Here is a 57,671-nt window from a genome sequence, read left to right on the forward strand (position 1 = left end):
ACCACGGCCAACATCCAGGCCCTGACCACCGACCAGGTCGTCGCGCTGTCGTCGCAACAGGTCGGCGCGCTGAGCTCGGCCCAGGTGGCCGCCCTGAGCACGCTCAACATCGCCACCATCGAAACGGCCGACATCGGCGCGCTGAAAACCGCCGCCATCGCCGGCCTGTCGACCGGCCAGGCCAAGGCCCTGACCACCGACCAGATCGTCGCACTGGGCTCGGGCCAGATCGGCGCGCTGACCAGCTTGCAGATCGGTTCGATGACCAGTACCCAGGTCGCCGCGATTGAAACGGCCGACATCGGCGCGCTGAAAACCGCCGCCGTCGCCGCCTTCACCACGCAGCAGACCGCCGCGCTGACCACCGACCAGATCACCGTGCTGAGCACCGCGCAATTCGCCGCGATGACCACCGCCAACCTGGCCTCGGGTCTGACCACCGACCAGATCGTCGCGATGAGCTCGGTGCAGTTCGGCGCCCTGAACTCCAACCAGTTCGGCGCGCTGTCGACCACCGACATCGCCGCGATCGAAACGGCCGATATCGTGGGCCTGAAAACCGCCATCATCGCCGCGCTGAAGACCGGCCAACTGGCGGCGCTGACCACCGACCAGCTGTCCAACCTGAGCACCGGCCAGATCGCCGCGATCACCACGGCCAACATCCAGGCCCTGACCACCGACCAGGTCGTCGCACTGGCGTCGCAACAGGTAGGCGCGCTGAGCTCGGCTCAAGTGGCCGCCCTGAGCACGCTCAACATCGCCACCATCGAAACGGCCGACATCGGCGCGCTGAAAACCTCGGCCATCGGCGCCCTGTCGACCGGCCAGGCCAAGGCCCTGACCACCGACCAGATCGTTGCGCTGGGTTCGGGCCAGATCGGCGCGCTGACCAGCCTGCAGATCGGCTCGATGACCAGCACCCAGGTCGCCGCGATTGAAACGGCCGACATCGGCGCGCTGAAAACCGCCGTCATCGCCGCCCTGAGCACGCAGCAGGTCGCCGGTCTGACCACCGACCAGGTCGGCGTGCTGAGCACCGCCCAGCTCGCCGCGATGACCACCGCCAACCTGGCTTCCGGCCTGACCACGGATCAAGTGGTGGCGCTGACGTCCAGCCAGCTGGCCGTGCTGAGCACCGCCCAGGTCAACGCGCTGACCACCAACGACATCGCCGCCATCGAAACGGCCGACATCGGTGCGCTGAAAACCTCGGTCATCTCGACCCTGCGTTCGGCCCAGGTCGCCGCACTGACCACCGACCAGATCTCGGTGCTGAGCACCGGCCAGATCGCCGCCCTGAGCACCGCCAACCTGTCGTCGGCGCTCAGCACCGACCAGGCCGTGGCGCTGACCACGACCCAGGTCGCGGTACTGAGCTCGGCGCAACTGAGCTCGCTGACCACCAACGCCGTCGCGGCGCTGGGCACGGAAGACATCACCGTGCTGCGTACCTCGGTGATCGGCGGCCTGCAGACCGCCCAGGTGGCGGCGCTGACGACCGACCAGATCGTGGCGCTGTCGAGCCAGCAGGTTGCTGCGCTGAGCTCGAACCAGGTCAAGGCGATGACGACCAACCAGCTGGCCGCGCTCGAAACGGCCGACCTGGTGGGCATGAAGTCCGGCGCGATCGCCGCGCTGAGCACGTCGCAGATCCGCGCCCTGACGACCGACCAGATCCACTCGCTGACCACGCAGCAAGTCTGCGCGATCACCAGCGCCCAGGTGCCTGGCCTGTCGACCGACCAGATCGCAGCGCTGCCTTCGCCACTGGGTACGCCGATCGTGCTGGACCTGAACAACAACGGCATCAACACCCTGGGCCTGTCGGTTGGTGTGAACTTCGACCTGAACGCCACCGGCACCAAGGTCAACACCGGTTGGGTGGGCGGCGGCGACGGCCTGCTGGCCCTGGACCGCAACCATGACGGCGTCATCAACGACGGCGGCGAGTTGTTCGGTTCGGGCACCACGCTGGCCAACGGTCAGAAAGCGACCAACGGCTACAGCGCACTGGCCGAGCTCGACACCAACCACGACGGTGTGGTCGATGCCAAGGACAGCGCCTACGCCGACCTGCGTGTCTGGGTCGACGGCAACGCCGACGGCGTCAGCCAGGCCGACGAGCTGAAATCGCTGCAGTCGCTGGGCATCACCAAGCTGAACCTGGACGCCAGGGAAAACGCCTCGCTCAACAACGGCAACATCGTCGGCATCACCTCGACCTACGAGACCGCCGACGGCGCCAGCCACGCGGCAGCGGACGTCTGGTTCCAGACCGGCGCGGCGAGCACCAGCCTGACCTCCTCGGTCAGCGGCCTGGCCTCGGCGATGTCGAGCTTCGATGCGGCGGCGGCAGCGACCACCGGCGCGACCAAGCTGGAAGTGCCGAACAGCGTCAACACCGCGGTGGCGGCGATGGCCGACGCGATCAGCAATTACGACAACAAGCTGACCGCGACGACCAGCCAGGCTGCCAGCGAGGAAACGCTGCGACTGAAGGCGCTGCAAGGCGGCAACCACCAGGGCTTCCTGGCTGCCAAATAAGCACCAGGCAGCGGCCTCCTGAACGGAAGTAAGAGCGGCAAGGCCTGCGGGCCTTGCCGCTTTTTTTTATGCGGCGAACAGGCGGGTAAACGGGGCTGTGTTTCTACAACACAAAAAGCTCCGGGAACTACCCCACTAGGTTAGAATCCGAAGGCTGGCACGATAGTGCGCTAATGCAAGCTTTTTTCATCAACCAGGCCTATGCACGATAAATTCCCCCACACCGCGATCCAGTGTCTGACTGCCATCGCGCAGCATCATGGTCTGCAAATCAATCCCGAGCGGCTGATCGACGACTACGCGCTGCGCGCCGAGGAACCGGGCACCGGGGCCTTGCTGCGCATCGCCTCGGACATCGGCCTCAAGGCCAAGGCCGACAAGCTGACGTGGTCGCGCCTGATGGCGCAGGGCGGCGTGTTCCCGCTGATGGCGCGCCTGGTCGACGGCAATATGGTGATCGCGGTCGGCGTCAAGCCGGGCGAGAACGGCGCCGAAGACCAGGTGGCCGTGCTCAACCCCGCCAACGCCAACGCCGCCGTGGTCATGGTCGGCCGCGCCGACTTCGAGAAGCGCTGGGGCGGCGACGTGCTGTTCATCAAACGCCAGCACAAGCTGAGCGACCCCAACCAGCCGTTCGGCCTGCGCTGGTTCATCCCGGAAATCCTGAAACAAAAAGCGGCGTTCCGCGACATCTTCATCGCCGCCATCGCCATGCAGCTGCTGGCGCTGGCCTCGCCGATCTTCTTCCAGCTGGTGATCGACAAGGTGCTGACGCACCAGAGCGTGACCACCTTGCAGGTGCTGGCGGTGGGCATCGTCGCCGCGCTGGTGTTCGACGCCACCTTCGGCTTCCTGCGCCAGACGCTGACCTTGGCCGCCTCCAACAAGATCGACATGCGGCTGACGCGCCGCGTGTTCAGCCACCTGCTGTCGCTGCCGATCGACTTCTTCGAGACCACCAGCGCCGGCGTGGTCACGCGCCACATGCAGCAGCTGGAAAAAATCCGCAGCTTCCTGACCGGCCGCCTGTTCTTCACCGCGCTCGACCTGATCGCGCTGCTGGTGTTCGTGCCCATCCTGTTCAGCTACTCGTTCAAGCTGGCCATGATCGTGCTGCTGTTCGCCGGCATGATCGCGGCGGTGGTGATGGCCATGGTGCCGACCTTCCAGCGCCGCCTCAACGCCCTGTATTCGGCCGAGGGCCAGCGCCAGGGCATGCTGGTGGAAACCATCCACGGCATGCGCACCGTCAAGGCGCTGGCGATCGAACCGTCGCAGCGCCGCATCTGGGACCAGCGCTCGGCCGAAGCCATCACCATGCACTTCCGCGTCGGCCAGATCTCCATCGCCGGCAACGCCGTCACCGATTTCCTCGGCAAGCTGCTGCCGGTCACGCTGATCGTGGTCGGCGCCGCCGACGTGTTCGACAGCACCTTGTCGGTCGGCGCGCTGATCGCCTTCCAGATGCTGTCCGGCCGCGTCACCCAGCCGCTGATCTCCATCGTCGGCCTGGTCAACGAATACCAGGAAACCGCGCTGTCGGTGCGCATGCTGGGCGAGGTGATGAACCGCGCGCCCGAAGGCCGCGCCGGCGCCAACGGCCTGCGTCCCGTGCTGCAGGGCGAGATCCGCTTCGACGACGTCACCTTCCGCTACCCCGGCGCGCAGGCGATGGCGCTGGACAAGGCCCGCTTCACCATCGAGCCGGGCACGGTGGTCGGCATCGTCGGCCGCTCCGGCTCCGGCAAGACCACCTTGACCAAGCTGATCCAGGGCCTGTATCCGGTGCAGGAAGGCATCGTCCGCTTCGACGGCATCGACGCCCGCGAGATCGAGCTGTCGCACCTGCGGCGCCAGATCGGCGTCGTGTTGCAGGAGAACTTCCTGTTCCGCGGCACGGTGCGCGAAAACCTGTCCGTCACCAAGCCCGACGCCACGTTTGAAGAACTGGTCGAAGCGGCGGCCGCGGCCGGCGCCGACGAGTTCATCGAGCGCCTGCCGATGGGCTACGACACCGTGCTCGAAGAGAACGCGTCCAACCTGTCCGGCGGCCAGAAGCAGCGGCTGTCGATCGCCCGCACGCTGGTGGCCAAGCCGCGCATCCTGATCCTGGACGAAGCGGCCTCGGCGCTGGATCCGGAATCCGAAGCCATCTTCATCAGCAACCTGTCGCGCATCGCGGTGGGCCGCACGGTGGTGATGATCTCGCACCGCCTGTCGACGCTGGTCAACGCCGACAAGATCATGGTCATGCAACAGGGCCGGCTGATGGATGCCGGCCGCCACGAAGAACTGCTCACCCGTAGCGACACTTACCAGCACTTATGGAACCAGCAAACAAGTCACCTTTAAGCTTCAAGCGCCGCCGCAAGGACGAGACCGAAATCGAGTTTCTGCCGGACGCCGACGCCATCGAGCGCGGCCCGCTGCCGCGCTTTGTGCGCATCACGCTGCACGTGCTGCTGGGGGCGTTCGCCTTCTTCATCATCTGGGCCAGCGTCTCGCCGGTGGAGAAGATCGTCGTGGCCCACGGCCGCCTGGTCAATCCGCTGCCCAACATCGTGGTGCAGCCGCTCGACACCTCCATCATCGCCAGCATCGACGTGCGCGTCGGCCAGGTGGTGAAAAAAGGCCAGGTGCTGGCCACGCTGGACCCGACCTTCACCACCGCCGACGAGCAGCAGCTGCGCGTGCGCCTGAACAGCCTGAACACCCAGGCCGCCGGCCTGCGCGCCGAGCTGGCCGGCCAGCCGGGCGCCGTCACCGGCAGCGGCTCGACGCCGGACGCGCTGCTGCAGGCGCAGCTGTCGACCGAGCGCAAGGCCAACTTCGAGGCGCAGAAAAACAAGATGGACCAGAACATCGCGCGCCTGCAGCACGGCCTGGAAACGAACAAGCACGACCAGTCCATCCTGGCCCAGCGCGTCAAGTCGCTGCGCGAAGTGGAAGCCATGCAGGAGCAGCTGATGGCCGAGCAGTTCGGCGCCAAGATGCACTTGCTGGAGGCGCGCGACCGCCGCCTCGAAGTCGAGCGCGATATGGACTTGCAGCGCAACAAGGCGATCGAGATGGCCAGCGAGCTGGCCGCGGCCCAGGCCGAGCGTTCCGCCTTCGACAAGAGCTGGCGCCAGAAGGCCATGGAAGACCTGCTGAGCGCGACGCGCGACCGCGACGGCATCAACGAGCAGCTGGCCAAGGCCGACAAGCGCGCCAAGGCGATCCGCATGGTGGCGCCGGCCGACGGCGTGGTGCTGGAGATCGGCAAGCTGTCGGTCGGCTCCATCGTGCGCGAGGCCGAGCCGCTGTTCACGCTGGTGCCGCTGGGCGCGCAGCTGGAGGCCGAAGTGCAGATCGATTCGCTCGACATCGGCTACATCAAGCAGGGCGCGCCGGCCCACATCAAGGTCGACGCCTTCTCGTTCCAGCAGCACGGCATGCTGGAAGGCAAAGTGCGCACCATCAGCCAGGATTCCTTCAAGCGCGAGGCGGCCGACAAGAACGGCGGCGGCCTGGACGCCTACTACCTGAGCCGCATCCCCTACACCGGCAAGCTGAAGAAGATGACCGACGGCGCCCAGCTGCTGCCGGGCATGACGGTGTCGGCCGAGGTGGTGGTGGGCCACCGTACCGTGATGTCCTACCTGCTGTATCCGCTGACGCGGGCGATGGACGAATCGATACGCGAGCCTTGATAGACCGATCATGACGCCGTACTACACCGACAACAACTTCGAAGTCCATGAGATTCCCGAGTTACCCCAGCACCTGAAGATTGCCTTCATCGGCAACAGCCTGACGCTGCACGCTCCCAGCGTCGAAATCGGCTGGCATCAAAGCCACGGCATGGCGGCCAGCTCGGCCGGCAACGATTACGCCCACCGGCTGCTACGGCAGTTGCGGATCGCACCGCAGCAGGCGTATATCCGCAACTTCTATCCGTTCGAGACGAATACGGCGATCGCGCTCGGTCACATCCGCTCGCTGCACGAGGTGCTGGCGCGGCGGCCGGCGGTGATGGTGATACAGCTGGGCGACAACATCCGCACCCAGGAGGAGCTCGATGACTTCGCTGACAACCTGCAGTTGCTGGTCTATGCCGCCTGTCGATTCAGCCCGAACGTGTTCTGCTTATCGACCTGGTGGCGCACGCCGCCCAAGGATTCCGTGATCGAACAGGTATGCCAGCTGCATGGCGCCCACTATGTGTACATCGGCGACCTGTTCGACAGCGTTCACAATATCGATCGCGCCCATCCGACCTATGCGCATAGCGGCGTCGAGGCTCATCCCAAGGACTGGGGCATGGCGCAGATCAGCGAACGGCTGTTCCGCGCCATCCTCGGGCGCCTGCCCGGCATGACGCCGGGGTGATGCCGGCGCCGCACAAAAAAACGCCGGCGCCGGCGCGCCGGGTTAGAATCGCATTTTCCATGGACTGAGCCGACCGGAGCCTGATACGTGTTCACCATCATCATCGCCACCCACGACCGCCCGCTGCTGCTGATCCGCACGCTGGAATCGCTGATCGCTCAGACCTGCCAGGACTTCAACGTCATCATCGTGTCGGACACGGCCGGCTATCTGCCGCCCTACCAGCAGCTGTCCCAGCTCGACACCCGCTTCGACTACGTGATACGGCGCAGCGGCAAGGGGGGGCCGGCCGCCAGCCGCAACCTCGGGCTGGCGATCGCCGAGGGCGAATACATCCTGTTCCTCGACGACGACGACACCTACCGCCCCGGCCACCTGGCGGCGCTGAAGGCGCGCCTGCTGCGCGACAAGCCGGAACTGCTGTTCTGCGACTTCCAGGTGCAGAACGAAGACCGCACCGTGCATCCGCCGGCCGCGCTGTCGACCCAGTCGATCTCGATTGCCGACGTCAGCTTCGACAGCATCTATGTGCGCAACCGCATTCCCAACAGCTGCGTGGCCTACCGCCGCGACGTGCTGGCCGGGGTGCGCAACGAGACCGAGCTGATTTTGTACGAAGACTGGGATTTCCTGCTGGCCGCCATGCACGGCCGCAAGCTGTACCACCTGGCCACCGACGGCGTGGTGATCCACAAGAGCCAGGCCACGGCGCCCGAGAACATGCGGCGCGGCAACTCGCAGGACGACAAGATCGTCGAGGTCATGCTGCAGCTGTACCGCAAGCATGCGGCGCCCAATATGGCGACCCGTCTGGCGCGCCAGGCGCTGCTGGCCGGCGCCGGCGTGGTGCTGGACCTGGCCTACTTCTGACCGGCGTCAGCCGGCAGTCAGCCGTGCAATGACACGGTCGACATTGTCGGCCGTCAGCGGCTCGTACAGCACGTCGCGGTTGGCCAGGATGGTCTGGTCGCTGAGCTTGGAGAAATCGAACTGCAGCATCTTCTCGATCACCGCCGGCTCGTAGCGGTGCTTGATGAACTTGGCCGGATTGCCGCCGACGATGGTGTACGGCGCCACGTCCTTGGTCACGACGCTGCCGGCCGCGATCACCGCGCCCTGGCCGATGGTCACGCCGGACAGGATCAGCACCTGGTAGCCGATCCAGACGTCGTCGCCCACCACGATCGGCCCCTTGTTGGTCGATTCCAGCATTTCGCCGAAATACTTCACCAGGAAGGGGTAGGTCGACACGCCTTCATATGGGTGGTTGCCGCCCAACATGAACTTGACCTCGCTGGCCATCGACACGAAATTGCCGATGGTTAGCCGTTCGCCCTCGCGGCCGTAGGCCATCACATTGAGCTCGCCGTACGACATGCGGCCGACGGTGACGCGGTTGAAATCGAACGGCCCGGCCGACATCGTCAGCTCGGTGTGGTTGTGCGGGTTCAGCGCGCGCCAGTAGGCGCGCTTCTGTTCCTCGAAGGTCGGCGCCGGCGCCGCGACAGGCGCCGGCGCAGGCGCGGCCTGGCGCGGCGGCACGTCGCTGTCGAGATGGGCCACGGCCTGGTAGAAGTAGTCGTCGTCCACATAATCCTGCATGTGCTCGAAGAAGCCGGTCTTCTGGTAGTCGTTGTTGGGGTCGAAGTAGCAGGGGATGATGTGCTGGATCAGCAGCAGCTTCTTCTCGTGCTCGTAGACGCCGCGGTCGAGCTGGCCGGTGGCCAGGTAGGGCTTGAGCAGGCTCAGGTAGTTCTTGCCGAACACCTCGGCGATGTTGTAGCCGCCCTTCTTGTAGTTGCCCTTGCGGCCGGTGGGCACGCCGCTGAAGTAGTGGCCGAACAGCACGATGGCGCGCTTGCCCATGCCGAGCAGGCGCAGCATCACGTCGGTCTGCACCAGCCGCAGGTGCTGGTTGCGGGCGAAGTCGGGCAGCGCGTGGAACTCGCTGCGCCACATGCCGAAGCCGCCGATCCAGGTCGACATGAACGATACCCGCCGCACGAAATCGCTGACGCTGGTCAGCGCCTCGATCGGGTTGCCCTGCGCGTGGTTGCCGTTGGTGAGGAAGACCACCGGCATCTCGGCCGCCGTGGCGCGGTACACCTTGACCAGCTCGGCCAGCGTGCCGGGATGGACCAGCAGGTTGTCGTTGTGCAGCTTCAGGTACAGGCCGCGGCCGTGCTCCATGACGAACTTGAAGTTCATGTCCGGCGAGATGGTCTCGGCGTGGCGGTGGTACTGGATCTTGCCGGGGAAGGCCGCCACGTAGCGGGCGGCCACCGCCCCGGTCTCGTCTTCCGAAGCGTTGTCGGCGATGACGATTTCGATGTCGTGAGTGTCGGCGAAGGCCGGCTGGCTGACGATGCTGTCCAGCGTCTGTTGCAGGAACGGGGCGCGGTTGAAGGTCGGGATGCAGATCGACAGGACGATGTCTGGGTTGTCCATGGGGCTTTCCGTTCAGGCGCGCAGATAGCGGCGCAGTTGTTCGGCGTGCTTGCGCGGATGCAGGAAGAAGTAGTTGGTCGGGATGGTGTGCTCATCCATTTCGCCGAACCGCACCAGGCGCCCGCCTTCGGCCGTGTAGACCTCGTAACCGACGCTGCGGAACAGCGCGAAGATCTCGTTCGGGTTGTAGTTGAACTTGGCCGACCACTTGCGCAGGATTTCCGACAGCACGATAGGCAGGTCGCGCTTGATGGTCTCGAAGCCGCCCTTGAACACCAGCAGCTCGGCGCCTTCGACGTCGCACTTGATGAAGTCCACGCGCACGCCGGTGTCGGCGGTGTAGGCGTCGAGCGTGCGTACTTCGCAGCGCGCGGTGCGCACGTCGTCGCGGCCGGTCAGGTTGACCGCCGAGGCGTTGCCCGAGCCCTCGGGCGGATAGTAGAAGGTGAACTCGCCCGCCTGCTCGGACAGGCCGAAGTTGTGCGGCAAGATGTTGGCGCTGGCGTTGAGCGCCAGGTTGGTGCTCAGGTGGCCGTAGGTGGTCGGAATCGGCTCGAACGCGTACACCGTGGTGGCGCGGCGCGAGGCGGCGATGTTGAGCGCGTACCAGCCGATGTTGGCGCCGATGTCGAAGAAGTTGTCGCCGTCGGCCACCAGGTTCTCCATCATGGTCGCCTCTTCCTTCTCGTAGTCGAAGAAGTTCAGCGTTTCCATCGGCGCCACGCGGTAGTCGCCCGGGGTGCAGGCGATGCGGATGCCGCGGTCGCGCGAGGTCATGATGACCTTGCCGTCTTCCACCTCGATCTTGCGCACGTTGGTCCGGCCGATGTAGCTGGCGTAGTCGAACAACACCGCGTGGTGTTGCTCGTACATGGTCTTGATGAAGGTCGGCTTGTCGGTCGCGCCTTGCTGGAACTGGTCCAGGGTCGTTTGGATGGAAATCATGTCAGCACTCGCGGTAAAGGTTCAGGACAGGGAGGCGTGCCAGCCGTTCAGCTGGAGGCCCATTTTCTCGCGCAGGAAATCCTGCGAGCCGGCGCTGCTGATGAAGGCATTCGGAATGGCGATGCGCTTGATCGCCGGCAGCGCCGCCAGCTCGCCGTCGGACAGCAGGTCGTGCAGGCGTTCCAGCACGGCCGAGCCGAAGCCGCCATTGGCCTGGTGTTCCTCCAGCGTGGCCACGTGGCGGTAGCGCGCGGCCAGCGCCGCCAGCTGCGCGCGGTCGATCGGATTGACGAAGGGGAAGCTGTACAGGTCGATGTGCGGCGCGTGCTGCGCCAGGTAGCGCGCCGCGTAGCCGACCATGTCGCCGGTGGCGAACACCGCCGCCGAGGCGCCGCCGGCCGCCGTGCGCACCGGCACGATGTCGCCCAGCTTGAGCGCCGGCGGCTGCGGGTGCAGGCGCGCTTCGCCGGCCTTGTTCAGGCGCATATAGCATGGGCCGCGGTGCCGGGCGATGAAGGCCGTCATGGCGTCCACCTCGGCGGGGTCGCCCGGCGCCGTGACCACCATGCCGGGGATGGTGCGCAGCATGCCCAGTTCCTCGGTGGTGTGGTGCGAAGTGCTCAGCGGACCGTAGGCGTAGCCGCCGCCGACCGCGATGATCTTGACGTTGGCCTCGTGGTAGGCGACGTCGTAGCGGATCTGCTCCATCGCCCGCAAGGTCGGGAAGTTGCCGATCGAGTAGCAGAACACCGTGTAGCCTTCCATGCTCAGGCCCGTCGCCAGGCCGACCATGTTCTGCTCGGCGATGCCGACGTTGAGGAAGCGCTCAGGATAAGCCTCGGCGAACGGCTCCAGCACCGAGTAACCGAGGTCGCCGCACAGCAGGAAGATGCGCTCGTCCTGGGCCGCCTGCGCCATCAGGGTGGTGATAAAACTGTTTCTCATGCTTGATCCTCTTGCAGCAGTTCGGCGCGGGCGGCGGCGAATTGGGCGGCGTCCGGCGACTTGTAGTGCCAGGCCAGCTGGTGTTCCATGAAGCTCACGCCCTTGCCCTTGACGGTGTGGGCGATCACCACGCGCGGCTTGCCGCTGCGGCCCTCCTTGGACAGCGCGGCGGCCAGCGCCGCGTGGTCGTGGCCGTCCACTTCGACGGTCTCCCAGTTGAAGGCCTTGAACTTGTCCGCCAGCGGATCGAGGTTGAGCACCTCGGCGGTGCTGCCGAAGCTCTGGATCTTGTTGTAGTCGACCACCAGCGTCAGGTTGTCGAGCCGATGGTGGGGCGCGAACAGGATGGCTTCCCAGTTCGAGCCTTCATCGAGCTCGCCGTCGCTGACGATGGCGTAGGTGTGCCACGGAGCCCGGCGGCGCTTGCCGGCCAGCGCCACGCCGGCGGCCACCGACAGCGCGTGCCCCAGGCTGCCGGTCGACAGCTCCACGCCCGGCACCTTGTGATTGACGTGCGAGGTGAAGTAGCTGCCGTTGTCGGTGAAGGTGTCCAGCTCGGACTTGTCGTAATAGCCGGTTTCGGCCAGCGTGGCGTACAGCGCGGTGCAGGCGTGGCCCTTGCTGTAGAACACGCGGTCGCGCTGCGGCGCGCGCGGCTGTTTCGGGTCGGCGGTCAGCAGGCCGCCGTACAGCACGGCCAGCACGTCAGCCACCGAGAAGGCGCCGCCCAGGTGCGAGGCGCGCTTGGTGTGGCACATGTGCAGGCATTGCAGCCGGATGCGGCGCGCCAGGTCGGTCGTGGAATCGGTCATCACAAATAGCTTTCTATGGTGCGGCGGAAGCCGTCGGCCAGCGAGGTGGCCGGGCTCCAGCCCAGGGCCCTGGCCTTGGCGATGTCGGGTGCGCCGCGCTGCACGGCGCTGGCCAGATAGTTGTCGCCTTGCGGACGTTCGACGTAGCTGACGCTCAGGCCTTTTTCGGGATACATGCCGACCAGCAGCTGGCCCAGCGCGCGCATGCTGATCTCGCCGTCCGGGTTGCCGATGTTGTAGGCCTGGCCGTCGGCGCCGTCCAGCAGCACTTTCCAGAAGCCGGCGACGGCGTCGGCCGAGTAGCAAAACGAGCGCGTGGCCAGGCCGTCGCTTTTCAGCGCGATCGCCTCGTTGTGCAGGATGCAGGCGACGAAATCGGCGTAGACACGGCCGTCGTCGAGCTGCATGCGCGGCCCGTAGGTGTGGAAGGGACGGACGATTTTGACGGGAATGCCGTACTGGTGGCTCCACGACACGCACATGTTCTCGCCCATGCGCTTGCTCTCGGCGTAGCAGGCACGCACCGAAGTCGGATCGACGATGCCGTAATCCTGCTCGGCGGTCGGCACCTTGCTGGCCGCGCCGTAGACTTCACTGCTGCTGAAGTAAAGGAAACCCTTGCTGCCGCTGGTGCGCGCCAGTTCCAGCAGGGCCGCCGTGCCCAGCGTGTTGGCGCTCAGCGTGCCGACCGGATCGGTCGCATAGTATTTCGGGCTGGCTTGGCTGGCGGCGTGGATGATGTAGTCCGGCCGCTCGTCCAGCGTGAAGGGTTTGCTGATATCCTGCTCGATGCAGACCAGGTCGGTGCGGCCGCCCTGGTGTGCATGCTGTGGCAAATGATGCGCGTAGCGCCGCTCGAAGCCGGCGCGGTTGCGCACCATGGCCAGCACGCGGATGCCGAGCTGGCGCGTCTCGTTCAGGTACAGCATGGTCTCGACCATGTAGGACGGCAGGAAGCCCGACGCGCCGGTGATGCAGACGGTCTGGCCGGCCAGCCGGCTCCAGTCGATGCCAGGCGTGGCCACGATGGCGGCCATGTCGGCGGTTTCTATCGGATGCCGCGATGCTTGTGTCATGGCGCCCTCAGAATCCGACGCCGAAGAATTCTTCCAGCTTGGTGACGGCATAGTCCAGCATCTCGCGGGTCAGGCCGGGGAAGACGCCGATCCAGAAGGTGTCGTTCATCACGCGGTCGGTGTTGGTCAGCTCGCCGGAGACGCGGTAGTTGCGGCCCGCCATGTAGGGCTGGCGCGTCAGGTTGCCGGCGAACAGCAGGCGGGTGCCGATCTTGTGCTGGTCCAGGTAGGTCAGCAGGTCCACGCGCGACACGTTCGCCTCCGGCTTGAGCGTCATCGGGAAGCCGAACCACGACGGGTCGGAATGCTCGGTCGCCACCGGCAGGATCAGGAAGTCGGCGCACGACTGCAGCCGTTCGGTTAAATACGCGAAGTTGTCCTTGCGGGCCTGGATGAAGCCCGGTGCGCGGTCGATCTGCGCCAGGCCGCAGGCGGCCTGCATGTCGGTGATCTTCAGGTTGTAGCCCAGGTGGCTGTAGGTGTACTTGTGGTCGTAGCCCATCGGCAGCGTGCCCAGGCACTGGCAGAAGCGCTTGCCGCAGGTGTTGTCCTTGCCCGGCGCGCAGTAGCAGTCGCGGCCCCAGTCGCGGAACGATTCGGCGATCATCTTCAGTTCGGCGTTGTTGGTGAACACCGCGCCGCCTTCGCCCATGGTGATGTGGTGGGCGGGGTAGAAGGACATGGTGCCGATGTCGCCGAAGGTGCCGACCATCTTGCCGTGGTAGGTGGAGCCCAGCGCGTCGCAGCAGTCCTCGATCAGCCACAGCTTGTGCTTCTTGCAGATCGCGGTGATCACGTCCAGGTTGTACGGATTGCCCAGCGTGTGGGCCAGCATGATGGCCTTGGTCTTGGGCGAGATCGCCGCTTCCAGCTTGGTCACGTCGATGTTGTAGGTGCCCAGCTCGACGTCGACGAACACCGGGATCGCGCCGAACTGGATGATAGGGTTGACGGTGGTCGGGAAGCCCGCCGCCACGCCGATCACTTCATCGCCCTGCTGGATCGCGCGCGCGCCCAGCTTCGGCGAGGTCAGCGTGTTGAACGCGACCAGGTTGGCCGAGGAGCCGGAGTTCACGGTGATCAGGAAGTCCACGCCTATCATCTTGGCCAGCCTGGCTTCGAACTCGTCGTTGAAGCGGCCGGTGGTCAGCCAGGCATCGAGCGAGGCTTCGACCATCAATTCCATTTCCGGTGCGCCGACCACCTTGCCGGCCGGCGGGATCACCGTCACGCCCGGTTCGAAGGCCTTGGGCACGCTGGCCAGCGCGCCGTATTCGCCCACCAGCTTGATGATCTGTGCGCGGAGTTGTTCTTTGCTTTGTGCTTCACTCATGATTGCTGCCTTAAAGATGGTCGCTTAAAGATGTGCGGTGTTTTGATACGTGTCGATTTGCGCCAGCGTCAGCGCGCGCATGTCGGCGCCCCTGGCGTGGGCCTGGTGCCAGGCGACGATCATGTCGATGGTGTGGCCCAGGTGCCAGCGCGGCTGCCAGTGCAGGCGGCTGCGGGCCTTGGAACAATCGAGCTTCAGGTAGTGCGCCTCGTGCGGCTGCTGGCCGGCCTGCGGGTCCAGCTCCCAGCCGGCGCCTGCGCCCCAGCTTTCGCACAGGCGCGCGATGATCCATTCGACCGGGCGGGCGTCGATGTCGTGCGGGCCGAAGTTGAAACCCTCGGCGAAATCCGCGCCTTGCAGGTACAGGTGTTCGGCCAGCGCCAGGTAGCCCGACAGCGGCTCCAGCACATGCTGCCACGGGCGGATCGCGTGCGGGCTGCGGATGCGCACCGGCTTGCCGGCGGCGATGGCGCGCACCATGTCGGGGATCAGGCGGTCCTCGGCCCAGTCGCCCCCGCCGATCACATTGCCGGCGCGGCCTGAGCCCAGGCCGACGCCGTGCTCGGCGTATTTTTCAGGATTGAAGAAGGAGGAGCGGTAGCCGGCCGTCACCAGCTCGGCGCAGGCCTTGCTGTTGCTGTAAGGGTCGTAGCCGCCGAAGGCTTCGTTCTCGCGATAGCCCCAGGCCCATTCCTTGTTCTCGTAGCACTTGTCGCTGGTGACGTTGACCACGGCCTTGACGCCGGGCGTGTTGCGCACCGCTTCGAAGAAATTCACCAGGCCCATGACGTTGGTGGCGTAGGTCTCCACCGGATGGGCGTAGGAATAGCGCACCAGCGCCTGCGCCGCCATGTGGATGACGATCTCGGGCTGCGCCTTCATCATCGCCTCGCGCAGGGCCGCGCCGTCGCGGATGTCGCCGATGATGGAGGTCATGCCGGCGCCGACTTGCGCCGTGTCGAACAGGCTGGGTTTGCTCGGTGCTTCGAGGGCGTAGCCGGTGACGTGGGCGCCCAGTTGCTGCAACCACAGGCTCAGCCAGCTCCCCTTGAAACCGGTGTGTCCGGTCAGGAATACACGCTTGCCGTGCCAGAAGGATGGATTCATGGCCATCGCTTCCAGGGCGCCTTGCCGCTTTCCCACAGGTCTTCCAGCAGGATCTTGTCGCGCAGCGTGTCCATCGGCTGCCAGAAACCGTGGTGGTGGAAGGCGTCCATCTGGCCTTCCCTGGCCAGTTTTTCCATCGGCTCTTTTTCCCAGGTGGTGCTGTCGTCGGCGATGTAGTCGATCACTTTCGGCGACAGCACGAAGTAGCCGCCGTTGATCCAGGCGCCGTCGCCCTGCGGTTTTTCCTTGAAGCTGACGATGCGCTGGCCGTCGATGTCGATGGCGCCGAAGCGGCCCGGCGGCTGCACGGCCGTCATCGTGGCCAGCTTGCCGTGCTGCTTGTGGAAGGCGATCGAGGCGGCGATGTCGATGTCGGACACGCCGTCGCCGTAGGTGAAGCAGAAGGCTTCGTCGTTCTCGACGTACTGGCGCACGCGCTTGAGGCGGCCGCCGGTCAGGGTGTCGGCGCCGGTGTCGATCAGCGTGACTTTCCAGGGTTCGGCGTGGCGCTCGTGCACTTCCATGCTGTTCTTTTGCAGGTCGAAGGTGACGTCCGAAGTGTGCAGGAAGTAGTTGGCGAAGAACTCCTTGATCACGTAGCCGCGGTAGCCGCAGCAGATGACGAAGTCGTTGATGCCGTGAGCGGAGTAGCTCTTCAGGATGTGCCACAGGATAGGCTTGCCGCCGACTTCCACCATCGGCTTAGGCTTGACCGTGGTCTCTTCGCTGAGCCGTGTGCCCAGTCCACCAGCCAGTATGACTGCTTTCATGCTATCCCCGATTATTTTGAGTTGACGCAGGCTACATTATCTATTGCGCCCGGGCTATTTTAAACGAAAAGCAGGGGGTATTTAGTGCCGCAGACTGGGCGATGGCGATTTACCACAGTTATTGCGCCAGCAGGAGCTGATAGCCAATTCGCATGGTGCGCTGCAGCGCGTCGACCAGCTGCGGCCGGTGGACGGCGCTGGCCGCCAGTTGTGTGTGATGGGTGGAAACGAGTGTGTTCAATTCGGCTAGACGAGCGGACAACAGCTGCTGGAAGCGGCCGGCCGGTTCGAAGCGGTGGCCGTGGGCGTGGGCCTGGTACAGCAGCTCCAGCGCTTCGATGCCGGCCTCCAGCTGGGCCAGCGGTGTGGCCGGCACGGCGGGCGCGGCGCGGTAGCTCGACAGCGGCTGCGGCAGGTAGACGTAGTCGCCGCCGGCCAGCGCGGCCAATGCGGTGGCGACGTTGGCGCGGTCGCTGTAGGGACGTTCATGATAGTGACCGAAGGCCAGGCCGATGCTGGCGCGCTTGAACAGCAGGGCGCCGGGGGAGCAGACGGTGGCGGCGCCGCCGCTGTCGCCGCTCAGCAGCAGGTTGGCCAGCGAGCCGCCGCCGACCACGATCTCGGTGGCGAACAGCGGCGCCACCGGCAGCGCCTGGCCATCCGGCGCGCGCGGCTGGCGCCAGCTGGCCACCAGGCCGATTTGCGGGTGGTCGAGGAAGTAGGGCAGCATGACGGCGATCTTGTCGGGCGCCAGCGTGTCGCCGGACGGGGCGACGGCGATGTAGGCGCCCAGGGCCAGCGCCAGGCAGTGGTTGAGGTTGTCCAGCGGGGACAGGCCGGGTGCGTGGGCGTAGCGCAGGCGGCGGTGGGTTTTCAGGTGGGGCTTGAGCAGGGCGCGGCAGGCGCCGTCGGGGCTGCTGTCGCTGACGACGATCTCGCAGTTGGCCCAGGTTTGCGCCAGCGCGCTGAGCAGGGTGGTTTCCAGCGGCAGCGGGTTGTCGGCGGCGATCAGGATGCTGACCAGCGGCGCCGGCGCGCCGTCATTCCCGCGCAGGCGGGTATCCATGCCGAGCCGGCCGGCATGGATACCCGCCTGCGCGGGAATGACGCGGGTGGCGCCCTTGGCCACCCGCAGGTACAGCGCTTCCAGGTCGCACACCAGCTGCGGTGTGTCGAACAGCGGCACCGTGTCGCGGTGCTTGCGCAGGCGGTTGCGCAGCCGCGCCAGTTCCTTGGGCCGTTCCGCCAAACGCACCGCCCTGGCTTCGTATTTTTTCTCGCTGGCCGTCACCAGCTCCGGCAGCCCGGCCGCCTGCAGCAGGCTGGCGCTGGTGCGGCTGGCGCTGCAATGGCCGGTGCTGGTCAGCAGCGGCAGGCCGGCCCACAGCACGTCGCCGGCCGTGGCGCCCGCCGCGTAAGGCGCGGTGTCCAGGAACAGGTCGGCGGCCTGGTAGCGGGCCATCTGCTGCTCGGGCGCGGCCGGATCGGCAAAGCACAGCCGCTCGCTGGGTATGCCGCGCTGCATGGCCGCCACCCGCAGGTTGTCGCGAAACTGCTCGCCGGCCGCTTGCAGCCACAGCACGCTGTCCGGCACCTGGTGCAGGATGCGCATCCAGGTGGCGTAGCGCTCCGGCGTGATCTGCTCGGGCGCGCTGAAGCAGCAGTAGACGAAGCCCGGCTCCGGCAGGCCGTACGCGGCGCGCGCGCCGGGCGTGGATGCGGGCGGCAGCGGGCGCAGACGGTCCTGCGGCTGGTAGCAATGCGGCAGGTACAGCGCTTGTTCGGTGTAATGCGGGGCCAATTCCGGCGGCAGCGTGACGGCGTCTGCCAGCACGTAGTCGATGGCGGCCATGGCGCTGGTGCCGGGCTGGCCCAGCCAGGCGATCTGCACCGGCGCCGGCCGTTGCAGCAGGATGCCGGGGCGCGCGCCAGGCAGGCGGCCGTGCAGGTCGACCAGGATATCGATCTCATGCGCGCGTATCGCCTGCGCCGCCTGGGCGTCGCTGAGCGTGGCGATCGGCACGTGCAAGTCCATGCCGCGCAGCAGGCGCTGGCGCAGTGCCGAGCCGTCCTCCGGCGTCCAGCAGAAGCCGTAGACTTCGATCTGCTCGCGGTTGTGCAGCTCGAACAGCTCGGCCAGCATGCGGCCGACGGGCTGCGCGCCGAAGCCGTTGGACAGGTAGCCGATGCGCACCTTGCGGTGGGTGTAGCCGTCGCCGTCGGCCAGCGGCGCCGGGGCCGGCGGCTGCGTGGCGCGCACTTCGCGCTGCGCCGCCGCCAGTTGGCGGGCCGGATCGTCGCTCAGGCTCAGCATCGCCAGCGCCGAGGTGGCGTGGCGCAGCGCGCTCTCGCTCAGGCCGGGCACGAAGCCGTACACCGGCCACGCGCACAGCTTCAGCCGCAGGTTCAGCCACAGCGGTGCGATCAGGGTTTGCCTCGGGTCGAGTTGCAGGCTGTGCAGCAGCGCCTGCTCGGCCTGCGGCAGGTCGCCCTGTGCTTCGGCCAGCCGGCCGATGTTGTTGTACAGCCGTATCTGCAGGGCCGGCGAGGCGGCCGAGGCGTTGTCGAGATCGTCGAGCGCAGCGCGCCATTGCGCCAGCGCCGCCTCCGGCTGGCGGCGGCGTTCCAGCAGGCCGCCCAGGCCCAGCTGGCTTTCGGTGAAGCCGGGATGCAGTTTCAGCGATTGCCGGTAGCCGCGTTCGGCGCCGGCTTCGTCGCCCGCCTGCAGCAGCACCACGGCCAGGTTGTACCAGGCCACGTATTCCAGCGGCGAATCGCAGTGCTCCAGCCACAGCTGGTACAGCGAGATGGTTTGCTCGGTCTTGCCCTGCGCCGACAGCAGGCTGGCCAGGCCGATCAGGTCGATGATGGCCAGCTCGCCCAGCTGCGCCAGCGCCAGCGCCAGGGTCCCGGCTTCGGCCAGGTTGCCGGCGGCCATGGCCTTGTGCAGTTGCTGGGACATGGGCGGGTTCCTGGCCGGTGGCGGGAAGAGCTTAGGCCTGCTCGACCAGCATCAGCACGCCGACCAGGTCGAGGTGGCGTTCCGGCGCATTCGGCAGGCCGCCGGCATAGCAGTCGAAGCCGCTCTGGGCGCCGCCGGCCTGCTCCGGCACCGACACCGCCAGCCGGCTGGCGCCGTAGCGCCGCAGCAGGCTGTGGCTCCACAGCAGCGGCAGCGGGATGCTGGAGTAGACGAAGGGCAGCGTCTCGGTATCGGCGTGGCGGGTGGCGACGCGCGAGTTGAAGACCAGGCCGTCGTCGCTGCTCAGCTCCAGTTGCAGCGCATCGTGCTGCGGATCGGATTTCAGGAACAGCGCCAGCGGGAACATCTCGCTGTTCAGTTCCAGCCGGCTGCCCGGCAGCATGCGCAGGTAGTCCAGCTGCATCAGGCGGTTGCCGGTATGGGCGCGCTGCACCGGCCCGCTGGTGAACTGCTCCAGGTTGACGCCGGGCAGGTACATCGCCTGCAAGTGCGTGAACGGCGACACGGTTTGCAAGCGCGCCAACGTGGCCGTCAGCGGTTCAGCGTTCTGCGCCTTCAGCGTCAGCAGCCGCTGCGCGACGATGGCGCCGACGATGGAGGTGGCGTGCGGTGTGTCGTAATGGGCCGGGTCGCGGTACAGCCAGGCCGGCGCGCGGCCCAGGAACAGCCCCGACAGCGCGGCGCGCACGTCGATCACCGGCAAGGCCAGCTCCTGGAAGGCGCGGATCTGCGCATCGTAGATTGGATGCGGCGCGGCCGACGAGAAATGCTGCTGCTGCGCCAGCACCAGCGGTACGAAGGTGGCCGTCGGGTACAGCTGGGCGGCGGCCTTGAGCAGCAGGTGGAAGCAGAACAGCCAGGAATCGGCGCCGCCGGGGCGGGGCGCGAAGTGGCCGGTGTCGTTGATCGAGTATTCGTACAGCACCACGTCCACCGGCGTGCCGGCATAGGTTTCGTACAGCCGGCCGATGGCCGACAGCGAGGTGGTGGCGCCGACCGAAATCTGGATGATCTCGGCCTCCGCATAGCCTTGCAGCGACTGCGCCAGGTGCGTGACGTAGCCGTCCTTGAGCAGCGAGTTGGAACCGCCGATGATGAGTATCTTCATGGCGGTCAGGCCGGCACGGCGGTGACGATGTAGCGCTGCGCCAGCGCGTCCTGCACGGCCAGTTCGGGATCGCTGCCGCTGGCCTGGGCCAGCTGGCGCAGGATGGGCAGGAACACCGCGCTGCCAGGCTCGTTGAACACCACCGGGATGCCGCCGCTGAGGCGGAAGCCGCTCTGCTGCAGCAGTTCCAGCAGCGAGCCGCGGGTGAAGGCGCGCAGCTCGTCCTGCTGCAGCACGCCGTCGGCGCGGTAGCGGAAGTCGCCCATGTTCAGCCGCACCTGGGTGCTCCAGTGCTGCAGGTTGCGCACCGACAGCACCAGCGTGCCGCCCGGCGCCATGCTGGCGCGGATGGACTTGAGCAGCGCCCACGGATCGCGCACGCGTTCCAGCGCGCCGTCCAGCACCCAGCAGTCGGCCTGCGCCAGCTGGCGCTCGCGCTGCGGGTCCGGGGTTTCGATGTCCTGGCTGTAGACGAAATCGCAGTGCGCGCGCGCCTGCTCGGCGGCGATGGCGTCGCGCTCGATGCCGGTGTAGTTGCACAGCGGGTGGCGCTGCTTGTAGGCCTTGGCGAAGGCGCCGTCGCCGCAGCCCAGCTGCACCACCTTGACCGCCGCCGGCATGAAGTCCAGCAGCTGCTGGTTGATCTGCACCGTGGCCGCAGGCTTGTCGTAGTGGTAGCCGCCGGTGCGGCGCACCGTGCCCTGCCAGTCGTGGCGGATGAAGATGCGCTGCGCCGGCTGGTCGCTGAAATCGTTGTTGACCCAGGCGATGTTGCGCATCAGCTGGTCGCTCTTGCCGGCTTGCGCCATCGCCACCATGGACGGCAGCATCGGCGCGCCGTGCTTGACCGGCAGCGGCCACTGGCGCACCACTTCGATGTTGGTCAGCATGCAGGCCGGGTGCAGGTAGGGCATGCTGCCTTCGCCGTAGGGCTGGCCGTCGGCGTTGACCGGCGTGACGTTGCCGACGCCGTACATATGCGGTTCCAGGGTTTCCGCCATCGATTCGAGGAAGCCGCGCTTGAGGATCTCGACGTCGGAATCGAGGAACAGCACGCGGCCCGACAGCTCCAGGTTCTCGATCGCCCACGCCATGCCGGGGCCGTGGTGGATGTTGTAGCCGAAGGGGATGAAGCGCACGCCCTGGTACTGGGCGGCGATGGGCGCGATCTGCTGGGCGATCTCCGGCGCCGAACCGTCGATGATGGTGATCGGGTTGTGCGGATAGAACTGGCGGAAGGTGCCCAGCAGCGAGGCGATCAGGTCGGGTGCGTTGTAGGACACCGCGATCATCGGGATCTGGTCGATATTCATGGCTGCTTTCGTGGTGTTGGCGGGGGCGGCATTCTGCGCGGCGGCCGGACGGGCCACGCGCTGCATGGCCGCTTCCAGGTTGCGCACCAGGCGCGGGGTGTCGAACAGGGCGCAGCGCAGGCGGTTGTCGATGAGCTGGCGCTTCATGGCGGCGATGCCGGCCGGGTCGTTGGCGAGCGCCACCGCCTGCTCTTCGTAGTCGGCGAAGTTGTAGGTGATCAGCTGCGGCAGGTCGACCGCGCGCAGCAGGCTGCCCGCCATGCGCGACGCGAAGGTAGGGCCGGCGCAGGTCAGCAGCGGCAGGCCTGCCCACAGCGCGTCGCTGGCGGTGGTGCCTGCATTGAACGGGTAGGTGTCCAGGAACAGGTCGGCTAGCTGGTAGCGCGCCAGGTAGTCGGCCGGCAGCGCGCGTTCGGCGAAGATCAGCCGCTCCGTGTCGATGCCGTCTTCGGCGGCGTGGCGCTTCAGGTTGTCGGCCACCAGCGGCGTGTCGGCCACCAGCCACAGCACGCTGCCCGGCACGCGGCGCAGGATGTTCATCCAGTGCGCGAATAGTTCGGGCTTGAACTTGTAGCTGTTGTTGAACGAGCAGAAGACGAAGGCGTCCTCCGGCAGCTTGACGCTGGCGCGGGTCGGCTTGTTGCCGATCAGGCGCTGGCGGTCGTTGATCTGGAAGGTGTCCGGCAGGTACAGCGGCTGTTCGGTGAAGTCCTTCCGCATGTCCGGCGTGATCAGGAACTCGTCGGCGATCACGTAGTCGATGCCGGGCAGGCCGGTGGTGCCGGGGAAGCCCAGCCACGTCATCTGCACCGGCGCCGGACGGTAAGCCAGGATCTGCGGGCGCGCGCCGGACGTCAGGCCGTGCAGGTCGACCAGGATGTCGATCTCGTGCGAGCGTATCAGCTGCGCGGCCTGCTGGTCGCTCAGCGCGTGTATCGGAATGTAGTGGTCCATGCCGGCCTTGACGCGGGCGCGCAGCGGCGAGCCGTCTTCGCGGCTCCAGCTGAAGGCGTAGACTTCGAACCGGCTGCGGTCGTGCAGGCCGTACAGCTCGGCCGTCAGGATGGACACCGCGTGCGAGCACAGGTCCGACGACAGATAGCCCACGCGCAGGCGCTCGTGGCCGTAGCTGGAGCCCTGGCCCGCGGGGCCGGTCAGCGACGCCACGGTGGTGTCGATTTTCTCGGCCACGAAGCGGGCGGCGGCCGCGGCTTGCAGCGCCGGGTCGTCGGTCAGGCTCAGCATCGCCAGCGCCGAGGCGCCGTCTTCCATCTGCTTGCGGCTGATGTGCGGCAGGCCGGCCCAGGTCGGCCAGTGGCACTGCTTCTGGCGCAGGTGCACCCAGTGCGTCATCACGTGCGGCTGGTCCGGTTCCACGGTCAGGCTTTGCGCCAGCATGGCTTCCGCTTCGGGATACTGCTTCTGGATTTCCAGCAGGCGGCCGAGATTGTTCAGCGTCTGCAGGTACTGGGTGCGGCTGGCTTTCTGGTCGATCTTGACGGCCGGGCCGAGGATGGTGCGCCACATCGCCAGCGCTTCCTCCGGCTGGCCCTGGCGCTCCAGCAGCGTGCCGAGATTGAGCCGGCCTTCGACGAAGCGCGGATGCAGCGCGATGCACTTGCGGTAGGCCGCTTCGGCGCTGGCGTCGTCGGCGTCGGCGGCCAGCAGCGCGCCGAGGTTGAACCAGGCCGCGTACGCCAGCGGCTGGCGGGCGCCGTGCTCGATCCAGCAACGGTACAGGGCGATCGCCTGCTGCGGCTGCCCCTGCTTTTGCAGCGCGGCGGCGGCGTCGAACAGCTGCGGGATCGTCATGTTGCCGCGTCCCGCCTGCTTCATCCACTGGGCGTAGGGTGTGCCGGCGACGTTCATGGTTGGGCCGCGTCCCAGCCGGCGGTGATGTCGGCCGGATAGCCGCGCTTGAAATGCGTGGTCCACGGATAGGCCGGAGCGCCGCTGCCGTCCTTCAGTTTGATCTTGCTGGCGTCGCACAGGAATTGCGCCGGATTGCCGGCCACCACCGTGTGCGGCGCGACGTCGCGGTGCACCTTGCTGTGCGCGGCCACCAGCGCGCGCTCGCCCACGGTCACGCCCGGCAGTATCACCGACATCGCCGCGATGGCGGCGTAGTCGCCGATGGTGGCGCCGACCAGCACATTGCTCGGCGGATGGGGATCGTTGGTCAGCACCACGTACGGCAGCAGCCAGACGAAGTTGCCGACCTTGGACATCTTGCCGATGAAGACGTTGGACTGGCAGCGCACGTAGTCGCCGATGACGCAGTCGCCCTGGATATCGTTCATGGTGCCGATCTGGAAGGCGATGCCGGCCACGGTTTTCTCGCGCACCACCACGCGGTGGCCGGTGACGAGCTTGTCGCCGAAGCGCGAGCCTTCGTAGAACACCGAATGCGAGCGGATGCGCGCGCCGGCGCCGATCACCAGCGGCTGGCCGTCGGCCAGCGGGGTCGGGTAGCCGATCTCGCAGTAACTGTCGATGACCGAGCCGGCGCCGATCTCCACGTTGTCATGGATGATGGTGAACGGGCCGACGCTGACGCCGTCCCCCAGCTTGGCCTTGGGCGAGACGATGGCGCTCGGATGAATCATGATGTTCCCTGTGTACGGAGTTTATATACCTATGCCGCGCAGAACTTGCGCACCGCCGCCACCACTTCCATCGCCTGTTCGGCCGTCATGGTCGGGCCCATCGGCAGGCTCAGCACTTCTTTGTGGATGGCTTCGGCCAGCGGGAAGTCGCCCTGCTTGTAGCCCAGGTGGGCGTAGGCCGGTTGCAGATGCGGCGGCACCGGATAGTGGACGATGGTGCCTATGCCCTGTTCGGCCAGCGCCTTGGCCAGCGCGTCGCGCCGGGCGTGGCGGATCACGTAGACGTGCCATACCGGCTCGGCCCACTCCGGCACGTGCGGCAGCGCCAGGCCGTCGATGCCGGCCAGCTCGCGCTGGTAGATGGCGGCGATGGCGCGGCGCTTGGCGTTGTCGCCGTCCAGCTTGGGCAGCTTGACGCTCAGCAGCGCCGACTGCACCTCGTCCAGGCGCGAGTTATAGCCCGGCACCTCGTTGTAGTACTTGACCTTGGAACCGTAGTTGCGCAGCGTGCGGATTTTATCGGCCAGCTCGTCGTCGCCGGTGGTGACGGCGCCGCCGTCGCCCAGCGCGCCCAGGTTCTTGCCCGGATAGAAGCTGAAGGCGGCGGCGTCGCCCAGCTGGCCCGCCACGCGGCCGCGGTACAGCGCGCCGTGGGCCTGGGCCGCGTCCTCGATCACCTTCAGGCCGTGCTTGGCCGCCAGCGCGATCAGCGGGTCCATGTCGGCGGTCTGGCCGTACAGGTGGACCGGCATGATGGCCTTGGTGCGCGGCGTGATGGCCGCCTCCACGCGGGCCGGGTCGATGTTGAAGCCGTCGGCGGTCGGCTCGACCGGGATCGGCGTGGCGCCGCAGTCGCTGACCGCCAGCCAGGTGGCGATGAAGGTGTTGGACGGCACGATCACCTCGTCGCCGGGGCCGATGCCGTAGGCCTTGAGTATCATGAAGATCGCGTCCAGGCCGTTGGCCACGCCGATGCCGTGCTTGCTCTTGCAATAGGCGGCGAAGCTGGCTTCGAAGGCGCTGGTCTCGCCGCCGAGGATGTACCAGCCCGAATGCAGCACGCGCTTGAAGGCGGCTTCCAGTTCGTCGGCTTGCGACAGGTTGATGGCTTTCAGGTCGAGGAAGGGAACGCTCATGGCAAAACTCACTTAGGTTGGTGTGCCGCGGCCACGAATTCATCGTAGTCGTGGTAGTAGTCTTTGGGGTCGTACAGCGTCGAGGCCAGCACCACGCACACCGCGCCGGACGAGAAGTTCTCCACTTCGCGCCACATCATGCCGGGCACGTACAGGCCGTAGTAGGAGCGGTTGAGCGTGAACTTCTTGCGCTCGTAGCCGTCGTCGACGATGACGTCGAAGCTGCCCGACATGGCGACGAACAGCTGCTGCAGCTCGATGTGGCCGTGGCCGGCGCGCGCCGAGCCGCCCGGCACGTCGTACAGGTAGTAGACGCGCTTGATGTCGAAGGGGATGTGCACGCCGCCCTCGATCACCGACAGGTTGCCGCGCACGTCGTGGTGCGGCGGCAGGTCGATCAGCCGGCACTGGTCCATCATGATGCGGCTCCCGTGCTTTGCGCCGCCAGCACGTCGTGGAAGCGTTGTTGCGAACGGCCGACCATGGGGAAGATGCCGCTCAGGCGGGCGGCCACGTCGTCCACCGTCGTCTGCATCACCACCAGCTCTTCCGGCGCGACCAGGCCGATGTCGCACGATTCGATCAGCAGGTCGATGTAGTCGGAGAAGCAGTAGCCGAAATTCGGATTGCTGTTGACGTTGCTGTTCGATTCCAGCCGCTGGTCGTGGCGGAAGTAGGACAGCTCTTCGTCGATGTAGAACACCTTGCCGTCGCGCGCCAGGTTGAAGTAGGCGGCGACGTCGGCCAGGCCCAGCGTGCAATCGTGCTTGTGGTAGCGGAACAGGTGGCGGCCGATTTCCCACAGGCGCTCGCGGCGGAACATGATGGTGCTGAACTCGCCAACGAAATTGCGCATGCCCAGCACCATGCTGCGCTGCATGTCGCGCGCCGTCATGCTGCCGCTGGCCTGGTAGGGGCGGCGCAGCTCGGTGCGCTCATTGTCGACGTTGATCACCTGCGAGGACGAGAACACCAGCTGGATCTCCGGGTCCATATTCATGGTCGCCACCATGCGCTCGACGCAGAACGGATGCAGCACGTCGTCGTCGAACAGCGGCTTGATCAGCTGGCCCTTGGCGGCGAACAGCGCGGTCAGCACGTTCTGCTCGCGCAGCGCCGAGTTGCGCTGGTAGATCAGCAGGCCGCTGTACTTGGCGCACATGTCCTTGATGGCCTCGGTCGGGCAGTTGTCGCTGACCAGGATCTCGATGTTGGGATAGCTCTGGCCCAGCGCCGACTTCAGGCAGGCCTCGAAGTGGCCCGGCTTGTACGACGGGATAACGATGCTAACTAATGGCAAACTCATAGAATGTCAGGCTCCAGGCTTAGGCGGCGACAGCCACCACGATGTATTGCCAAGGCAGCGCGTCTTCCACCGCCACCACCGGATCGAGGCCGCTGGCGCCGGCCATCATGCGGATCGCCGGCAGGTATTTTTCGCGCGCCGGCTCGTCGATGATGCGGGCGCTGCCGCCGGCGATCTGGAAGCCGGCCTGCTGGAACAGTTCCAGCATGGCGCCGCGCGTGAAGATGCGCTTGCGCGATTTTTCTATGCCGCCAGGGCCGTAGCGCATGTCGCCGGCGTTCAGCCGCGCCTGCACGCTCCAGTGCTGGAAGTTGCGGAGGGTGGCGACGATGCGGCCGCCCGGCGCGATGCTGGTGCGGATTTTCTGCAGCAGCGTCCACGGGTCGTCGGTCGCTTCCAGCGCCTCGTCCATGACCCAGCAGTCGGCGCCGCGCACGTGGTCCCACAGGTCGGCGCCGGCGTGTTCGATGTCGAGGTTGAACACGAAGTCGCAGTGCGGGCGCGCGGCCTGGGCCGGCGCCGGATCGGCTTCGATGCCGGTGTAGTTGGCCAGCGGGTTGCGGGCGCGGTAAGCCTTGGCGAAGGCGCCGTCGCCGCAGCCCAGCTCCACCACCTTGACCGCGGTCGGCGGCATGAAGGTCAGCAGGTCGGTATTGACGACGGTGTTGGCGCTCGGCAGGTCGTAGTGGTAGCCGCCGGTGCGTATCACCGTGCCCTGCCAGTCGTGCTTGATGTAGTGGCGGGTCGGCTCGCGGGCGAAGTCGTCGCGCACCCAGTCGACGCCGTGCAGCAGATCGCTCTTGCCGGCCTGGTGCATCGCCAGCATGGCCGGCAGCAGCGGCGCGCCGTGCTTGATCGGCAGCGGCCACTGGCGCATCACTTCGGCGTTCACCAGCATGCAGGCCGGGTGCAGGTAGGGGATGCCGTCGGCGCCGCGGCTGTGGCCTACTTCGTTGACCCACTGGACGTTGCCGACGCCGTACATCTCCGGGCGCAGCGCGCTGTGCAGCGATTCCAGGAAGCCGGCCTTGAGGATCTCGACGTCGGAGTCGAGGAACAGCACCTCGCCCGACAGGCCCAGGTGGCTGAGCGCCCAGGCCATGCCGGGGCCGTGGTGGATGTTGTAGCCGAAGGGGATGAACTCGACGTTGTCGACGCCGTCGGTGATGGCGCGGATTTTCTCGGCGACATCGGGATTCGAGCCATCGATCACGTACACGCGGTTGCCGTAGAACTGGCGCAGCGTGCGCAGCAGCGCTTCGATCAGGTCCGGCGCGTTGTAGGACACGGTGACGATGGGGATGTCGGCGATGCGCACCGGTTCGGCCAGGGGGTGCTCCGACGGTTCCTGCGGACGCACCGCGTGTTCCGGCGCGGCCAGGCGCGGCGCTGCCGGCTTGGCGACTTTCTGCAGCGCCGCTTCCAGGTTGCGCACGAAGCGCGGGCTGTCGAACAGCGGGCAGGTCAGGCGGTTGGCGGCCAGCTGGCGCTTCATCGAGGCGATGCGGGCCGGGTCGTTGGCCAGCGCCACGGCCTTCTCTTCGTAGTCGGCGAAGTTGTAGGTGATCAGCTGCGGCAGGTCGACCGCGCGCAGCAGGCTGCCGGCCATGCGCGACGAGAAGGTCTGGCCGGCGCAGGTCAGCAGCGGCAGGCCGGCCCACAGCGCGTCGCTGGCGGTGGTGCCGGCGTTGAACGGGAAGGTGTCGAGGAACAGGTCGGCCAGCTGGTAGCGCGCCAGGTATTCGGCCGGCACGGCGCGGCTGTTGAAGATCAGGCGGTTGCGGTCGATGCCGGCTTCCTCGGCGTAGCGGTACAGGTTCTCGCGCACTTCCGGGTAGTCGGCCACCAGCCACAGCACGCTGTTCGGCACGCGGCGCAGGATGTTCATCCACACCGAGAACAGGTCGGGCGTGAACTTGAAGTTGTTGTTGAACGAGACGAAGACGAAGGCGTCTTCCGGCAGGTTGACGCTGGCGCGGGTCGGCTTGGCGGCGATCAGGCGCTGGCGGTCGTTGATCTGGAAGGTGTCCGGCAGGTACAGCGGCTTTTCGGTGAAGTCCTTGGTCATTTCCGGCGTGATCAGGAATTCGTCGGCGATCACGTAGTCGACGCCGGGCAGGCCGGTGCTGCCGGGGAAGCCGAGGTAGGTCAGCTGCACCGGCGCCGGGCGGTAGGCCAGGATGTTGGGGCGCGCGCCCAGCGTCAGGCCGTGCAGGTCGACCAGGATGTCGATTTCGTGGGCGCGGATGGTGCGCGCGGCCTGCTCGTCGGTCAGCTGGTCGATGCGGATGTAGTGGTCCATGGCCTTGACCACGCGGGCGCGGATCGGCGAACCGTCCTCGCGGCTCCAGCTGAAGGCGTAGACCTCGAACTTGCTGCGGTCGTGCAGCTCGTACAGCTCGGCGGTCAGGATGGAGACCGCGTGCGAGCAGAAGTCCGACGACAGGTAGCCGATGCGCAGGCGGCCGTGGCCGTAGCCGTGCTGGCCGGTCAGCGGCGCGACGGCGGCGTTGACTTTCTCGTTGACGAAGCGGCGCGCGGCGGCCAGCTGCTGGGCCGGGTCGGCCGAGGCGCTGAGCATGGCCAGCGCCGAAGTGCCCTCCATCATGGTAGCGACCGAGATGTGTTCGAGGCCGCTGTAGACCGGCCATTCGCACTGTTTCTGGCGCAGGTGGACCCAGTGGGTCATGACGTTGGCCTGTTGCGGATCGACGCGCAGGCTCAGCGCCAGCATGGCTTCGGCCTCGGGATAGCGCTTGCGGATTTCCAGCAGGCGGCCGAGGTTGTTCAGGGTTTGCACGTACAGGGTCGGATTGGTCTTGATATCCGGCTGCACCTCATCGGTGAGGATGGTCTTCCACATCGCCAGCGCGTCTTCCGGGCGGCCGGTGCGTTCGAGCAGGGTGCCGAGGTTGAGGCGGGCTTCGACGAAGCCGGGGTTCTGGGCGATGGCCTTGCGCAGCACGGCTTCGGCGCCGGGGTCGTCGCCGGAATTGGACAGCACCACGGCCAGGTTGAAGCAGGCGGCATAGACCAGCGGCGACGGCGTATGGTCGATCCAGGCGCGGTACAGGGCGATGGCGGCGGGCAGTTGCCCGCTTTCCTGCAACACGGCGGCGGCGCCGAACAGGTCGCCGATGGACAGCGCGCCCTTGACGGCCAGTGCCATAACGGTGCCCAGCGGGCTGTTATCGATGGGAGCGGGTGCGGCAGGTACTTGAGCGGTCATAGCTAGGCTTAGGATGGGATGAGCCATAAAAGGTACGCACTATCATACCTTTTTGTCGCAGGGTAAGGGGCAACTTTTGGCTCAGGAGCAAGACTGTAAAACCCCACCTGCTCAACAGATAGGCAAGGCTTAAAAACAACGGGGGTCAAGTCTGACATTTGGACACGTGCTCAACCGTAGCGACTTGCTACGGTTGAGCACGTGTCCAAATGTCAGACTTGACCCCCAAGGGGGTTAGCGGTTGGGGACGCTGAACCAGTCGCCGGCGTTGCGCGCGGCGTCTTCGTGCTGGGTGCTCAGCGCGGCGGCCGCGCCTTGCAGGGCCTGGCGGCTGCGGTAGTGCTGCATGGCGTCGGCCAGTGCTTGTGCATTGGCATCGCTTGTTGCCGCATCGCTCGGCTTGGCCAGCGCCGCCTGTGGCGCAGGCGCCGCAGAGGCCGTACTGGCATAGCTCGCCATCGCGTTGCTCAGGCCGCTTACCTGCTGTTGCAGCGTGGCCGCGGCCGTGGTCGCCGTCTTCTGCGCCAGGAACCAGACGTCGGCGCTGGCGTGGGTGCTGCCGTCGGTGCCGGTATAGCTCGACGTCAGGCCGATGGCGTTGCCGTTCTGTAGCGTCAGCGTGTGCTTGGCGTCGGTGCCGATGGCGGCGATGCCCAGCTGGTCCAGCGTCTTCAGCTCGTCCGCCTGGCTGATGCCGTCGGAGTTGCCGTCCACCCAGACCCGCAGCGCGCCGAAGGCGCTGTCGGCCTTGGTGATCTGGCCGTCGCCGTTGCTGTCGAGCGACTTCAGCGCGGCGTAGCCGTCGGCGGCCTTGCCGCCGTCCGCCAGCGTGGTGGCGCTGCCGAACAGCTCGCCGCCGTCGTTGATGACGCCGTCGCCATTGCGGTCCAGGGCCAGCAAGCCGTCGTGGGCGTCGACCCAGCCGGTGCTGACCTTCTTGCCCTCGGCGCGGATGTCGAACTGCACGCCGGCCGCGATGCCCAGCGTCCGCACGCCGTTGCCGTCCAGGTCCAGCACCAGCGGCGTGGCGTAGTTGGTCGACGAGGCGTTCAGCGCCATGGTCTGCGTGACCGACATCGCGCCGACCTGGCCGCCGGTGAAGGCGTTGGCCTGGGTGACGCTGAGCGCGGCCAGGCCGGCCGTGGTCAGCGACGGCACCTGGCCGGCCGTGAAGGCGGCGATCTGGTCGGTGGTGAAGACGATCAGCTGGCTGGTTTTCAGGCCCGCCACTTGCGCATTGGTCAGGCCGGCGATCTGCGTGGTCGACAGGTAGCCGATCTGCGTCGCCGTCAGCGAACCGAGCTGGCTGGTGGTCCAGGCGCCCAGCTGCGTGGTGGTGAAGGCGTTGATCTGGTCGATGGTCAGCGCGGCGATCTGGGCGTTTTTCAGCGCCGCCATCTGCGCGGTGGTCAGCGCCGCCGCCTGCGTGCCGGTCAGCGCGTTGAGCTGGGTGCTGGTCAGCGTCTGGACCTGCGAGGTGGTCACGGCTTGCAGCTGGTCGGTGCTGAACGCGGCCATCTGGTCCACCGTCAGCGCGGTGATCTGGCTGAGCTTGATGCTGGCGACCTGCGCCGTGGTCAGCGCCTGGATCTGCGTGTTCGACAGCGCGGCCAGTTGCGTGGTGTTCAGGTAGCCGATCTGCGCGGTGCGCAGGGCGGCGATCTGGCTGGTGCTCAGCGCGAACATCTGGTCGGCCGTCATCGCGCCCAGTTGCAGGCTGGTCAGCGCCTGTATCTGTGCGGTGTTGAGGCCGGCCAGTTGGCTGACGTCCAGGCTGCTCACCTGCAAGGTGCCCAGCGCGGCCACGTCGGCCGTCTGCAAGGCGCCGATCTGGTTGGTCGACAGCGCGACGATGGCGTTGATGCTCAGCGAGGCCGCTTGCGCGGTGCTCAGCGCGGCGATCTGGTCGGTGCTGAGGACGTTGACTTGCGGTACGTCGATGGCGGCGATCTGCGCGGTTTTCAGGCCGCGGATCTGCGCCGTCGTCAGCGCGACGGTCTGGTCGGTGGACAGGCCGGTGAACTGGCTGGCGGTCAGCGCGGCCAGGTCTTGCGTGTCCAGCGCCGCCACTTGCGCGGTGCTCAGCGCGGCCAATTGGTCGGCGGTCAGCGTCGGCATTTGCGCGGTGGACAGGCCGGTGATCTGGGCCGTCTGCAACGCGGCGATCTGGTCGGTGGACAGGCTGCTGGCCTGGGCGGTGGTCAGCGCGGCGAGCTGCGCGGTTTTCAGCGCGCGGATCTGGTCGCTGGTCAGGGCCAGCAGGTTGTTGATGGTCAGGCCGTAGGCCAGCTGCGCAGTGCTGAGCGCGGCGATGTGGTCGGTATCGAGCGCCGCCACCTGGTTGACCTGCAAACCGTTGGCCAGCTGGGCGGTGCTGAAGGCGGCCAGTTGCGTCAGGCTCAGCGCGTTGAGCTGGGCGCTGCCGAGGAAGGCGATCTGCGACGTGCCGAGGGCGGCGATCTGGCGCGTGCCCATGGCGTTCAAGTCCGCGGTTTCCAGCGCGACGATCTGGTCGGTGGTGAGCGAGGCGACTTGCTGCGTGCTCAGCGTCGATGCCTGCGCGGTGCTCAGCGCGACGATCTGGTCGGTCGTCAGCGCCTGCACCTGGCTGGTGCCGAGCGCGACGGTCTGGGCGGTGCGCAGCGCGACGATCTGGTCGGTGGTCAGGGCGGCGATGGCGTCGCTGCCCAGGCCGTAGGCCAGCTGGGCCGTGCCCAGGGCCGCGATGTGGGCGCTGTCCAGCGCGGCCAGCTGGGTCGTGCCGAGGCCGTTGCTGAGCTGGCTGGTGGTCAGCGCGGCCAGTTCGGCCGTGGTCAGCGCGTTCAGCTGGTCGCTGCCCAGCACGGCGATCTGGTCGCTGCCCAGGGCCACCATCTGGCGCGTGCTGAAGGACGACAGGTCGGCCGTTTCCAGCGCGGCGATCTGGGCCGTGGTGAGCGCGGCCACCTGGCGCGTCGCCAGCGACGCGGCTTGCGCCGTGGTCAGGGCGACGATCTGGCTGGTGCTCAAGCCGCCGGCGACCTGGTCGGTCGTCAAGGCCGCGACCTGGGCGGTGCCCAGCGAGGCGAACTGGTCGGTCAGCAGGGCCAGCAACTGGTCGCTGCCCAGCGTGGTCACTTGCGCGCTGCTCAGCGCGGCCAGGTCGGCCGTTTCCAGGGCGCTGACCTGGTTGCTGGTCAGCGCGGTCAGTTGCACGCTGCTCAGCGAGCGGACTTGCGCCGTGCTCAGCGCGACGATCTGGTCGGTGCCCAGGCTGCCGAACTGCGCGGCCAGCAGGTGGCTGACGGCGCTGGTGCCCAGCGCGGCGAACTGGTCGGTGCTCAGCGCACCCAGCTGGTCGGTGCTCAGCGACGGCGCTTGCAGCGAGGTCAGCGCGGCGACCTGCGTAGTGCTCAGCTGGCCGAATTGCGCGGCCGTCAGCGAGGCCAGCATCTGCGTGCTCAGGCCGGTGAAGGCGCTGGTCGACAGGGCGTTCAGCTGGTCGCTGGTCAGCGCGGCGAACTGGGCCGTGCTGAACGCAGCCAGCTGGTTGCTGCGCAGCGCCACGAAGTCCATGGTGCTGAGCGCAACGATCTGGTTGGTGCTGAGGGCGGTGATCTGCGTGGTGCTCAGCGTGCCGACCTGGGCGGTGCCCAGCACGGCGATGTGGTCGGTGCTCAGCGCGGCGATCTGGCCGTTGTTCAGGCCGACGATTTGCGCCGTGCCCAGGGCGCTGACCAGGTCGGTGGTCAGGGCGGCGATGTTGGCGCTGCCGATGGCGGCGATCTGCGACGATTTCAGCGCGGCGAAGTCGGCCGTTTCCAGCGCGTCCAGCTGGTCGCTGCTGAGGGCGGCCACTTGCGCGGTGCTTAGCGAGGCGGCCTGCATGCTGCTCAGGGCGACGATCTGGTCGGTGGTGATGGCGCCGAACTGGGTGGCGTTGAGCGCGCCGATCTGCGTGCTCGACAGCGTGGCGAAGTTGTCGGTGCTGATGGCGGCGATCTGGTTGCTGCCCAGCGCGCCCAGCTGGCGGGTCGCCAGGTTGTCCACTTGCAGCGTGGTCAGCGCGGCGATCTGCGCGGTGGTCAGCGAGGCGGCCTGGGCCGAGGTCAGCGCGTCCATCTGCGCCGTGGTCAGGTTTTGCAGCTGGTCCATCGTCAGCGAGATCAGCTGGTTGGTGCTCAGCGCCTGCACTTGCGCGGTCTTCAGCGCCTGCAGGTCGTCGGTGGTGATCGATTGCAACTGGTCGGTCGACAGCGCCAGCAGCTGGTTGCTGCTCAGCGCGGCCGCCTGCAGCGTGGTCAGCGCGGCGATGTGGGCCAGGTCCAGCTGGCTGATCTGCAAGGTGCCCAGCGCCTGGATCTGGTTGGACAGCAGCGCGGCCAGGTCGTCCAGTTCCAGCGCGGCCAGTTGGTCGGAGCTGAGGGCGGCCAGTTGCGCCGTGCCCAGTTGCGCGTATTGCTGCGTGGTCAGCTGCACGATCTGGTCGCTGCTGAGCGCGCGGAATTGCGCCGTGGTCAGCGCGTTGAGCTGGGTCGAGCCCAGGCTCTGCAACTGGTCGACGCTCAGCGCGTTGAGCTGGTCGCTGCCGAAGGCGGCGAACTGCGCGGCTTTCAGCGCGGCCAGGTCGTCGGTGTTCAAGGCCTGGATTTGTGCCGAGCTCAGCGCCAGCAGCTGGTTGGTGGTCAGCGCCTGCGCCTGCGCCGTGGTCAGCGCGGCGATGCGGTCGGCCGCCAGCGCCTGCAGCTGGCCGGTGCCGAGGGCGGCGATCTGCGCGGTCTTCAGCGCGGCCAGGTCTTCGGTTTCAATCGCGCCCAGCTGTTGCGTGCTCAGCGCGGCCACCTGGGCCGTGCCCAGCGCCTGGAATTGCTGGGTGGTCAGCGCGACGATCTGGTCCGAGCTCAGTGACTGGACCTGGGCGCTGCTGAAGGCGTTCAACTGGGTCGCGCCCAGGCTCTGCACCTGGGTCAGCCCCAGCGAGGCGATCTGGTCGCTGCCGAGGGCGGCGATTTGCGCGGTCTTCAGCGCGACGAGCTCATCGCTGGTCAGCACCTGCACCTGGTCGGTGGTCAGCGCGGCGATCTGGCCGGTGGACAGGCCGGCCGCCTGCGCCGTGGTCAGCGCCTGCACCTGGTCGGTGGTCAGCTGGGTGATCTGCAGCGTCTTGAGCGCGGCGATCTGCGCGGTTTTCATCGCGGCCAGGTCTTCCAGTTCCAGCGCGCGCAGCTGGTCGCTGCTCAGCACGGAAAGGTCGGCGGTGCTTACGCTGGCGATCTGGCGCGTGGTCAGTGCGACGATCTGGTTGGTGGTGAAGGCGGCAATCTGGTCGGTGGTCAGGCCGGCGATCTGGTTCAGCGTCAGCGCCTGGATCTGGTCGGTGGTCAGGTTGCTCAGCGCGCCCAGCGCGGCCAGCTGGGCGGCGCTCAGTGCGGCGAAGTCGGCCGTGCTCAGCGCGCCGATCTGGTCGGACGACAGCGAGGACAGCTGGCCGGTCGTCATCGAGCCGACCTGGCTGCTGGTCAGCGCCATGATCTGGTCGGTGCTCAGCAGCGTGATCTGCGCGGTGCGCAGGGCGTTGATCTGCACCGTTTTCAGCGCGGCGATTTCGTCGGTGTTCAGCGCGGCCAACTGGCCGGCGGTCAGGCTGGCGACCTGGGCGGTGGCCAGCGCGGCCACTTGCGCCGTGGTCAGCGAGGTGATCTGTGAGGTCTGCAAGCCCTGGAATTGCGCGGTGCTCAGCGAGGCCAGCTGGGCCGCCGTCATCGCTTGCAACTGGTCGGTGCTGATGGCGTCGAGCTGGTCGGTGCTCAGCGCTTGCAGCTGCGCGGTGCGCAGCGCGGCCAGGTCCTGGGTTTCCAGCGCGCGCACCTGGTCGGTGGCCAGCGCCGTCAATTGCTGCGAAGTCAGCGAGGCCACTTGCGCCGCGGTCAGGCCGGCGATCTGGTCGCTGCTGAGCAGGATGAACTGGCTGGTGCCGAGCGCGGCGACCTGCGCGGTCTTGAAGGCGGCCAGGTCTTGCGTTTCCAGCGCGGCCAGCTGGGTGGCGCTCAGCGCGCGCACCTGGGCGGTGCCGAGATTGGCCGCCTGCTGCGTGCTCAGCGCGACGATCTGGTCGGTGGTCAGCGACTGGAACTGGGCGCTGCTCAAGGCGCCCAATTGCGCGATGCTCAGGGCGCGGAACTGGTCGCTGCCCAGCGCATCGAGCTGGTCGGTGCTCAAGGCCAGGATTTGCGCGGTGCGCAGCGCGGCGATGTCGGCGCTGGAGAACACTTGCAATTGCGCGGTGCCGAGCGCGCTCAGCTGGCGCGTGCTCAGGCTGGCTACTTGCGCGGTGGTCAGCGCGGCGATCTGGGTGGTGGTGAGGCTGGCGATGACGTCGGTGCCCAGCGCGGCGAACTGCGCCGTCTTCAGGGCGGCGAAGTCCTGGCTTTCCATCGCGTTCAATTGGTCGCTGCTGAGGGCGGCGATCTGCTGCGTGCCCAGGTTGCCGACCTGCAGGGTGGTCAGCGCGGCGATCTGGTCGCTGTTGAGCGTGGCGATCTGCGACGTCTTCAGCGCGGCGATCTGCGCGGTCTTCATCAGCGACAAGCCTTGCGTGCCCAGCGCGACCAACTGGTCGCTGCTCAGCATGGCCACTTGCGCCGTCACCAGGCTGTAGACCTGGACGGTGCTCAGGTTGGCGATCTGCGCGGTGCCCAAGGACTGCAACTGGCTGCTGCCCAGCGCGGCCAGCTGGGCCGTGGTCAGGGCTTGCAGCTGGGTGCTGCCCAGCGCGTTCAGGTGGTCGCTGCTCAGGCCGGCGATCTGGGCGGTGCGCAGCGCGGCCAGGTCGCGGGTTTCCATCGCCACGATCTGGCTGGTGCCCAGCGCTTGCAGCTGGCGCGTGCTCAGGCTGGCGAATTGCGCGCTGGTCAGTGCGACGATCTGGTCGGTGCTCAGCAGGCTTACCTGGTTGGTGCCGAGGGCGGCCAGTTGCGCGGTCTTCAGCGCGGCCAGGTCCTCGGTTTCGATGGCCAGCAATTGATCGCTGGACAGCGCGGCGATCTGCTGGCTGCCCAGGTTGCTGGCCTGGACGGTGGTCAGCGCGACGATCTGGTCGGTGCTCAGCGCGGCCAGCTGCTTGCTGCCCAGGGTGGCCAGCTGCTGGGTCTTCATCGCTTGCAACTGGGCCGTGGTGATGGCGGCCACGGCGTTCGTGCCCAGGGCCAGCACTTGTTGCGTCTTCAGCGCCGACAGGTCGGCCGTTTCCAGCGCGACGATCTGGTCGGTGGACAGCAGGGCGATCTGCTGGGTCGACAGCGCGCCCGCTTGCAGCGAGGTCAGCGCGACGATCTGGTCGGTGGTGACGGCGGCCAGCTGGTTCGAGCCCAGCGCGTTGAGCTGGCTCGATTTCAGCGAGGCCCAGTCGGTGGTGGTCAGCACGGCCACCTGTTCGGTCAGCAGGTAGCCGATCTGGGCGGTGCTGAAGGCGTTCACTTGCGCGGTGTTCAGCGCGCCCAGCTGGGCGGAGTTGAGCACGTGGATCTGGTCGGACGTCAGTTGCGCGATCTGCGCGGTCTTCAGCGCGGCCACCTGGCCGACGGTCAGCGTGGCGACGGCCTTGGTGCCCAGGCCCAGCAGCTGGCTGGTCTGCAGCGCGGCGAAGTCCTGGGTTTCCATCGCGTTCAGCTGGTCGGTGCTCAGCGCGTTCAGCTGGGCCGGCGTCAACGCGCCCGCTTGCGCGGTGGTCAGGGCGACGATCAGGTCGGTGCTCAGCGCGGCCACCTGGGCCGAGCTCAGGGCGACGATCTGCGCGGTTTTCAGTGCGGCGAAGTCGGCCGTTTCCAGCGCGTTCAGCTGGTTGGTCGACAGCGCGGCGATTTCACGCGTGCTCAGCGCGGCGGCCTGGGCGGTGGTCAGCGCGACGATCTGGTCGGTGGTCAGTGCGGCGACCTGGGCGGTGGTGAAGTTGCTCAGCTGGACGCTGGACAGCGACGCGAACTGCGCCGTGGTCAGCGCGGCGACGGCGTTGCTGCTCAGGGCGGCGGCCTGCTGCGATTTCAGCGCCACCAGGTCCTGGGTTTCCATCGCGGCGACCTGGTCGGTGCTGAGCGCGGCGATCAGCTGGGTGGCCAGCGACGCCACTTGCAGCGAGCCCAGGCCGACGATCTGGTCGGTGCCCAGCGCGGCGATTTGGGCGGTGCTGAAGGCCGCCAGTTGCGCGGTCCTCAGCGCGGCGAGGTCGCGGGTTTCCAGCGCGGCGAGCTGGTTGCTGCCCAGGGCGGCGATCTGGCGCGTGGTCAGCGCGCCGGCCTGGCCGGTGCTCAGCGCGACGATCTGCTTGGTGTCGAGCGCGGCGATCTGCTGGGTGCTCAGCGCGGCCACCTGGGCCGTGGTCAGCGCGGCGATCTGGTCGGTGGTGAGGCTTTGGACATTGCTGGTGCTCAGGCCACCCAGCTGCTGGGTGCGCAAGGCGGCCAGGTCTTGCGTGCTCATCGCGTTCAACTGGTCGCTGGACAGCGCCGACAGTTGCAGCGAGCTCAGCGCGTTGGCTTGCGCGGTCTTCAGCGCGACGATCTGGTCGGTGCTGAGCGAGGCGATCTGGCTGGTGCCCATGGCGGCCAGCTGCTGGGTTTTCAGCGCGGCCAGGTTGGCGGTGCTCAGCACGCTCAACTGCGCGGTCGACAGCGCGGCGACTTGCTGCGAGGCCAGGCCGGCGATGTGTGCGGTGTTCAGCGCGGCGATCTGGTCGGTGCCCAGCGCGGCCAGTTGCGCGGTCTTCAGCGCGCCCATTTGCAGCGAGGTCAGCGCGACGACCTGGTCGGTGCCGAGCGCGGCGATGCCGCTGGTGGCCAGGGCGGCGATCTGCAGGGTGCGCAGCGCGGCCAGGTCTTGCGTTTCCATCGCGGCCAGCAGCGTGGTGCCCAGGGCCGCCAGTTGTTGCGTGGCCAGGCCGGCCGCTTGCGCGGTCGTCAGGCCGGCCAGTTGTGCCGTGCCCAGCGCGTTGATCTGGGCGGTGGTGAAGGCGGCTACCTGGGCCGTCTTCATCGCGGCCAGGTCGCGCGTTTCGATGGCGGCCACCTGGTCGGAGGTCAGCACGATGATTTGCTGCGTGCCCAGCGCGGCCGCTTGCGCGCTGGTCAGCGCGACGATCTGGTCGGTGGACAGGCCGCGCAGCTGGCTGCTGCGCATGGCGGCGATCTGGGCCGTGGTCAGCGCGGCGACCTGGTCGGTGCTCAGCACGGCGGTGGTGGCGGTGCTCAGCGCGTTCAGCTGCTGGCTCTTGAGCGCGGCGAAGTCCTGGGTTTCCATCGCGGCCAGCTGGGCGCTGGACATCTGGCCCAGCTGCAGCGTGGTCAGCGCGGCGGTTTGCGCGGTGGTCAGCGCGACGATCTGGTCGGTGCTGAGGGCGGCGAATTGCTTGGTGGTCAGCGCGGCGATCTGCGCGGTCTTCAGCGCGGCGAAGCCGTCGGTGCCCAGCGCGGCCAGCTGGTCGGTGCCGAGGGCGCTGATTTGCAGCGTCGACAGGTTGCTGCTTTGCGCGGTGCGCAGCGCGGCCATCTGCGCCGTGGTCAGCGCGCCCAGCTGGCTGGTGGCCAGCGCGTTCAGTTGCTGCGTGCCGAGCGCGGCGATGTCGTCGGTGTCGATGGCGGCCAGCTGGTTGCTGCTCAGCGCGGCGATCTGGCGGGTTTGCAGCGAGGCGGCCTGGCTGCTGCTCAGGGAGACGATCTGGTCGGTGGTCAGCGAGCGCACTTGCGCGGTGCTCAGCGCCGCCAGCTGGCTGCTGCGCAGCGCGGCGATGTCGTCGGTGCCGACGATGGACAATTGCTGGGTGCCGAGCGCGGCCAGCTGCACGGTCGCCAGCGAGGAGAACTGGTCGGTGGTCAAGCCATTCACCAGCTGGTTGGTGCTCAGGCTGACGATCTGGCCCGTGGTCAGCGCGGCGATCTGTTTGGTGGTGAAGCCATAACCGAGCTGCTGCGTGTTGAGCGCCTGCAGATTCTGGGTGGACAGGGCCCGTAACTGGCTGGTGCCAAAAGCGCTGAGCTGCGCGGTGCTCCATGCGGTCATTTGCAAGGTGGTGAGCAGCACGATATCCGCAGTCGTCAGAAACGCGATCTGATTGGTCTGCAGGCTGGCGATTTGGTCGGTGTTTAAACCAGGTACGATAGATGGCATGTTAAGTAATCTCCTTACGGAAATATATAGTACCGCCAAACGAACTCATACGGAGAGTACAGCGGCAAAAGTAGTTTAAATCTTGGTCTGAAAACAATGACTTAGCGCGCTTTGGCTCATCCAGTTGTCATCACACCCACAGCCTGAAAATAATCATTTAGGAAACACTGTAAGATCATGTTTTGCGATCAAACCCGAGCTTCCCCGCCATGCTGCTGACTCCCGCCACATTTACCCCCCTGATCCGTCCCCAAAATCATGACCATCCGCTAACTTTCGTGTTCCATCGCGGAGAGTTGCTTTTGCGCAACGAAATTCTCGGCTTGCCCGACGCGCAGGCGGTCGCCGCGCTGAACTTGCCGCCCGAGCGCTTCCATGCGCTGGGCGAGTGGGAAGGCCGCTACTACCAGCTGGCGTGGCTGGAGCAGCCGGATGTGCCGGGGCCGGAGTATGGTTATCACGGCCTGCGTTCGCTGTTCGGCCTGGTCGACGAAGGTTTCGCGGCGCTGGCCGGGCGGGCTTTCCAGCTGGCCGAATGGGCGCGCACGCACCGCTACTGCGGCGTGTGCGCGACGCCGATGCGGCAGCTGGAGGGCGAGCGCTGCCAGCAATGCCCGAACTGCGGCATGAGCGCCTATCCGCGCATCTCGCCGGCCATGATGGTGTTGATACGCAAGGGCGATCAGGTGTTGCTGGCCATGCACGCCAACGCGCCGTACAAGCGCTACACGGCGCTGGCCGGTTTCCTGGAGGCGGGCGAGTCGATCGAGGAGGCCGTGCACCGCGAGGTGTACGAAGAGGTCGGGCTGCGGGTGCACAAGCTGAAGTACTTCGGCAGCCAGTCGTGGCCGTTCCCGCATTCGCTGATGATCGCCTACACGGCCGAGTACCTGGACGGCGAAATCCGCGTCGATCCGGGCGAAATCGCCGACGCGCGCTGGTTCGGTCCCGGCGACGAGTGGCCGGACATGACGGTCACGGTGTCGATCGCGGCCGAGTTGTTGAACGCCTACCGGCCTAAGCCTTAGCCGGTGCGGTGCCGCGGATTTCTATATACTGTCGGCAATCGTAAAAAAAAGGTGTTTCATCATGTCTCAAAAAGAATTCTCGGAAGGCGACTGGCGTCGCCTGATCGCCAGTTTCGGTGAAGATCCCGACCGCCCGGGCCTGGTGGAAACCCCGGCCCGCGTCACCAAGGCATGGAAACACTGGACCTCCGGCTACGGCCAGGACCCGGTCGAGCTGCTGAAGGCCTTCGAAGACGGCGCCGAGCAGTACAACGAACTGATCGTGGTGCGCGGCATCCCGGTCTACAGCCATTGCGAACACCACCTGGCGCCGTTCTTCGGCAAGGCCACGGTCGGCTACGTCCCGAACGGCAAGATCGTCGGCCTGTCCAAGCTGACCCGCCTGGTGGACTGCTTCGCCAAGCGCCTGCAGGTGCAGGAGCGCATGACCATGCAGATCGCCAACGCGCTGATGGAAGTGCTGGAACCTAAGGCGGTCGGCGTGGTGGTCAAATGCCGCCACCTGTGCATGGAAAGCCGCGGCATCCGCACGCCGGGCGAAGAAACCGTCACCTCGGCCATGCTCGGCGAGCTGCAGCCCAACCTGGCGATGCGCACCGAGTTCCTGGCCCTGGCGCGCGAGTCCTGAGCGGCATGGCGGCGATCGCATGGCAGCACGGCGGCCTCGACGCCGCCTTCGCGCTGGCGGCCGAGCAGCAGCGGCCGCTGTTCCTGTATTGGGGCGCGGTCTGGTGCCCGCCCTGCAACCGCGTCAAATCCGACATCTTCGCGCGCGACGAGTTCGTGCAGCGTTCGGCGGCGGTGGTGTGCTACCACCTCGACGGCGACAGCGCCGGCGCGCAAGGCCTGGCCGCGCGCCACGGCCTGCGCAGCTATCCGACGCTGGTGCTGTACGCGCCGGACGGCAGCGAAATCACGCGCCTGCCGTGCGAGCTCGATGGCGAGTTGTTCGTGGCCGCCTTCGACGCGGCGCTGGCCGTGCATGCGGCCGGCTCGTCGGCTGCGGCGGCGCTGGCGGCGGCCTTGTCTGGCGAGCGCAGGTTGAGCGCCGGCGAGTGGTCGCTGCTGAGCCATTATTCCTGGGATACCGACGAAGGCCGCCTGCTGGGCGCGCGCGCGCTGGCGCCGACGCTGCTGGCGCTGGTGCGCGCCTGCGACGACGCCGACGCTTCCGTGCGCCTGCAACTGCACGCGCAGCTGGCCACGGCCGGCAAGGATATCGACGCGGCGGCCAACGCCGCCTTGCTGCTGAAGGTGTTTGCCGACGCGCGGCTGGCGCGGTCCAACATGGACATCCTCGGCAACAGCGGCATCAACCTGATCAAGTACGCCACGCGGCGTGAAGAATTGGTGGCGGCGCTGGGCAGCGCGGCCGCGCAATGGGCCGACGATTTCTGGCTCAGCGCGCCGGACCGTTTGACGGCGGTGCGTCTGCAAATGCGCCTGGGCCGCCTGCTGGCGCCGACGCAGGGCTTGCAGGAACACGTGAAGGTGCGGGTGGAAGAAGCGCTGGCCGCATCGACCGATCCCTATGAACGCCACACACTGGTCAACACGGCGGTGAGCGCGCTGAACGACGCGGGCCTGTCGGCGCAGGCCGAGCAGGTGCTGCTGGCAGAATTGCCGCGTTCGCATGCACCGTACTACTTCATGCTGAGCCTTGCCTCCAGCGCCAAGCGGCGCGGCGATGCGGCAGCGGTGTTGGACTGGTACGGCAAGGCATGGCAAGCGGCGGCAGGTCCGGCGACGCGGCTGCAATGGGGCGTCACTTATTTGAGCAGCCTGCTGGAACTGGCGCCGCAAGACAGCGGCCGCATCGAAGCAGCCAAGCAAGCCCTGCGCGCCGACATCGCCATCGCCGGCGCCGACGCCCAGCAACAACGCAACCTGGCCCAGCTACAAAAACTCCGGGGTCAAGTCTGACATTTGGACACGAGCTCATCACTCGTGTCCATCATCGGTGAGTTCTGTTTGTTCCGATGCGGCGACTGCGCGGCTCACCGTCTTCAGCGACACACCGAAATGCGCGGCGATTTGCTGCATCGAAAATGCTGTGGACCGGTAGGCTTCCGCCATGGCGACCTGGCGTCGCGCGAATGTCAGCGCATACTCCTCAAGCGACATCGCCGTTGCGCGGCGTTGCACCCTGGCGATTTCCACCGACTTCGCATCCTTGGCAGATGCCCTGTGCCGTGCGATGAACGCCGCGTCCCCTAGAATGCATCGGAAACAGACTTTCTTTAGCGGGTTTTCAGCATGCAGTCCCGCCATGACGAACTGGTGATAGGCCGCCCTCGCCGCCATCGGGTCCGGACCGAAGCAGGCCAGCAGCCATTCGGTCGCCATCCAGCCGGCAGCAGGTGTCTGGCCGGTCATGACGCGATAGCTGCTCCATTCCCAATCCCCGGGCGCTTCCACCATGCCGCCGCGCACGGGATTCAAAACGATGTACCGCGCCAGTTCGTGCTGGTAGCCTTCCTTCTGCACCAGTATGGCGTGGTAACGGCCCTGCATAACGTGCCCGACCAGTTCATGACGGCGATTGACATATTGCGAGTACGCGCTGTTCAGTTGACGCATGCCCTGCCCGAGATTGCCTTCGGGTGTTTCGATGAGTACGTGGTAGTGGTTCGTCATCTGGCAATACGCGTGGACGACGAAATGAAAACGGCGGCAGACGCGCTCGATTTCCATGAGCCAAGTCAGGCGGTCCGTGCGATCGCGAAAGATCGGCTCACGTCGATTGCCTCGGCAAGTGACGTGATAGAGTGCTCCGGGGAATTCGAGTCTGAGAGGGCGGGCCATCTCCGCAATGTAGCCGGTGCGCCAAGGTGCGGCGCTGACGAAACGCAGAAGTCGTCGCAGTCCCAGCCACACGCGGCTTGCTTTGCTGCTCAGCTAGTGCAGAGCCCGTGTCCAAATGTCAGACTTGACCCCGGCGGTTTCAGCGCTTGAATTCGGCGTTGTCTTTCCACTGCGGGCGGTCTTTGCCCTGGGCGGTCTGGTAGCCGGCTTTGAACAGCAGTTCGATGTCCTCCACCGCGCCGCTGGTGTCCCACTTGGCTTGCACCGTGTCGTTGACCGTGTGGTACTGGTGGGCGCTGTAGCTCAGCAGCTTTTCACGGCCGTAGCCGGCCGCCTTGCCGATGAAGTTGGAACTGCTGCGCAGATACACCACCGGCACGCCGCCACGCGCAAATTCGAACTGGTCGCCACGGTAGAAGCTGCCGTAGTCGGCGTTGCTGTCCGGCCGCACGCTCCGCCCCTGGCTGCGGGCGATGCCGGCGACGATGTCGTCGGCGCTGGATTTGCCCATGCCGCTCAGCTCGACATCGCGGGTGCGGCCCCACATGTTCAAGCCGTCGACGTTGATGTTCAGCAGCGTCTTGCTCAGCGGGTAGAGCGGATTGCGCGCGTAGTATTGCGCGCCCAGCAGGCCGCGTTCCTCCGCCGTGGTCAGCACGAACACAATGGTGCGCTTGGGCGCGACCGGCAGCGCCTTGTACGCGCGCGCGATCTCCAGCAGCGCGGCGACGCCGGTGGCGTTGTCCATCGCGCCGTGGAAGATCTGCTGCGTGCGCGGACCCGGCAGGCTTTCGTCGATGCCGAAATGGTCCCAGTGCGCGGTGTAGACCACCACTTCATTCTTCAGCAGCGGATCGGAACCCGGTATCTTGGCCACCACGTTGTGCGAGGCGACGTCGCGCCAGGCATTGAGCGCGGTGACGTTGAGCTTGACGCCCAGCGGCACCGGATGGAAGTTGCGCTGCAGCGCCTGCTGCTTGAGCGCGTCGAAATCCTGGCCGGCGGCCTTGAACAGCTCGCGCGCGCGGTCGCCCTGCAGCCAGCCGGGAATGGCCGGGAAGGCCGGGTCCGGCGTCTTGCTCTTGATGGCGAAATTCTCGCGGCCCCAGCTGTTGCGCACCACTTCGTACGGGTAGGTGGCCGGCTTGGTTTCGTGCACGATCAGCGCGCCGGCCGCGCCCAGCTTGGCCGCCATCTCGAACTTGTAGTTCCAGCGGCCGTAACGGGTGATCGCGCTGCCGCCGAACATGGCCGGGTCCAGCTGCTTGGGGCGCTTGGGATCGGCCAGCTGCGGGTCGTTGATCAGCATGACCAGCGTCTTGCCCTTGAGGTCGACGCCCTTGTAGTCATCCCACTGGAATTCCGGCGCCTGCACGCCGTAGCCGACAAACACCAGCTCCGAATTGGCGATCTCGACTTTTTTCTCGGTGCGCGCGGTCCAGGCGACGTAATCGTCGCCGAAGGTCAGCTGCTTGACCTGGCCGTCCTTGACGTAGCTCAGCGTCGGATGGCTGGAGATGGCCACCAGCGGCACCGCCTGCAGGTAGGTGCCGTCCGGGTTGCCCGGCTCCAGCCCCAGCTTCTTGAACTGCTGCTGCAGGTAGTCCAGCGTGACGGTTTCGCCGCGCGTGCCCGGCGCCCGGCCTTCGAACTCGTCGGAGGCCAGCATGGTGATGTGCTCCAGCAGACGTTCGCCGTCGATGCCGGCCATCGCTGCCTCGGCCGGCTTGCCGGTCTTGGGTGGGGCGGCGTGGGCATGGCCGGTGCCTAACGCCAGCAGCGCCATCGACAGTAGGAATTTCATGTGGAAATGATTGTTAAGAAGGAATGCCTCATTCTGACACACTTTGTTGCTCAAGAACACTAGCAAGCCAGTCGACAAACACCCGCACCCGCGGCGACAGGTGGCGGTTGTGGGCATAAATGATGTTCAGCGGTAGCGGCGCGGGCCGCCAGGCGGGCAGGATTTCCTCCAGCTGGCCCGTGGCCAGCAGCGTGCCCAGGCCGCGGCGCGGCATCTGGATCAGGCCCAGCCCGGCCAGGCAGGCGGCCAGGTAGGCCTCGGTGCCGCTGACCGACACCTGGCTGCGCATGGGCTGGGTGCGGGCGACGCCGTCGGCGTCGACATATTCCCAGTCGAGGTCGCGCCCGCTCTGGCTGGAGAAGAAGTTGACCGCCGTGTGCTGGCGCAGATCGTCCAGCGTGCGCGGCCGGCCGTGGCGGGCCAGGTAGGCCGGCGCGGCGACATTGATCTGCTCCATCGCGGCGATGCGGCGCGCCACCAGCGTGGAATCGCGCAGCGTGCCGCCGCGCACCGCGCAATCGATGCCTTCGCCGACCAGGTCGACGAAGCGGTCGTTCGAGCCCAGCCGCACCTGGATCTGCGGGTGGCGCTGGAAAAACTCCGGCAGCGCCGGTATCACGTACAGGTGCGCCAGCCGCTCCGGCAGGTCGACCCGCACCGCGCCGCTGAGCAGCCGGCCGTCGCCGGCGAACAGGCCGTTCAGGTTGTCCAGGTCGTTGAGCAGGGCGCTGCAGCGCTCCAGGTATTGCGCGCCTTCCACCGTCAGGCTGACCTTGCGCGTGGTGCGCTGGAGCAGGCGCACGCCCAGTTGCTGTTCGATGGCTTGCACGGCGTTGGTGACGGTGGGCTTGGGCAGGTCCAGCTGCTCGGCGGCCTGCGTAAAACTTTTGCAGTCGGCCACCGCCCGGAAGATCTGCATGGCCTTGAACTGGTCCATAATTGTTAGCTATGTTCGAATAAAGTAATAGGATTTACAGTATTTATTGCTGCAATCGATAATAGCATAATGAATCCACTCGTTCACCACCTTGGAGATTCATCATGCAAGCACGCAAACTCGGCCGCACCGGCCCGCAAGTCGCCCAACTGGGCCTGGGCCTGATGGGCATGTCCGACCTGTACGGCCCGGCCGACCGCAGCGAAAGCCTGGCCACCATCCGCGCCGCCATGGATGCCGGCGTCACCCTGCTCGACACCGGCGATTTCTACGGCATGGGCCACAACGAACTGCTGCTCAATGAAGCGCTGGCCGCCGGCGGCCGCGACCGGGTGCAGATCAGCGTCAAGTTCGGCGCCATGCGCGATCCGGCCGGCAACTGGATCGGCATCGACACCCGCCCGGCGGCGGTGAAGAACTTCGCCGCGTATTCGCTGAAGCGCCTGGGCGTCGAGCACATCGACATCTACCGTCCGGCCCGGCTGGACCCGAACGTGCCGATCGAGGACACGGTGGGCGCCATCGCCGAGCTGGTCCAGGCCGGCAAGGTCAAGCACATCGGCCTGTCCGAAGTGGGGAGCGAGACGCTGCGCCGCGCCCACGCCGTGCACCCGATCGCCGACCTGCAGATCGAGTATTCGATGATTTCGCGCGGCATCGAGAACGGCATCCTGCAAACCTGCCGCGAGCTGGGCATAGGCATCACGGCCTACGGCGTGCTGTCGCGCGGCCTGATCAGCGGCCACTGGAGCAAGCAGCGCGAAGGCGAAGCCGATTTCCGCGGCCTGGCCAGCCCGCGCTTCCAGGGCGAGAACCTGGACCGCAACCTGGCGCTGGTGGAGCAGCTGCGCGCCGTCGCTGGCGAGCTGGGCGTGTCGGTGGCGCAGGTGGCGATCGCCTGGGTGGCGGCGCAGGGCGAGGACATCGTGCCGCTGGTCGGCGCCCGCACCCGCGTGCGGCTGGAGGAGGCGCTGGCCTCGACCAGGCTGCAACTGTCGGCCGCCGACCTGGCCAGGCTGGAGCAGGCCGTGCCGGCCGGCGCGGCGGCGGGCGGCCGTTACGACCAGCATTCGACCTCGGCCCTGGACAGCGAACGCGGCTGATATATCGGATAAGCGGATGGATTTGTGCGGATATTTGCGCTTTTATATCTGAAAAATTAATCCTAATATGACTCCATCGACGACGCAAAGCCGGTTGGCACTCAGAACTGGGCGCCACACTTAATCTGACAAGGAGCATCAAATGAACGCCAAATCCATCATCGCATCGGTTTCCCTGCTGCTGGCCGTGGGCGCAGCTAACGCCCAGGGCCCTGTTGAACAGAACGAGGCCACCGCCGACATCGCCTACACCAACGCCGCCGCGAGCACCGTCACCCGCGCCCAGGTCAAGGCCGAAACGCTGGCCGCCATCAAGGCCGGCGCGCTGGAGCAGAACGAGGCCACCGCCGACATCGCCTACCAGTCCCCGCGCGCCAAGACGCCGTACGTCGACGCGCAACTGGCCGCCAAGGCCGTCAAAGGCAATAGCGCGCAGTAAATCAGGGCTGCTGCCCACACGGGCGCCGCGATGCAGATCGCGGCGCCCGTTGGCATTTTTTGATGCAGAATTTGCAAATAAACGACAGTTGCACTTCACAATTCAGGTATTCTGGTTTCCATAAGACAATACGGAGACCCTGTACCATGAATAAGTTGTCCTTCCAACAGAAGCTCTGGGTACCGTTGATTTGCAGCCTGCTCTGCATCACCGCCATCTTCATCTATCAAACCATGCAGATGCGTAACGTGCGCATCGAAGAACGCCAGATCGACCTGATGAACCTGGACGATGCCGGCCTCAGCGTCCTGAAGCTGTATGGCGACAAGGCCACCTCCGGCGCCCTGAGCAAGGAAGACGCGCAGAAGCAGGCCATGGCCGTGATCAAGGGCCTGCGCTTCGGCAAGGATGGCTACATCACCATCACGCAGGGCACGCGCTCGCTGATGAATCCCTTCAAGTCTGAAAACGACGGCAAGGACATGGCCGATTTCAAGGATCCGAACGGCGTCTATCTGTACCGCGACATCGCCGCCGCCGGCGCCAAGCCGGAGGGTGGCGGCTTCGTGCGCTATTCCTGGACCCGGCCCAACACCAAGGAGCCGGTGCCCAAGATGAGCCGCGTGGTGCACTTCGCGCAGTGGGATTGGGACCTGGTCACGGGCGCCTACATCGACGACATCGACACCGCCTTCTACCAGTCGCTGTACAAATCGGCCGGCGTGCTGGCGCTGGTGTGCCTGGTGCTGTGGGCCATCGTCAGCATGGTCAACAAGAGCTTGCGCCACACCATAGGCGGCGATCCCGAGTATGTCAGCGAGATCGCGCAGCAGATCGCCGGCGGCGACCTCAGCGCCAGCATCAAGACCCATGAATCGGACCGCGCCAGCATCTTGTATGGCATGAAGTCCATGCAGGCGCGGCTGGCCGACACCATTGGCGAGATCCGCCGCAGCGCCGACACCATCGCCACCGCCTCGGGCGAGATCGCCTCGGGCAATATGGATTTGTCGGCGCGCACCGAATCGCAGGCCAGCTCGCTGGAAGAGACGGCCGCTTCGATGGAAGAGCTGACCTCGACCGTGAACCAGAACGCCGACAACGCGGTGCAGGCCAACCAGCTGGTGCTGTCGGCTTCGGCGGTGGCGGAGAAGGGCGGGCGCGTGGTGTCGCAGGTGGTGCAGACCATGGACACCATCAACGCCTCGGCCACGCGGATCGTGGACATCATCAGCGTGATCGACGGCATCGCCTTCCAGACCAACATCCTGGCCTTGAATGCGGCGGTGGAAGCGGCGCGCGCGGGCGAGCAGGGGCGCGGCTTCGCGGTGGTGGCGTCCGAGGTGCGCAACCTGGCCCAGCGGTCGGCCGGCGCGGCCAAGGAAATCAAGGAGCTGATCAACGCGTCGGTGGAGAGCATCAGCGCCGGCAGCGCGCTGGTGGCGGAGGCCGGCACGACGATGGACCAGGTGGTGGCCAGCGTATCGCGGGTGACGCAGATCATGTCGGCGATCACCGAAGCGTCGAGCGAGCAGAGCACGGGCATCGGCCACGTCAACATGGCGATCACGGAGATGGATTCGGTGACGCAGCAGAATGCCGCGCTGGTGGAAGAAGCTGCGGCCGCCGCCGGCAGCATGCAGGAGCAGGCGGGCAAGCTGGCCGAACTGGTCAGCCGGTTCCGGCTGAGCGGCGACCAGGCCGCCAGCGGCAAGCGCACCAGCCGCCTGGCCTTGCGCTAAAACTCCGGGGTCTGACCCCGGAGTTATTTGCTGGGGGCGGTGGTGTCGGAGCCGGCCGGTTCCAGCACTGCCGCTTCGAACACCAGCTTGTTGCCATCGACCCGGAACACGCCGATCAACTCGCCGCCGTCGCCTTTGACGTCCGGATACTGCGTGCAGCTCTGGGTTTCAACCTGCCACATCTCCTTGCCGGCGCGTAGCGTCCAGACGTTGTCGCCGCCGGACAGCAGTTCGATCTCCACTTCATCGGCCGGCATCTCGGTCAGCTCGATACGGCGCAGGCACTCCGGCAGCCGCTGCATGATCAGCTCGACGCTGCTGTTCTTGCTCCAGAAGTGCTTTTGCGCGCGGTGCAGCGTCAAGGCGTGATTGCCGGTGCTGCCGTCCGCATAGTACGAGGCCGTGTCGTCGACGCATGCCGTCAGCAGCAGGGAGGTCAGGACTATCAGGATCTTGCGCATGGGCCGGCTTTCCGTTGGGGATGAATGCTATCGATTGCGTAACATTATAGCGGTCCCCGGCGCCGCCCCGGTTTTGAAGAAGCCCACCACCTGCGCCAGCGTCGCCGCCTGCTCCTGCATGCTCTGCGAAGCCGCCGCCGCCTGCTCCACCAGCGCCGCGTTCTGCTGCGTCACCTCGTCCATCTGCGTGATCGCCATGTTGATCTGCTCGATGCCCATGGTCTGCTCCTGGCTGGCCGAGGTGATCTCGCCCATGATGTCGGTCACGCGCCGGATGCTGTCGACGATGTCGCCCATGGTCTGGCCCGCTTCGCCGACCAGCCGCGAGCCGTCGTCCACATTCGCCACCGAGGCCGAGATCAACTCCTTGATTTCCTTGGCCGCCGCCGCGCTGCGCTGCGCCAGGTTGCGTACCTCGGACGCCACCACTGCAAAGCCGCGGCCCTGCTCGCCCGCGCGCGCCGCCTCCACCGCCGCGTTCAGGGCCAGGATGTTGGTCTGGAAGGCGATGCCGTCGATGACGGCGATGATGTCGACGATCTTGCGCGACGAGGCGTTGATGCTGCCCATTGTGTCCACCACCTGCGCGACGATGGCGCCGCCCTTGGTCGCCACTTCCGACGCGCTGCGCGCCAGCGTGTTGGCCTGGCGCGCGTTGTCGGCGTTCTGCTTGACGGTGGAAGTCAGCTCTTCCATCGACGACGCGGTTTCCTCCAGCGAGCTGGCCTGCTGCTCGGTGCGCGAGGACAGGTCCAGGTTGCCGGCGGCGATTTCATTCGATGCGGTGGCGATGGTGTCCGTACCTTGCCGTACTTTGCCAACGACCGTGAGCAGGCTGTCGTTCATCGACTTGAGGGCGCTGAGCAGGCGGCCCGTTTCATCGGTGGCGCTGGCGTCGATGTGCGAAGACAGGTCGCCCGACGCCACCGTCTCGGCCACGTCCACCGCAGCGTTCAGCGGCACCGTGATCGAGCGCGTGATGAACCAGGCCACGCCGCAGCCCAGCGCCATCGCCAGCGCGCCCAGGCCCAGCTGCACGATCTGGGCGTTGCGCAGCACTCCTTCGACCTCGTCGCCCGCCTGCCTGGCCTGCGCGGTTTCGTAGACGAGGATGTCGTCGAGCGCCTTCAGCACGCCCTTCAGGCTGGGCGCCGCGACCTGGGTCAGGTAGGACGTGGCGTCCTGGATCTCGCCCTCCTTGCGCAGCTCGATCACCTTGTTGTTCTTGGCCGCGCCTTCCTTCAGCAGGCCGTCCAGCGTGGCCAGCATGGCTTTTTCCTTGTCGTCGGCGATGTGCTCCATCAGCACCTTCTTCGCCTCGCCGTACTTCTTGCGCGACTCGCCGATCTTCTCCAGCTCCGCATTGACTTCCGCCGTGCTGGGCACGACCACGATGTTGGTCAGCGACAGCGTGATGTTGCGCACGTTGTCCACCATGCGGTTGGCCGCCTCCATCTTGACGTTCTTGTCGTCGATGATGTCGTGCGTGCGGTTGCCGATGCGGGTCATGGAGCTGAGCCCCAGCACGATCACCGCGACCAGCAGCGCCAGGACGATGGCGAAGCCGATGCCGAGACGGGTTCCGATTTTTACGTGGTCGAACGACATGGTGGTATTCCTTCCGTGGATAGCAAAAACGGGTGTTCAAGGAACTTGATTGTTCCTCAAACACCCGTCCGTGTCACTGGAATGCTGGGTCTGTCGCGATGCCGCAACGTTGATTCAACGTTAAGCGTGGCGCACCAGGTTCAATACCGGCAGCGGCCCGCCGGGGAATTGCGCCAGCCGTCCGCCGCCGTCCAGCGTGCCCAGGTCGATGCCGGCGTAGCCCAGTTGTTCGATCAGCTTGGCGACGGTTTGCTTGGCGTCGGCATCGTCGCCCGAGTAGAACAGCACGCGGCGTCCGCCCTCCGCCTGCGGATCGGTGGCCAGCAGCGCGGCGACCAGGTGGTTGAAGGCCTTGACCACGCGCGCACCGGGCAGCAGCCCAGCAACCACGGTACTCGAAGCCCGCCCGCCCAGGTCGACCGCCTGGAACGATGGCGCCTCGATGGCGTTGTTGGCGTCGATGACGATGCGGCCGTTCCATGCGGGCAGGCCGCGCACCGCGTCGGCCAGGCGCCCCCACTGGACGGCGAGGAAGACCACGTCGGCCTTGGCCGCCTCTTCGACGCTGACGGCGGTGATGTGCGGACCAAGTTCCGTGGTCAGCGCGGCCAGCGAAGCCGGACCGCGGCTGTTGGCGATGGAGGCGTCGAGGCCGGCGCGGGACAGCAAACGGGCGATGGCGGAACCGATGGCGCCTGCGCCGATGATGGAGATGTTCATGATGTAGATCACTCATATGTGGTTGGGATGAACCAAGTATGGTCACGCGCACTACATAGGGGTAGTATCAGCCGCATAACATCACTTTCAAGCAAACGTTGAAGGCCATGAACCATGGAAACCCTGTCGAATCTCGAATCCTTTGTGCGCAGCGCGGAAGCGGCCAGCTTTTCCGCCGCCGCCCGCCGGCTGGCGCTGACGCCGGCGGCGGTCAGCCGCAACGTGGCGCAGCTGGAGCGCAACCTGGGCGTGCGCCTGTTCCAGCGCAGCACGCGCGGCCTGACGCTGACCGAGGCGGGCGAGCGCTTCCTGGATGCGGTAGGCGCGGGGCTGGACAGCATCCAGGGCGCCATCGCCGACGTGACGACCAAGGCGGGCGAGCCGGCCGGCGTGCTGAAACTGAGCGTGGCGCCGCGCTTCGGCCGCAAGCAGGTGCTGCCGCTGATGCCGGCCTTCCTGGCGCACTATCCGGGCGTGACGCTGGACCTGAGCTTCGACAACCGCCCCGCCGACCTGATCGCCGGCGGCTACGATGCGGCGATAGGCGGCGGCTTCGAGCTGACGCCGGGCGTGGTGGCGCGCGAGCTGGTGCCCGCGCACATGGTGGTGGTGGCCGCGCCGTCGTATCTGAAAGGCCGCAAGCGGCCCGCGACGCCGGCCGACCTGGCGCAGCTCGATGCGATCGCGATGCGCTCGCCGGAAACCGGCAAGGTCAAGGCGCGCAAGATGCGCAACCGTCACGGCGAGGAGATGGCGGCGCAGCTGCGGCCGCGCGTGTTCATCAACGATCCGGATGCGATCTGCAGCGCGGCCTTGATGGGCATGGGGATCGCCACGCTGGTGGTGGCCGATGTGGTGGAACATCTGGAAAGCGGCGCGCTGAAACGCGTGCTGCCGGATTGGTACGAGGATGCGGGCCCGATCTCGCTGTACTTCACGAGCCAGAAACTGCTGCCCGCGAAGACGCGGGCCTTTGTGGATTTCGTTACCGCTGCGTTCCGCCAGCGGGGGCTGGCGAAACGCTATTCGGCGGTGTGAATCAGAAGCGGTAGCCGACGCCGACGCCGACCATCAGCGGATCGACCTTGACGCGGCTGGCCTTGGCGCCGGCGATGAAGACGTCGCTGCGGATCTGCACTTTCTTCACGTCGAAGTTGACCGACCATTTTTTGTCGATGGCGTAATCGAGGCCCGCTTGCAGCGCCAAGCCGACGCTGTCATGTTCCAGGCCGCCCTTGCCGCCAAGGATGTCGACCTTGGACATGGTGGTGTAGTTCACGCCCGCGCCGAGGTAAGGCTTGAACGGCGAGTCGTTCACGAAGTGATATTGCAGCAGCAGCGTGGGCGGCAGGTGCTTGAAGCTGCCGATTTTCGCGCCGTCCAGCATCACATCGTGGCGTTGCGGGTAGGTCAGGACCAGTTCCGCCGCGATGTTGGGCGTGAAGAAGTAGGAAACGTCGAATTCCGGGATGGTCTTGCTGCTGATGGTCAGACGGTCGGACGCGCCGGTGCCGCCTACCTGGTCGGATTTGTCGGCAGGGTCCAGATGCACCGCGCGCACGCGCACCAGCCATGGGCTTTCTTCCGCCATCGCGTTGCTGCCTGCTACCAGGCTCAGGGTGGCCAACACTGCTGCTGCTAAAGACTTGCTCATTTTACTTCCTCTTTTGTCGTCGTTAAGTAACGTAGTGAAGTCTATTGATGCAGCGCAGTAAAAACTTTGATCCAAGTCAAAAGACAAAATATTTTTCAAAAACGTGTAAGTAATCGGGAAGTGGCCGCGACAGAGTCATGCAGCACCAACCCAACCTACTATTTTTTTGGAGAATCCCATGAACCACATCACCCGCATCGCAGCAATGGCAGCAACCGTCGCAACCATGGCCATGTCGGCATCGGCCATCGCCGCTACCACCACCATCAGCGCTGACGACACCGTGCACTGCGCCGGCATCAACAGCTGCAAGGGCACCAGCGATTGCGCCACCGCGGAAAACGCCTGCAAGGGCCAGAACTCCTGCAAGGGCCACGGCTTCCTGGCCACCAAGGCCGGCGCCTGCTTCGCCAAAAAAGGCAAGATCGTCGACCTGGACAAGTAATCTTCAATGTGGCGCCGGCATGTCCGGCGCCATGCACACCATGACCACTACACTGCCATCACCGGGTTTCGGACTCGGCCTGCGTCCCGCGCATTACAACGACATCATCGCCACGCCGCCGGCGGCGTCGGGCATCGACTGGTTCGAGATCCTGTCCGAGAACTACATGGTCCCCGGCGGCAAGCCGCTGGCGATGCTGGACCGCATACGCCGCGACTATCCGGTGGTGATGCATGGCGTGTCGATGTCCATCGGTACGCCGCAAGGTCCGTCCGACGAGTATCTGCGCGAACTGAAAAAGCTGGTGCGGCGCGTGGAGCCGCTGTGGGTGTCGGACCACCTGTGCTGGACCGGCACGCATGGCGCCAATATGCACGACCTGTTCCCGCTGCCGTACACCGAGGAGGCCGTGGCCACCGTGATGCGCAATGTGCGGCGCGTGCAGGACTACCTGGAACGACCGCTGTTGCTGGAGAATGTGTCCAGCTACCTGTCCTTCGATTCGGACACCTTCCAGGAATGGGATTTCGTCGCCGCCGTGGCCAAGGAATCCGACAGCCTGATACTGCTGGACGTGAACAACGTCTACGTCAGCAGCGTCAATCACGGTTTCAATCCGATCACTTATCTGGATGCGCTGCCGGCGCAGCGCGTACAGCAGATCCACCTGGCCGGCCACAGCGTGCAGGAGGGCTGCATCATCGACACCCACGACCAGGCGGTGGCCGATCCGGTGTGGGCGCTGTATGCGCAAGCCTTGCGCCGCTTCGGCAAGGTCGCGACGATGATAGAGCGCGACGACAATATCCCCCCGCTGTCAGAGCTGTCGGCCGAGCTGCGGCGCGCACGCGCCTTTGCGGAGGCCATATGAGCGCGCTCGATCATCTGCAGCGCGACTTCCAGCACTACATCCTGGCGGACGAAGCGCCGGCCGCGATCCACGCCGCCGTGCGCGAGCAGTACGGCCTGGGTGCCGGGGCGCGGCTGGCGATCTACCACCGCGCTTACCGCAGCCGCCTGCGCCAGGCGCTGTGCGAAGCCTACGACAAGACCTGGACCTTCATCGGCGACGACATGTTCGCCGACCTGGCCAACAGCTACATCGCCGCGCATCCGTCGCGGCACGCCAACCTGCGCTGGTTCGGCGGCGGCCTGGCCGCGCATGCGGCGCTGGCGCTGGACGACTATCCCTTCATCGCCGAGCTGGCGAGCCTGGAATGGGCGCTCGGCCTGGCCTTCGATGCGGAGGATGTCGCGCCGCTCACGTCCGCCGACATGCAAGCCATCGCGCCCGAGTTGTGGGGCGATCTGCAATTCCGCCCGCATCCGTCGGTGCACATCCTGGACTTGCGCTGGAATGCCGTCGCGCTGTGGCAGGCGCTGGCTGCGGAAAACGATCCGCCGGAAGCGGTGGAGTCGGAAGCGGTCCAGCACTGGCTGGTATGGCGGCGGGACGATCAACCGCATTTCCGCTCGCTGCCGGTAGCCGAGGCGGATGCGTTGTACCGCATCGCCGAAGGTGCGAGCTTCGGCGAAGTGTGCGCGGCGGCCGGCGAGGAAGCGATGCTGGCGCTGGCGGGCTATCTGCAGCACTGGCTGGCGCAGGGCGTGCTGACGCGCTACTGAACCTGCCTCCTCAGGCGCTGTCCAGCCACGCCGTGCAGGCCTGCCACTGGTCCCGCGTTTTCGCGTTCATGTCGGCGGCCGCTTCGAGCATGGCGTTGCGCCAGCTGTCGTCCTGGCCGTGGGCGATCAGCGCGTCCGCAACTGCCGCACCGGCGCGGCCAGCGGCGCGCAACTGGTCCCAGGCCAGGTTGCAGCCCATGGTGGCGATCACTTCTTCCAGCCGCTCCAGCTTCTTGCCCCATGCGTCCAGCGCCACGCGGTCCTCCGACGGTTGCAGGCCGCGCAGCACCCACGAGCGGCTGTCCAGCGTTACCGGGTGCAGGAAGACGTGATCGACCGCCTGCATGCGCTTCTGCACCGCCACGACGCGGCTGGCCTCGTCCGGCCAGGCCGGCTGTGCGATCTTCCACGCGGCCAGGCGCGGCGCCAGCGCCGACGGCTTGCATTCCTTGATGTCGAGCAGGTAGTTGCCGTCCGGCGAGCCCTTGCCTTCGACCAGCACCACGAAGCGCATCAATCCCAGGCTGCCGGTGCCGGCGATGCGGCGCGCCGCGTCCAGCATGGTGTAGAAGCCCGGCTGGTCCTGCGTGGCGGCGAAACGGGGCATGAAGTCGGCCAGCAGCTCGCGCTGGCCGGGCAGCAGCGGCAGCGCTTTCTCGCCGTCGAGCTTCAGGCTGCGGCGCCCGTTTTTGCGCGTGGTGCGCTTGTCGAGGAAGTCGGCGCGCTTGCGGTCTTGCAGGCCGCACAGCAGCTCGTTGATCAGGCCTACGCTGGTCTCGCGTTCGACCCAGCGCGGCTTGCCCTCCGCCAGCGCGGCGCGGTAGGCATCGAGGCAGCGGCGGCTCAGCATGACGGCGTCGCCGGCCGTGACGCGCAGCGCCTCGGCGCCGCACTGGATGCTGGCCAGCAGCCGCACCAGGTCCCAACTGGCGGGCGCCAGCGCCGCTTCGTCGAAATCGTTTATATCGAAATACACCTGGCGGTTGTCGCCCTTGTAGCTGCCGAAGTTTTCCACGTGCAGATCGCCGCAGCTCCACGCCAGCGGCGCTTCGCGGAACAGCGGATGGTCGGGCAGGGCGTCGTAGAACAGGTGGTCGGCTCCGCGCAGGAACAGGAAGGCGTTCTGC

At 66.6% G+C, this 57,671-nt stretch carries 39 protein-coding genes and 1 pseudogene (1 of these 40 running past the window's edge); 15 read left to right on the plus strand and 25 right to left on the minus strand.

Annotated features, from left to right (window positions below; genetic code table 11):
• From DUGA2_RS25105 to DUGA2_RS25125, 5 genes and pseudogenes are all read left to right on the plus strand, one after another.
• A pseudogene (locus DUGA2_RS25105) lies at positions 1 to 2,547 on the plus strand (heme utilization protein); the annotation flags it as partial.
• A 201-nt stretch (positions 2,548 to 2,748) separates the two neighbouring features.
• Positions 2,749 to 4,899: a peptidase domain-containing ABC transporter gene (locus tag DUGA2_RS25110; protein WP_070272155.1), complete on the plus strand. Its 2,151-nt coding sequence runs from the start codon at positions 2,749 to 2,751 to the stop codon at positions 4,897 to 4,899.
• Positions 4,872 to 6,239, plus strand: a complete 1,368-nt coding sequence (locus DUGA2_RS25115) for an HlyD family type I secretion periplasmic adaptor subunit (RefSeq protein WP_070272156.1) — start codon at positions 4,872 to 4,874, stop codon at positions 6,237 to 6,239. The genes DUGA2_RS25110 and DUGA2_RS25115 overlap by 28 nt, the downstream gene beginning before the upstream one ends.
• 10 nt (positions 6,240 to 6,249) lie before the next feature.
• Complete coding sequence (locus tag DUGA2_RS25120; RefSeq protein WP_070272157.1) at positions 6,250 to 6,918, plus strand: SGNH/GDSL hydrolase family protein; 669 nt, start codon at positions 6,250 to 6,252, stop codon at positions 6,916 to 6,918.
• 87 nt (positions 6,919 to 7,005) lie between these two features.
• Positions 7,006 to 7,788: a glycosyltransferase family 2 protein gene (locus tag DUGA2_RS25125; RefSeq protein ID WP_070272158.1), complete on the plus strand. Its 783-nt coding sequence runs from the start codon at positions 7,006 to 7,008 to the stop codon at positions 7,786 to 7,788.
• Between the two features lie 6 nt (positions 7,789 to 7,794).
• Here DUGA2_RS25125 and DUGA2_RS32920 read toward each other — a convergent pair whose 3' ends face one another.
• From DUGA2_RS32920 to DUGA2_RS25210, 17 genes are all read right to left on the minus strand, one after another.
• Positions 7,795 to 9,366: a glycosyltransferase gene (locus DUGA2_RS32920; protein ID WP_071658974.1), complete on the minus strand. Its 1,572-nt coding sequence runs from the start codon at positions 9,364 to 9,366 to the stop codon at positions 7,795 to 7,797.
• Between the two features lie 12 nt (positions 9,367 to 9,378).
• The gene (locus DUGA2_RS25135) at positions 9,379 to 10,311 is read right to left on the minus strand and encodes an FkbM family methyltransferase (protein WP_070272159.1); all 933 of its coding nucleotides are present in this window, start codon (positions 10,309 to 10,311) and stop codon (positions 9,379 to 9,381) included.
• Positions 10,312 to 10,332: 21 nt separating this feature from the next.
• A complete protein-coding gene (locus DUGA2_RS25140; RefSeq protein WP_070272160.1) occupies positions 10,333 to 11,256 on the minus strand; it encodes a transketolase family protein in 924 nt (307 codons plus the stop codon).
• The gene (locus tag DUGA2_RS25145) at positions 11,253 to 12,068 is read right to left on the minus strand and encodes a transketolase (protein ID WP_070272161.1); all 816 of its coding nucleotides are present in this window, start codon (positions 12,066 to 12,068) and stop codon (positions 11,253 to 11,255) included. Before DUGA2_RS25145 ends, DUGA2_RS25140 begins: the two co-directional genes overlap by 4 nt.
• The gene (locus DUGA2_RS25150) at positions 12,068 to 13,144 is read right to left on the minus strand and encodes an NAD-dependent epimerase/dehydratase family protein (protein ID WP_070272162.1); all 1,077 of its coding nucleotides are present in this window, start codon (positions 13,142 to 13,144) and stop codon (positions 12,068 to 12,070) included. The genes DUGA2_RS25145 and DUGA2_RS25150 overlap by 1 nt, the downstream gene beginning before the upstream one ends.
• A 7-nt stretch (positions 13,145 to 13,151) precedes the next feature.
• The gene (rfbH, locus tag DUGA2_RS25155; RefSeq protein ID WP_070272163.1) at positions 13,152 to 14,477 is read right to left on the minus strand and encodes a lipopolysaccharide biosynthesis protein RfbH; all 1,326 of its coding nucleotides are present in this window, start codon (positions 14,475 to 14,477) and stop codon (positions 13,152 to 13,154) included.
• Between the two features lie 24 nt (positions 14,478 to 14,501).
• Complete coding sequence (rfbG, locus tag DUGA2_RS25160; RefSeq protein WP_210402596.1) at positions 14,502 to 15,584, minus strand: CDP-glucose 4,6-dehydratase; 1,083 nt, start codon at positions 15,582 to 15,584, stop codon at positions 14,502 to 14,504.
• Positions 15,581 to 16,354: a glucose-1-phosphate cytidylyltransferase gene (gene rfbF, locus DUGA2_RS25165; protein WP_070272165.1), complete on the minus strand. Its 774-nt coding sequence runs from the start codon at positions 16,352 to 16,354 to the stop codon at positions 15,581 to 15,583. The genes rfbG and rfbF overlap by 4 nt, the downstream gene beginning before the upstream one ends.
• 118 nt (positions 16,355 to 16,472) lie before the next feature.
• Complete coding sequence (locus DUGA2_RS25170; protein WP_070272166.1) at positions 16,473 to 19,316, minus strand: glycosyltransferase; 2,844 nt, start codon at positions 19,314 to 19,316, stop codon at positions 16,473 to 16,475.
• 31 nt (positions 19,317 to 19,347) lie between these two features.
• Positions 19,348 to 20,445 carry a hypothetical protein gene (locus DUGA2_RS25175; RefSeq protein ID WP_070272167.1) on the minus strand — a complete coding sequence of 366 codons (1,098 nt, stop codon included), beginning with the start codon at positions 20,443 to 20,445 and terminating at the stop codon, positions 19,348 to 19,350.
• Between the two features lie 5 nt (positions 20,446 to 20,450).
• Positions 20,451 to 23,627 (minus strand): methyltransferase domain-containing protein, encoded by a 3,177-nt coding sequence (locus DUGA2_RS25180; RefSeq protein ID WP_070272168.1) that lies wholly within the window; start codon positions 23,625 to 23,627, stop codon positions 20,451 to 20,453.
• On the minus strand, positions 23,624 to 24,364 hold the full coding sequence (locus tag DUGA2_RS25185; protein ID WP_070272169.1) for an N-acetyltransferase: 741 nt from the start codon (positions 24,362 to 24,364) through the stop codon (positions 23,624 to 23,626). Before DUGA2_RS25185 ends, DUGA2_RS25180 begins: the two co-directional genes overlap by 4 nt.
• A gap of 29 nt (positions 24,365 to 24,393) precedes the next feature.
• The gene (locus DUGA2_RS25190; protein ID WP_070272170.1) at positions 24,394 to 25,500 is read right to left on the minus strand and encodes a DegT/DnrJ/EryC1/StrS aminotransferase family protein; all 1,107 of its coding nucleotides are present in this window, start codon (positions 25,498 to 25,500) and stop codon (positions 24,394 to 24,396) included.
• An 8-nt stretch (positions 25,501 to 25,508) separates the two neighbouring features.
• Entirely contained in the window at positions 25,509 to 25,919 is a 411-nt protein-coding gene (locus tag DUGA2_RS25195; RefSeq protein ID WP_083296470.1) for an FdtA/QdtA family cupin domain-containing protein, read from the minus strand.
• Positions 25,916 to 26,806, minus strand: coding sequence for a glycosyltransferase (locus DUGA2_RS25200; protein WP_070272171.1), 891 nt, complete (start codon positions 26,804 to 26,806; stop codon positions 25,916 to 25,918). The genes DUGA2_RS25195 and DUGA2_RS25200 overlap by 4 nt, the downstream gene beginning before the upstream one ends.
• 19 nt (positions 26,807 to 26,825) lie before the next feature.
• Positions 26,826 to 30,035, minus strand: coding sequence for a methyltransferase domain-containing protein (locus tag DUGA2_RS25205; protein WP_070272172.1), 3,210 nt, complete (start codon positions 30,033 to 30,035; stop codon positions 26,826 to 26,828).
• A gap of 234 nt (positions 30,036 to 30,269) precedes the next feature.
• Complete coding sequence (locus DUGA2_RS25210; RefSeq protein ID WP_070272173.1) at positions 30,270 to 40,172, minus strand: S-layer family protein; 9,903 nt, start codon at positions 40,170 to 40,172, stop codon at positions 30,270 to 30,272.
• Between the two features lie 209 nt (positions 40,173 to 40,381).
• On the opposite strand from DUGA2_RS25210, the gene nudC reads away from it, so the two are divergent.
• The 3 genes from nudC to DUGA2_RS25225 all read left to right on the plus strand — a co-directional run bounded on the left by nudC (position 40,382) and on the right by DUGA2_RS25225 (position 43,123).
• On the plus strand, positions 40,382 to 41,200 hold the full coding sequence (nudC, locus tag DUGA2_RS25215; protein WP_070272174.1) for an NAD(+) diphosphatase: 819 nt from the start codon (positions 40,382 to 40,384) through the stop codon (positions 41,198 to 41,200).
• Between the two features lie 61 nt (positions 41,201 to 41,261).
• Positions 41,262 to 41,828: a GTP cyclohydrolase I FolE gene (gene folE / locus DUGA2_RS25220; protein ID WP_070272175.1), complete on the plus strand. Its 567-nt coding sequence runs from the start codon at positions 41,262 to 41,264 to the stop codon at positions 41,826 to 41,828.
• A gap of 5 nt (positions 41,829 to 41,833) precedes the next feature.
• Positions 41,834 to 43,123, plus strand: coding sequence for a thioredoxin family protein (locus DUGA2_RS25225; protein WP_070272176.1), 1,290 nt, complete (start codon positions 41,834 to 41,836; stop codon positions 43,121 to 43,123).
• Positions 43,124 to 43,141: 18 nt separating this feature from the next.
• On the opposite strand, the gene DUGA2_RS25230 is transcribed toward DUGA2_RS25225, so the two are convergent.
• From DUGA2_RS25230 to DUGA2_RS25240, 3 genes are all read right to left on the minus strand, one after another.
• Entirely contained in the window at positions 43,142 to 44,005 is an 864-nt protein-coding gene (locus DUGA2_RS25230; protein ID WP_070272177.1) for a transposase, read from the minus strand.
• Between the two features lie 139 nt (positions 44,006 to 44,144).
• The gene (locus tag DUGA2_RS25235; RefSeq protein WP_070272178.1) at positions 44,145 to 45,809 is read right to left on the minus strand and encodes a M20/M25/M40 family metallo-hydrolase; all 1,665 of its coding nucleotides are present in this window, start codon (positions 45,807 to 45,809) and stop codon (positions 44,145 to 44,147) included.
• Positions 45,810 to 45,837: 28 nt separating this feature from the next.
• Positions 45,838 to 46,746, minus strand: a complete 909-nt coding sequence (locus DUGA2_RS25240) for a LysR family transcriptional regulator (RefSeq protein ID WP_070272179.1) — start codon at positions 46,744 to 46,746, stop codon at positions 45,838 to 45,840.
• A 104-nt stretch (positions 46,747 to 46,850) separates the two neighbouring features.
• Between DUGA2_RS25240 and DUGA2_RS25245 the strand changes: the two genes are divergently transcribed.
• The 3 genes from DUGA2_RS25245 to DUGA2_RS25255 all read left to right on the plus strand — a co-directional run bounded on the left by DUGA2_RS25245 (position 46,851) and on the right by DUGA2_RS25255 (position 50,030).
• On the plus strand, positions 46,851 to 47,849 hold the full coding sequence (locus tag DUGA2_RS25245; RefSeq protein WP_070272180.1) for an aldo/keto reductase: 999 nt from the start codon (positions 46,851 to 46,853) through the stop codon (positions 47,847 to 47,849).
• Positions 47,850 to 47,991: 142 nt separating this feature from the next.
• Positions 47,992 to 48,288: a DUF4148 domain-containing protein gene (locus DUGA2_RS25250; RefSeq protein ID WP_070272181.1), complete on the plus strand. Its 297-nt coding sequence runs from the start codon at positions 47,992 to 47,994 to the stop codon at positions 48,286 to 48,288.
• Between the two features lie 146 nt (positions 48,289 to 48,434).
• Complete coding sequence (locus DUGA2_RS25255) at positions 48,435 to 50,030, plus strand: methyl-accepting chemotaxis protein (RefSeq protein WP_070272182.1); 1,596 nt, start codon at positions 48,435 to 48,437, stop codon at positions 50,028 to 50,030.
• A 23-nt stretch (positions 50,031 to 50,053) separates the two neighbouring features.
• Here the strand turns inward: DUGA2_RS25255 and DUGA2_RS25260 are convergent, their stop codons facing one another.
• From DUGA2_RS25260 to DUGA2_RS25270, 3 genes are all read right to left on the minus strand, one after another.
• The gene (locus tag DUGA2_RS25260; protein WP_070272183.1) at positions 50,054 to 50,491 is read right to left on the minus strand and encodes a hypothetical protein; all 438 of its coding nucleotides are present in this window, start codon (positions 50,489 to 50,491) and stop codon (positions 50,054 to 50,056) included.
• Positions 50,492 to 50,518: 27 nt separating this feature from the next.
• Positions 50,519 to 52,099 carry a methyl-accepting chemotaxis protein gene (locus DUGA2_RS25265; protein WP_070272184.1) on the minus strand — a complete coding sequence of 527 codons (1,581 nt, stop codon included), beginning with the start codon at positions 52,097 to 52,099 and terminating at the stop codon, positions 50,519 to 50,521.
• A 120-nt stretch (positions 52,100 to 52,219) separates the two neighbouring features.
• Positions 52,220 to 52,819: an NADPH-dependent F420 reductase gene (locus DUGA2_RS25270; RefSeq protein WP_070272237.1), complete on the minus strand. Its 600-nt coding sequence runs from the start codon at positions 52,817 to 52,819 to the stop codon at positions 52,220 to 52,222.
• 114 nt (positions 52,820 to 52,933) lie between these two features.
• Between DUGA2_RS25270 and DUGA2_RS25275 the strand changes: the two genes are divergently transcribed.
• Complete coding sequence (locus DUGA2_RS25275; RefSeq protein WP_070272185.1) at positions 52,934 to 53,857, plus strand: LysR family transcriptional regulator; 924 nt, start codon at positions 52,934 to 52,936, stop codon at positions 53,855 to 53,857.
• Between the two features lies 1 nt (position 53,858).
• On the opposite strand, the gene DUGA2_RS25280 is transcribed toward DUGA2_RS25275, so the two are convergent.
• Positions 53,859 to 54,473 carry an OmpW family protein gene (locus DUGA2_RS25280; RefSeq protein WP_070272186.1) on the minus strand — a complete coding sequence of 205 codons (615 nt, stop codon included), beginning with the start codon at positions 54,471 to 54,473 and terminating at the stop codon, positions 53,859 to 53,861.
• Positions 54,474 to 54,651: 178 nt separating this feature from the next.
• Here DUGA2_RS25280 and DUGA2_RS25285 point away from each other — a divergent pair, with 178 nt between their 5' ends.
• Genes DUGA2_RS25285 through DUGA2_RS25295 form a run of 3 tightly spaced genes read left to right on the plus strand, consistent with a single transcriptional unit; the run spans position 54,652 to position 56,544 of the window.
• Positions 54,652 to 54,918, plus strand: a complete 267-nt coding sequence (locus tag DUGA2_RS25285; RefSeq protein WP_008453189.1) for a hypothetical protein — start codon at positions 54,652 to 54,654, stop codon at positions 54,916 to 54,918.
• A 40-nt stretch (positions 54,919 to 54,958) separates the two neighbouring features.
• Positions 54,959 to 55,789, plus strand: coding sequence for a DUF692 domain-containing protein (locus DUGA2_RS25290; RefSeq protein ID WP_083296475.1), 831 nt, complete (start codon positions 54,959 to 54,961; stop codon positions 55,787 to 55,789).
• Positions 55,786 to 56,544, plus strand: coding sequence for a DNA-binding domain-containing protein (locus tag DUGA2_RS25295; protein ID WP_070272188.1), 759 nt, complete (start codon positions 55,786 to 55,788; stop codon positions 56,542 to 56,544). Before DUGA2_RS25290 ends, DUGA2_RS25295 begins: the two co-directional genes overlap by 4 nt.
• 10 nt (positions 56,545 to 56,554) lie before the next feature.
• Here DUGA2_RS25295 and DUGA2_RS25300 read toward each other — a convergent pair whose 3' ends face one another.
• Positions 56,555 to 57,671 carry the 3' portion of a DUF2252 domain-containing protein gene (locus tag DUGA2_RS25300; protein ID WP_070272189.1) on the minus strand. Its footprint extends 89 nt past the window's final position, so only the last 1,117 of its 1,206 coding nucleotides appear in the window; its start codon lies off the right edge, out of view; it ends in the stop codon at positions 56,555 to 56,557.

Source organism: Duganella sp. HH101, from assembly GCF_001758795.1.
GTDB lineage: Bacteria > Pseudomonadota > Gammaproteobacteria > Burkholderiales > Burkholderiaceae_D > Rugamonas > Rugamonas rivuli.

Bases quoted from the DNA above. Each gene is read 5' to 3' on its own strand.
- DUGA2_RS25210 (WP_070272173.1), bottom strand. From the start codon at position 40,172: ATGCCATCTATCGTACCTGGTTTAAACACCGACCAAATCGCCAGCCTG.
- DUGA2_RS25120 (WP_070272157.1), top strand. From the start codon at position 6,250: ATGACGCCGTACTACACCGACAACAACTTCGAAGTCCATGAGATTCCC.
- folE (WP_070272175.1), top strand. From the start codon at position 41,262: ATGTCTCAAAAAGAATTCTCGGAAGGCGACTGGCGTCGCCTGATCGCC.
- DUGA2_RS25200 (WP_070272171.1), bottom strand. From the start codon at position 26,806: ATGAGTTTGCCATTAGTTAGCATCGTTATCCCGTCGTACAAGCCGGGC.
- DUGA2_RS25230 (WP_070272177.1), bottom strand. From the start codon at position 44,005: ATGGCCCGCCCTCTCAGACTCGAATTCCCCGGAGCACTCTATCACGTC.
- DUGA2_RS25290 (WP_083296475.1), top strand. From the start codon at position 54,959: ATGACCACTACACTGCCATCACCGGGTTTCGGACTCGGCCTGCGTCCC.
- DUGA2_RS25270 (WP_070272237.1), bottom strand. From the start codon at position 52,819: ATGAACATCTCCATCATCGGCGCAGGCGCCATCGGTTCCGCCATCGCC.
- DUGA2_RS25110 (WP_070272155.1), top strand. From the start codon at position 2,749: ATGCACGATAAATTCCCCCACACCGCGATCCAGTGTCTGACTGCCATC.
- DUGA2_RS25225 (WP_070272176.1), top strand. From the start codon at position 41,834: ATGGCGGCGATCGCATGGCAGCACGGCGGCCTCGACGCCGCCTTCGCG.
- nudC (WP_070272174.1), top strand. From the start codon at position 40,382: ATGCTGCTGACTCCCGCCACATTTACCCCCCTGATCCGTCCCCAAAAT.
- DUGA2_RS25235 (WP_070272178.1), bottom strand. From the start codon at position 45,809: ATGAAATTCCTACTGTCGATGGCGCTGCTGGCGTTAGGCACCGGCCAT.
- DUGA2_RS25245 (WP_070272180.1), top strand. From the start codon at position 46,851: ATGCAAGCACGCAAACTCGGCCGCACCGGCCCGCAAGTCGCCCAACTG.
- DUGA2_RS25265 (WP_070272184.1), bottom strand. From the start codon at position 52,099: ATGTCGTTCGACCACGTAAAAATCGGAACCCGTCTCGGCATCGGCTTC.
- DUGA2_RS25150 (WP_070272162.1), bottom strand. From the start codon at position 13,144: ATGACACAAGCATCGCGGCATCCGATAGAAACCGCCGACATGGCCGCC.
- DUGA2_RS25295 (WP_070272188.1), top strand. From the start codon at position 55,786: ATGAGCGCGCTCGATCATCTGCAGCGCGACTTCCAGCACTACATCCTG.
- DUGA2_RS25170 (WP_070272166.1), bottom strand. From the start codon at position 19,316: ATGTCCCAGCAACTGCACAAGGCCATGGCCGCCGGCAACCTGGCCGAA.
- DUGA2_RS25140 (WP_070272160.1), bottom strand. From the start codon at position 11,256: ATGAGAAACAGTTTTATCACCACCCTGATGGCGCAGGCGGCCCAGGAC.
- DUGA2_RS25260 (WP_070272183.1), bottom strand. From the start codon at position 50,491: ATGCGCAAGATCCTGATAGTCCTGACCTCCCTGCTGCTGACGGCATGC.
- DUGA2_RS25195 (WP_083296470.1), bottom strand. From the start codon at position 25,919: ATGATGGACCAGTGCCGGCTGATCGACCTGCCGCCGCACCACGACGTG.
- DUGA2_RS25255 (WP_070272182.1), top strand. From the start codon at position 48,435: ATGAATAAGTTGTCCTTCCAACAGAAGCTCTGGGTACCGTTGATTTGC.
- DUGA2_RS25185 (WP_070272169.1), bottom strand. From the start codon at position 24,364: ATGATTCATCCGAGCGCCATCGTCTCGCCCAAGGCCAAGCTGGGGGAC.
- DUGA2_RS25175 (WP_070272167.1), bottom strand. From the start codon at position 20,445: ATGAAGATACTCATCATCGGCGGTTCCAACTCGCTGCTCAAGGACGGC.
- DUGA2_RS25145 (WP_070272161.1), bottom strand. From the start codon at position 12,068: ATGACCGATTCCACGACCGACCTGGCGCGCCGCATCCGGCTGCAATGC.
- DUGA2_RS25285 (WP_008453189.1), top strand. From the start codon at position 54,652: ATGAACCACATCACCCGCATCGCAGCAATGGCAGCAACCGTCGCAACC.
- rfbG (WP_210402596.1), bottom strand. From the start codon at position 15,584: ATGAATCCATCCTTCTGGCACGGCAAGCGTGTATTCCTGACCGGACAC.
- DUGA2_RS25190 (WP_070272170.1), bottom strand. From the start codon at position 25,500: ATGAGCGTTCCCTTCCTCGACCTGAAAGCCATCAACCTGTCGCAAGCC.
- DUGA2_RS25250 (WP_070272181.1), top strand. From the start codon at position 47,992: ATGAACGCCAAATCCATCATCGCATCGGTTTCCCTGCTGCTGGCCGTG.
- DUGA2_RS25135 (WP_070272159.1), bottom strand. From the start codon at position 10,311: ATGATTTCCATCCAAACGACCCTGGACCAGTTCCAGCAAGGCGCGACC.
- rfbH (WP_070272163.1), bottom strand. From the start codon at position 14,477: ATGAGTGAAGCACAAAGCAAAGAACAACTCCGCGCACAGATCATCAAG.
- DUGA2_RS25275 (WP_070272185.1), top strand. From the start codon at position 52,934: ATGGAAACCCTGTCGAATCTCGAATCCTTTGTGCGCAGCGCGGAAGCG.
- DUGA2_RS25205 (WP_070272172.1), bottom strand. From the start codon at position 30,035: ATGACCGCTCAAGTACCTGCCGCACCCGCTCCCATCGATAACAGCCCG.
- rfbF (WP_070272165.1), bottom strand. From the start codon at position 16,354: ATGAAAGCAGTCATACTGGCTGGTGGACTGGGCACACGGCTCAGCGAA.
- DUGA2_RS25240 (WP_070272179.1), bottom strand. From the start codon at position 46,746: ATGGACCAGTTCAAGGCCATGCAGATCTTCCGGGCGGTGGCCGACTGC.
- DUGA2_RS25280 (WP_070272186.1), bottom strand. From the start codon at position 54,473: ATGAGCAAGTCTTTAGCAGCAGCAGTGTTGGCCACCCTGAGCCTGGTA.
- DUGA2_RS25180 (WP_070272168.1), bottom strand. From the start codon at position 23,627: ATGAACGTCGCCGGCACACCCTACGCCCAGTGGATGAAGCAGGCGGGA.
- DUGA2_RS25115 (WP_070272156.1), top strand. From the start codon at position 4,872: ATGGAACCAGCAAACAAGTCACCTTTAAGCTTCAAGCGCCGCCGCAAG.
- DUGA2_RS32920 (WP_071658974.1), bottom strand. From the start codon at position 9,366: ATGGACAACCCAGACATCGTCCTGTCGATCTGCATCCCGACCTTCAAC.